At 72.3% G+C, this 56,394-nt stretch carries 57 protein-coding genes (2 of these 57 cut by a window edge); 23 read left to right on the top strand and 34 right to left on the bottom strand.

Features of this window, described 5'->3' with window-relative positions:
* The 5 genes from D2L64_RS04755 to D2L64_RS04735 all read left to right on the top strand — a co-directional run.
* Positions 1-891: the end of a 3-hydroxyacyl-CoA dehydrogenase NAD-binding domain-containing protein gene (locus tag D2L64_RS04755; RefSeq protein WP_119573417.1), read on the top strand. Its footprint begins 1,176 nt before the window's first position; only the last 891 of its 2,067 coding nucleotides appear in the window; the start codon falls outside the window, past its left edge; its stop codon occupies positions 889-891.
* Between the two features lie 210 nt (positions 892-1,101).
* Positions 1,102-1,515, top strand: a complete 414-nt coding sequence (locus D2L64_RS04750) for a hypothetical protein (protein WP_199714399.1) — start codon at positions 1,102-1,104, stop codon at positions 1,513-1,515.
* 46 nt (positions 1,516-1,561) lie between these two features.
* Positions 1,562-2,752 (top strand): low temperature requirement protein A, encoded by a 1,191-nt coding sequence (locus D2L64_RS04745; RefSeq protein WP_119573416.1) that lies wholly within the window; start codon positions 1,562-1,564, stop codon positions 2,750-2,752.
* A 336-nt stretch (positions 2,753-3,088) separates the two neighbouring features.
* On the top strand, positions 3,089-3,994 hold the full coding sequence (locus D2L64_RS04740) for a helix-turn-helix domain-containing protein (protein ID WP_119573415.1): 906 nt from the start codon (positions 3,089-3,091) through the stop codon (positions 3,992-3,994).
* Between the two features lie 149 nt (positions 3,995-4,143).
* Entirely contained in the window at positions 4,144-4,434 is a 291-nt protein-coding gene (locus D2L64_RS04735; protein WP_119573414.1) for a hypothetical protein, read from the top strand.
* Here D2L64_RS04735 and D2L64_RS27030 read toward each other — a convergent pair.
* On the bottom strand, positions 4,422-4,673 hold the full coding sequence (locus tag D2L64_RS27030) for a hypothetical protein (RefSeq protein ID WP_147376178.1): 252 nt from the start codon (positions 4,671-4,673) through the stop codon (positions 4,422-4,424). The genes D2L64_RS04735 and D2L64_RS27030 overlap by 13 nt on opposite strands.
* Positions 4,674-5,003: 330 nt before the next feature.
* On the opposite strand from D2L64_RS27030, the gene D2L64_RS28450 reads away from it, so the two are divergent.
* Positions 5,004-5,282, top strand: a complete 279-nt coding sequence (locus tag D2L64_RS28450) for a DUF397 domain-containing protein (RefSeq protein ID WP_119573413.1) — start codon at positions 5,004-5,006, stop codon at positions 5,280-5,282.
* Here the strand turns inward: D2L64_RS28450 and D2L64_RS04725 are convergent.
* Positions 5,269-5,463, bottom strand: a complete 195-nt coding sequence (locus D2L64_RS04725) for a hypothetical protein (protein WP_119573412.1) — start codon at positions 5,461-5,463, stop codon at positions 5,269-5,271. The two genes, D2L64_RS28450 and D2L64_RS04725, sit on opposite strands and share 14 nt — an antisense overlap.
* Before the next feature lie 82 nt (positions 5,464-5,545).
* Between D2L64_RS04725 and D2L64_RS28445 the strand changes: the two genes are divergently transcribed.
* Positions 5,546-6,631, top strand: coding sequence for a tetratricopeptide repeat protein (locus tag D2L64_RS28445; RefSeq protein WP_119573411.1), 1,086 nt, complete (start codon positions 5,546-5,548; stop codon positions 6,629-6,631).
* A 41-nt stretch (positions 6,632-6,672) separates the two neighbouring features.
* Here the strand turns inward: D2L64_RS28445 and D2L64_RS04715 are convergent, their stop codons facing one another.
* The 4 genes from D2L64_RS04715 to D2L64_RS04700 are packed head-to-tail and all read right to left on the bottom strand — an operon-like array spanning position 6,673 to position 9,452.
* On the bottom strand, positions 6,673-7,431 hold the full coding sequence (locus D2L64_RS04715) for an SDR family NAD(P)-dependent oxidoreductase (RefSeq protein WP_119573410.1): 759 nt from the start codon (positions 7,429-7,431) through the stop codon (positions 6,673-6,675).
* The gene (locus D2L64_RS04710; RefSeq protein ID WP_233558757.1) at positions 7,428-8,117 is read right to left on the bottom strand and encodes a class I SAM-dependent methyltransferase; all 690 of its coding nucleotides are present in this window, start codon (positions 8,115-8,117) and stop codon (positions 7,428-7,430) included. The genes D2L64_RS04715 and D2L64_RS04710 overlap by 4 nt, the downstream gene beginning before the upstream one ends.
* Positions 8,114-9,109 carry an alpha/beta hydrolase gene (locus tag D2L64_RS04705; RefSeq protein WP_119573409.1) on the bottom strand — a complete coding sequence of 332 codons (996 nt, stop codon included), beginning with the start codon at positions 9,107-9,109 and terminating at the stop codon, positions 8,114-8,116. Before D2L64_RS04705 ends, D2L64_RS04710 begins: the two co-directional genes overlap by 4 nt.
* A 37-nt stretch (positions 9,110-9,146) precedes the next feature.
* Complete coding sequence (locus tag D2L64_RS04700; protein WP_119573408.1) at positions 9,147-9,452, bottom strand: putative quinol monooxygenase; 306 nt, start codon at positions 9,450-9,452, stop codon at positions 9,147-9,149.
* Between the two features lie 311 nt (positions 9,453-9,763).
* On the opposite strand from D2L64_RS04700, the gene D2L64_RS04695 reads away from it, so the two are divergent.
* Complete coding sequence (locus D2L64_RS04695) at positions 9,764-10,375, top strand: ferritin-like domain-containing protein (RefSeq protein WP_119573407.1); 612 nt, start codon at positions 9,764-9,766, stop codon at positions 10,373-10,375.
* Here the strand turns inward: D2L64_RS04695 and D2L64_RS04690 are convergent.
* Positions 10,344-13,088, bottom strand: a complete 2,745-nt coding sequence (locus tag D2L64_RS04690; RefSeq protein ID WP_119573406.1) for an AAA family ATPase — start codon at positions 13,086-13,088, stop codon at positions 10,344-10,346. The genes D2L64_RS04695 and D2L64_RS04690 overlap by 32 nt on opposite strands.
* 196 nt (positions 13,089-13,284) lie before the next feature.
* Here D2L64_RS04690 and D2L64_RS04685 point away from each other — a divergent pair, with 196 nt between their 5' ends.
* Positions 13,285-14,178 (top strand): AraC family transcriptional regulator, encoded by an 894-nt coding sequence (locus D2L64_RS04685; RefSeq protein WP_119573405.1) that lies wholly within the window; start codon positions 13,285-13,287, stop codon positions 14,176-14,178.
* Positions 14,179-14,199: 21 nt separating this feature from the next.
* Here D2L64_RS04685 and D2L64_RS04680 read toward each other — a convergent pair whose 3' ends face one another.
* The 3 genes from D2L64_RS04680 to D2L64_RS04670 all read right to left on the bottom strand — a co-directional run bounded on the left by D2L64_RS04680 (position 14,200) and on the right by D2L64_RS04670 (position 16,561).
* Entirely contained in the window at positions 14,200-14,601 is a 402-nt protein-coding gene (locus D2L64_RS04680; RefSeq protein WP_119573404.1) for a VOC family protein, read from the bottom strand.
* 104 nt (positions 14,602-14,705) lie between these two features.
* Positions 14,706-15,860 carry a sensor histidine kinase gene (locus D2L64_RS04675; protein ID WP_119573403.1) on the bottom strand — a complete coding sequence of 385 codons (1,155 nt, stop codon included), beginning with the start codon at positions 15,858-15,860 and terminating at the stop codon, positions 14,706-14,708.
* A gap of 32 nt (positions 15,861-15,892) precedes the next feature.
* Entirely contained in the window at positions 15,893-16,561 is a 669-nt protein-coding gene (locus tag D2L64_RS04670; RefSeq protein ID WP_119573402.1) for a response regulator transcription factor, read from the bottom strand.
* 134 nt (positions 16,562-16,695) lie between these two features.
* On the opposite strand from D2L64_RS04670, the gene D2L64_RS04665 reads away from it, so the two are divergent.
* Positions 16,696-17,946: a peptidase C39 family protein gene (locus D2L64_RS04665; protein WP_233558756.1), complete on the top strand. Its 1,251-nt coding sequence runs from the start codon at positions 16,696-16,698 to the stop codon at positions 17,944-17,946.
* 9 nt (positions 17,947-17,955) lie between these two features.
* Here D2L64_RS04665 and D2L64_RS04660 read toward each other — a convergent pair whose 3' ends face one another.
* Positions 17,956-19,278: an outer membrane protein assembly factor BamB family protein gene (locus D2L64_RS04660; protein ID WP_119573400.1), complete on the bottom strand. Its 1,323-nt coding sequence runs from the start codon at positions 19,276-19,278 to the stop codon at positions 17,956-17,958.
* Positions 19,279-19,360: 82 nt separating this feature from the next.
* On the opposite strand from D2L64_RS04660, the gene D2L64_RS04655 reads away from it, so the two are divergent.
* Positions 19,361-21,208, top strand: coding sequence for a hypothetical protein (locus D2L64_RS04655; RefSeq protein WP_119573399.1), 1,848 nt, complete (start codon positions 19,361-19,363; stop codon positions 21,206-21,208).
* Positions 21,209-21,262: 54 nt separating this feature from the next.
* Here the strand turns inward: D2L64_RS04655 and D2L64_RS04650 are convergent, their stop codons facing one another.
* From D2L64_RS04650 to D2L64_RS04615, 8 genes are all read right to left on the bottom strand, one after another.
* Complete coding sequence (locus D2L64_RS04650; RefSeq protein WP_119573398.1) at positions 21,263-21,640, bottom strand: AtzH-like domain-containing protein; 378 nt, start codon at positions 21,638-21,640, stop codon at positions 21,263-21,265.
* A gap of 89 nt (positions 21,641-21,729) precedes the next feature.
* Positions 21,730-23,430 (bottom strand): solute carrier family 23 protein, encoded by a 1,701-nt coding sequence (locus D2L64_RS04645; RefSeq protein ID WP_233558755.1) that lies wholly within the window; start codon positions 23,428-23,430, stop codon positions 21,730-21,732.
* A 12-nt stretch (positions 23,431-23,442) separates the two neighbouring features.
* A complete protein-coding gene (locus tag D2L64_RS04640) occupies positions 23,443-24,135 on the bottom strand; it encodes a cysteine hydrolase family protein (RefSeq protein WP_119573397.1) in 693 nt (230 codons plus the stop codon).
* 9 nt (positions 24,136-24,144) lie between these two features.
* The gene (gene biuH, locus D2L64_RS04635) at positions 24,145-24,834 is read right to left on the bottom strand and encodes a biuret amidohydrolase (RefSeq protein WP_119573396.1); all 690 of its coding nucleotides are present in this window, start codon (positions 24,832-24,834) and stop codon (positions 24,145-24,147) included.
* The gene (gene atzF, locus D2L64_RS04630; protein WP_119573395.1) at positions 24,813-26,762 is read right to left on the bottom strand and encodes an allophanate hydrolase; all 1,950 of its coding nucleotides are present in this window, start codon (positions 26,760-26,762) and stop codon (positions 24,813-24,815) included. Before atzF ends, biuH begins: the two co-directional genes overlap by 22 nt.
* Positions 26,763-26,864: 102 nt before the next feature.
* Positions 26,865-27,530, bottom strand: coding sequence for a GntR family transcriptional regulator (locus tag D2L64_RS04625; protein WP_119573394.1), 666 nt, complete (start codon positions 27,528-27,530; stop codon positions 26,865-26,867).
* Positions 27,531-27,576: 46 nt separating this feature from the next.
* Positions 27,577-29,391 carry a hypothetical protein gene (locus D2L64_RS04620; RefSeq protein WP_199714398.1) on the bottom strand — a complete coding sequence of 605 codons (1,815 nt, stop codon included), beginning with the start codon at positions 29,389-29,391 and terminating at the stop codon, positions 27,577-27,579.
* On the bottom strand, positions 29,391-31,196 hold the full coding sequence (locus tag D2L64_RS04615; protein ID WP_325049893.1) for a hypothetical protein: 1,806 nt from the start codon (positions 31,194-31,196) through the stop codon (positions 29,391-29,393). Before D2L64_RS04615 ends, D2L64_RS04620 begins: the two co-directional genes overlap by 1 nt.
* 409 nt (positions 31,197-31,605) lie before the next feature.
* On the opposite strand from D2L64_RS04615, the gene D2L64_RS04610 reads away from it, so the two are divergent.
* Complete coding sequence (locus D2L64_RS04610) at positions 31,606-32,802, top strand: hypothetical protein (protein ID WP_119573393.1); 1,197 nt, start codon at positions 31,606-31,608, stop codon at positions 32,800-32,802.
* A gap of 146 nt (positions 32,803-32,948) precedes the next feature.
* Here D2L64_RS04610 and dxs read toward each other — a convergent pair whose 3' ends face one another.
* The 3 genes from dxs to D2L64_RS04595 form a co-directional block, all read right to left on the bottom strand.
* Entirely contained in the window at positions 32,949-34,901 is a 1,953-nt protein-coding gene (gene dxs / locus D2L64_RS04605; protein WP_199714397.1) for a 1-deoxy-D-xylulose-5-phosphate synthase, read from the bottom strand.
* A 139-nt stretch (positions 34,902-35,040) separates the two neighbouring features.
* Positions 35,041-36,312, bottom strand: coding sequence for a class I SAM-dependent RNA methyltransferase (locus D2L64_RS04600; RefSeq protein WP_119573391.1), 1,272 nt, complete (start codon positions 36,310-36,312; stop codon positions 35,041-35,043).
* Positions 36,309-38,375: an APC family permease gene (locus tag D2L64_RS04595; protein WP_407663053.1), complete on the bottom strand. Its 2,067-nt coding sequence runs from the start codon at positions 38,373-38,375 to the stop codon at positions 36,309-36,311. The genes D2L64_RS04600 and D2L64_RS04595 overlap by 4 nt, the downstream gene beginning before the upstream one ends.
* A 150-nt stretch (positions 38,376-38,525) precedes the next feature.
* Between D2L64_RS04595 and D2L64_RS04590 the strand changes: the two genes are divergently transcribed.
* Both D2L64_RS04590 and D2L64_RS04585 read left to right on the top strand, forming a co-directional pair.
* Positions 38,526-39,188 (top strand): potassium channel family protein, encoded by a 663-nt coding sequence (locus D2L64_RS04590; RefSeq protein ID WP_119573389.1) that lies wholly within the window; start codon positions 38,526-38,528, stop codon positions 39,186-39,188.
* 2 nt (positions 39,189-39,190) lie between these two features.
* A complete protein-coding gene (locus tag D2L64_RS04585) occupies positions 39,191-39,880 on the top strand; it encodes a potassium channel family protein (RefSeq protein WP_199714409.1) in 690 nt (229 codons plus the stop codon).
* Positions 39,881-39,919: 39 nt separating this feature from the next.
* Here D2L64_RS04585 and D2L64_RS04580 read toward each other — a convergent pair whose 3' ends face one another.
* From D2L64_RS04580 to dut, 4 genes are all read right to left on the bottom strand, one after another.
* Positions 39,920-40,600, bottom strand: a complete 681-nt coding sequence (locus D2L64_RS04580) for a DUF3159 domain-containing protein (protein ID WP_119573387.1) — start codon at positions 40,598-40,600, stop codon at positions 39,920-39,922.
* 76 nt (positions 40,601-40,676) lie between these two features.
* Positions 40,677-41,057, bottom strand: a complete 381-nt coding sequence (locus D2L64_RS04575) for an OB-fold nucleic acid binding domain-containing protein (RefSeq protein WP_119573386.1) — start codon at positions 41,055-41,057, stop codon at positions 40,677-40,679.
* Between the two features lie 182 nt (positions 41,058-41,239).
* The gene (locus D2L64_RS04570; protein ID WP_119573482.1) at positions 41,240-41,917 is read right to left on the bottom strand and encodes a DUF3710 domain-containing protein; all 678 of its coding nucleotides are present in this window, start codon (positions 41,915-41,917) and stop codon (positions 41,240-41,242) included.
* A gap of 25 nt (positions 41,918-41,942) precedes the next feature.
* Positions 41,943-42,443, bottom strand: a complete 501-nt coding sequence (gene dut, locus D2L64_RS04565) for a dUTP diphosphatase (protein ID WP_199714396.1) — start codon at positions 42,441-42,443, stop codon at positions 41,943-41,945.
* Between the two features lie 77 nt (positions 42,444-42,520).
* On the opposite strand from dut, the gene D2L64_RS04560 reads away from it, so the two are divergent.
* Positions 42,521-43,015 (top strand): DUF3093 domain-containing protein, encoded by a 495-nt coding sequence (locus D2L64_RS04560; protein ID WP_119573385.1) that lies wholly within the window; start codon positions 42,521-42,523, stop codon positions 43,013-43,015.
* Positions 43,016-43,078: 63 nt separating this feature from the next.
* On the opposite strand, the gene D2L64_RS04555 is transcribed toward D2L64_RS04560, so the two are convergent.
* Positions 43,079-43,945, bottom strand: a complete 867-nt coding sequence (locus D2L64_RS04555; RefSeq protein ID WP_119573384.1) for a hypothetical protein — start codon at positions 43,943-43,945, stop codon at positions 43,079-43,081.
* A gap of 210 nt (positions 43,946-44,155) precedes the next feature.
* Entirely contained in the window at positions 44,156-44,452 is a 297-nt protein-coding gene (locus tag D2L64_RS04550) for a DUF4193 domain-containing protein (protein ID WP_007075406.1), read from the bottom strand.
* Positions 44,453-44,884: 432 nt separating this feature from the next.
* On the opposite strand from D2L64_RS04550, the gene D2L64_RS04545 reads away from it, so the two are divergent.
* Positions 44,885-45,400, top strand: a complete 516-nt coding sequence (locus D2L64_RS04545; protein ID WP_199714394.1) for a LytR C-terminal domain-containing protein — start codon at positions 44,885-44,887, stop codon at positions 45,398-45,400.
* 87 nt (positions 45,401-45,487) lie between these two features.
* Here the strand turns inward: D2L64_RS04545 and D2L64_RS04540 are convergent, their stop codons facing one another.
* Positions 45,488-46,303, bottom strand: coding sequence for an inositol monophosphatase family protein (locus tag D2L64_RS04540; RefSeq protein WP_119573480.1), 816 nt, complete (start codon positions 46,301-46,303; stop codon positions 45,488-45,490).
* 286 nt (positions 46,304-46,589) lie between these two features.
* Here D2L64_RS04540 and D2L64_RS04535 point away from each other — a divergent pair, with 286 nt between their 5' ends.
* Entirely contained in the window at positions 46,590-48,191 is a 1,602-nt protein-coding gene (locus D2L64_RS04535; protein WP_119573382.1) for an RNA polymerase sigma factor, read from the top strand.
* Between the two features lie 243 nt (positions 48,192-48,434).
* Positions 48,435-48,668, top strand: coding sequence for a DUF7455 domain-containing protein (locus tag D2L64_RS04530; protein WP_099846999.1), 234 nt, complete (start codon positions 48,435-48,437; stop codon positions 48,666-48,668).
* Between the two features lie 214 nt (positions 48,669-48,882).
* Here the strand turns inward: D2L64_RS04530 and D2L64_RS04525 are convergent, their stop codons facing one another.
* From D2L64_RS04525 to D2L64_RS04515, 3 genes are all read right to left on the bottom strand, one after another.
* Positions 48,883-50,610, bottom strand: a complete 1,728-nt coding sequence (locus D2L64_RS04525; protein WP_119573381.1) for a DEAD/DEAH box helicase — start codon at positions 50,608-50,610, stop codon at positions 48,883-48,885.
* A 195-nt stretch (positions 50,611-50,805) separates the two neighbouring features.
* Positions 50,806-51,459 carry a trimeric intracellular cation channel family protein gene (locus D2L64_RS04520; RefSeq protein ID WP_119573380.1) on the bottom strand — a complete coding sequence of 218 codons (654 nt, stop codon included), beginning with the start codon at positions 51,457-51,459 and terminating at the stop codon, positions 50,806-50,808.
* 28 nt (positions 51,460-51,487) lie between these two features.
* A complete protein-coding gene (locus D2L64_RS04515) occupies positions 51,488-51,706 on the bottom strand; it encodes a DUF3039 domain-containing protein (RefSeq protein WP_119573379.1) in 219 nt (72 codons plus the stop codon).
* 89 nt (positions 51,707-51,795) lie between these two features.
* Here D2L64_RS04515 and D2L64_RS04510 point away from each other — a divergent pair, with 89 nt between their 5' ends.
* On the top strand, positions 51,796-52,728 hold the full coding sequence (locus D2L64_RS04510) for a pseudouridine-5'-phosphate glycosidase (RefSeq protein ID WP_119573378.1): 933 nt from the start codon (positions 51,796-51,798) through the stop codon (positions 52,726-52,728).
* Positions 52,729-52,772: 44 nt separating this feature from the next.
* Positions 52,773-53,672, top strand: a complete 900-nt coding sequence (locus D2L64_RS04505) for a carbohydrate kinase family protein (RefSeq protein WP_119573479.1) — start codon at positions 52,773-52,775, stop codon at positions 53,670-53,672.
* A 101-nt stretch (positions 53,673-53,773) separates the two neighbouring features.
* On the opposite strand, the gene D2L64_RS04500 is transcribed toward D2L64_RS04505, so the two are convergent.
* On the bottom strand, positions 53,774-54,130 hold the full coding sequence (locus D2L64_RS04500; protein ID WP_119573377.1) for a DUF3099 domain-containing protein: 357 nt from the start codon (positions 54,128-54,130) through the stop codon (positions 53,774-53,776).
* Positions 54,131-54,237: 107 nt separating this feature from the next.
* On the opposite strand from D2L64_RS04500, the gene D2L64_RS04495 reads away from it, so the two are divergent.
* The gene (locus D2L64_RS04495) at positions 54,238-54,537 is read left to right on the top strand and encodes a hypothetical protein (RefSeq protein ID WP_233558753.1); all 300 of its coding nucleotides are present in this window, start codon (positions 54,238-54,240) and stop codon (positions 54,535-54,537) included.
* Positions 54,538-54,539: 2 nt separating this feature from the next.
* On the top strand, positions 54,540-54,851 hold the full coding sequence (locus D2L64_RS04490) for a hypothetical protein (RefSeq protein WP_119573376.1): 312 nt from the start codon (positions 54,540-54,542) through the stop codon (positions 54,849-54,851).
* A gap of 23 nt (positions 54,852-54,874) precedes the next feature.
* Here the strand turns inward: D2L64_RS04490 and D2L64_RS04485 are convergent, their stop codons facing one another.
* A complete protein-coding gene (locus tag D2L64_RS04485) occupies positions 54,875-55,456 on the bottom strand; it encodes an HhH-GPD-type base excision DNA repair protein (RefSeq protein WP_119573375.1) in 582 nt (193 codons plus the stop codon).
* 181 nt (positions 55,457-55,637) lie between these two features.
* On the opposite strand from D2L64_RS04485, the gene D2L64_RS04480 reads away from it, so the two are divergent.
* Positions 55,638-56,394 carry the 5' portion of an iron ABC transporter substrate-binding protein gene (locus tag D2L64_RS04480; protein ID WP_119573478.1) on the top strand. The gene runs 272 nt beyond the window's last position, so the window shows 757 of its 1,029 coding nt (coding positions 1-757); it begins with the start codon at positions 55,638-55,640; its stop codon lies beyond the right edge, outside the window.

Genomic DNA, 56,394 nt, shown 5'->3' with positions numbered 1-56,394 from the left:
AGCGGCTCGGTCGACAAGAGCGCGTTCGCCGATGCCGACTTCGTCATCGAGGCGGTCTTCGAGGACCTGGACGTCAAGAAGCAGGTCTGGGCCGAACTGGAGAAGATCGTCAAGCCGGAGGCGGTGCTCGCCACCAACACCAGCTCGCTGTCGATCACGGCGATGGCCGCGGACCTGACGCATCCCGAGCGGGTGGTGGGCTTCCACTTCTTCAACCCGGTGGCGGTGCTGCCGCTGCTGGAGATCGTCAGCGGCGAGCGCACCGACGACGCCACGCTGGCCACCGCGTTCGCGGTCGGCAAACAGCTGAAGAAGTCGAGTGTGCTGGTGAAGGACGCTCCGGCGTTCGTGGTCAACCGGCTGCTGACCCGGTTTCTCGGCACCGTCTTCGCGGCCGTCGACGCGGGTACCCCGCTGGACGTGGCGAACCGGGCGCTGGACCCGTTGGGCCTGCCGATGCGTCCGCTCGCCCTGCTCCAGCTGGTCGGCCCGGCCGTGGCGTACCACGTGGGCGGCACCCTGCACGCGGCGTACCCGGACCGGTACGGGGTCAGCGAGAACCTCAAGCGGATCGCCGACTCCGGCCAGCCGATCGTCGTCGACGACGAGATCAACGCCGAGGTGGCGAAGCTGCTGGTGGTCGGCGACCAACCGCTCACCGAGGAGCAGGTACGCCGCAACGCGCTGGACGCCCTTGCCGAGGAGATCCGGTTGATGCTCGACGAGGGTGTCGTCGCCGAGGCCCAGGACATCGACCTGTGCATGATCCTCGGAGCGGGTTGGCCGTTCCACCTGGGTGGTGTCACGCCGTACCTGGACCGGACCGGCACCAGCGAGCGGGTCACCGGCCAACGCTTCCTGCGCCGCGGGGTGGCCAGCCTGGCCGGCTGAGCCCGCCCCCGCAGACGGAACCGCGGTGGCCACCCCAGGAGGGTGGTCACCGCGGTTCCGTCTGCGGGCAACCCGTTCGCCGTTCCGCCGCAACGCTCCAGCATGGGCACCACGGCGGTACGCCATCCTCCGTGGTGGAGGTCGGCACCGGCAAGGGAACGGCGGACGACTTCGTCGTCGCCCCCGCTTCGGGCCTGGCGAGGCGTGCCGGTGGCGGCGCCGGCCGTACTGGTCTGGCCGTGGGTCGCCCAGATCCGGCTGGCGCCGTACTCCTACGCCTGGATCGACAATCTCGGCCGGCGCTCTCCCCGGCGGTCGGGTTTCCCGAACCCCCGGGTGGGAGAGGCGTTCACCACCGCCGGTGGGCGCAGGCACGGTCGGATCCTCTCCATCGAGCCCGGCGTACAACTGACCGGGATGATCATGAACGCCTACCTGCCCTACGTGCTGGTGGTGCCCGACGGCAACTGCTCACCCTCAAACAACTCGCCGAACGCGACGCGGGGCGCGGCTAGCACCCCCGCGAGCGCGACGGCCCGGACGGCCGGGGTCGCGGGTGGTCACCCGTTCGGACGACCACGACGGTCACCTCGGGCGCTATGGCGTACGCCCCGGTCGGTGTGACGCCGAATGCCACCGCCGGGGCAGGCGGGCCGATGAGGATGGTGCGATGCAGCCGATCTTCCGGTCGCGCCTGGTGATGACCACGGAGACCCACCGGACCACCCTGTACGAGATCTTCTTCGATCTGGTCTTCGTCTTCGCCTTCATCCGGGTCACCGAGTTCATGAGCGAGCGGCCCACACCTCGGACCCTGGCCCAGGGACTCGTCGTCCTGCTACTGCTCTGGATCTGCTGGCTGGTCTACTCCTGGCTGGGCAACCAGGCCCGGATCGACATCGGGGTGATCCGGGCCGGCACCACCGTCGCGATGGCGGCCGTCTTCCTCGTCGCCCTGGTCGTCCCCGACGCGTGGCAGTCCGGTCCCGGCATGTTGACGCCGCGACTGATCCTGGTGCTGGCCTACATCGTCCTGCGGACGGTCCACCTGGTGCTGTACCACTGGGCCGCGGAGGGTGACCGGCGGCTGCGGAGAACGGTCCACATCTACGCGGTCACCACCGCGCTGGCCTGGATCCCGCTCGTCCTCGGTGCTGTGCTCGAAGGCTTCGCCCAGTTGGTGCTCTGGACCGCGGCGCTCGCCGTCGACCTGGCCGGTGGCCTGATCGCCTCGATCTTCAGCGGGTGGGCGGTGCGCAGTCCGGGCCACTTCGCCGAGCGGCACAGCCTGGTGTTGATCATCGCACTCGGCGAGTCGCTGATCTCGGTCGGCGCGGGGATCGGCGCACAGATGATCCAGGGGCCGATCCTGCTGGCCGCGATGTTCACCCTCACCGGCACCGTGTGCCTGTACGGGCTGTACGCCCAGAACGCCGCAGCCGCGGGGCAGGTGTTGACGGCGGAGTCCGGCCAGCGCCGCGGGCGGATCGCCGGCAACGCCTACAGCCTGGCCCACTTCCCGATGATCGCCGGGATCATCTATCACTCGCTCGGCGTGGAGCAGGTCCTCGAACGAATGGCTGTCGAGCAGCCCGGCCACCCCGACGAGCTGCGGTTGAGCTGGACCGCCGCCGTGGCCCTGGTCGGCGGGGTGGCGCTGTTCCTCGCCGGCCGGGCGGCGTTCCTCGGCTTCAGCGTCCGGTCGGTGACCATCGTGCAACTCCTCGCCCCGGTCGCGGTTCTGCTGCTCCTGCCCGCCGCCCGGTTCCTGCCGGGCCTGGCCGCCCTCGGGCTGCTCATCGCGTTCGTGATCGCCCTGACCGGCTACGAGACGTTCCACCGGCGGCGCGCCGACGGCTGACTCTCCGTCCGGCGACGCGCCGGGAAAGCGGATTCGAAGCAGTTTCCTGTGAATTCACTGACAACGACCGCGACGCCCGCGTTCGAATACCCGGCGGAGTGGAACGAACACGATACGAACGCGTCGGTTGCGCTCCGTGATTTGTACGTGACCCAGCGGTTCACGCAGACCGCCCAGCCGGCTCCTTACCCACGTCGACCGACCCCGCAAACGTGCAGGTGACATCGATCACAGCATATGCAGCCCAGATAGTCGTTCTGCATATTCGCAGTAACGTGAGGGGAGTTGACCTCGCTGGAGAGCCAGGCAAATCACTCACGGTAACGGACGGATGACATGACGAATCTAGTGGAAGCGCCGGCCTATCAACGCAGGAGGCTCAGTCGTCGTCTCACGCGTACGCGCCGGACGACGGGCTTCACCCAGCAGCAGGTCGCCGCCGAGTTGCACTGGTCCCAGTCCAAGGTGACCCGGATCGAGAGCGGCGAGGTCGGGGTTTCCCACACCGATCTGCTCGCCCTTCTGTCGCTCTACCGGATCTCGGACGACAGCACCGTCCGGGAGTTCACCAGAATTGCGGACATCGCCCGACGCCCGAGCCTCCCCCAGATGAGCAACGTCCATTCCAAGGCTTTCCGCGAGTATCTGGAGAACGAACAGATCGCACAGGCCCTGCACTCCTTCGAACCGTGCTACGTACCCGGCCTCCTACAGACAGAGAAATACCGGACCGCCGTACTCCGGAACGCCTACCAGTTATCGTCCCTCAACGGTGAGGAACAGGCCGAGGTGGAGCGACGGATCGCGCAGAAGGTCGAGGTGATGAGATGGCGCCAGCGACTCCTGACCAGCAAGGGCACCCTGACCAAGGCGAACTTCGTCGTGGACGAGGCGGCCATTCGGCGGGTGGTCGGTGCCGAGGTCGGTGACACCAGCGTCATGCGGGAGCAACTCGAACGACTCAAGGTGGCGCTGAAGAGCCCGAAGGTCGATTTCCGAGTGATCCCCTTCAGCAGCGGCGCACACCTCGGAATGGGACAGTCCTCGTACGTCCTCCTGGAGTTCTCCAACGTCGACGATCCGCCGGTGATCTACGAGGAGAACGCCACCGGCGAACTCACCACCCGGGAGGACGAGGACCGCATCAAGATCGTCGAATCGTCGTTCGAGAGTCTCCAGTCCCGCGCCGTCACCGGCACCGACCTCAAGCGCCTGCTGGACGACGCACTCGCCGCCCTGTAGACCCCAACCCGACGCCGGCACCCAGCAGCCAGGCGGCTCCGAACCAGACCTAAGGAGGTTGACCATGGCCAGCTCATCCGCGCTCATGACGAGGTACGGCTCGTGGCTCACCGCCCGGTCTGGGACCGACCGACGAGCGGTGGCGCCTCGTGGCCGAGTCTGACCGCGACCTGCCGTTCCGGAAGACCACTCAGCAGCCCGTGTCGGACCAGCCGGGCCTGACGTGGTTGGGGCTTCTCCGCGAGGTCCTCCGCGACCACGAGATGCTCGTCAGCGCCATGGCCCTGCTCGCCATGATCACCTGCCTCGTCGGCGTGTTCTGGATGGTTGTTGCGGCCAGCACGCTCGGATTCGCAATTTCCGTTCCGGGCGCCATCGCCCTGCTCGGCTTGACCCTCGCCAGGTCGCACCGCAAGAAGCGCAGGGGCTATCGACGATGACGTCTCCGCGCAGCCGAGATGGCTGACAGAACAGGATCGGCGAGAACACCGGCGACGCCGCCGACGACAAGCATCATGACGACGAGCGTCGCCATTCTCGCGGTTCCACTGTCGGGGAACAGCAGGTCGCCGAGCCCTTTTCCGGCCGACACGGCGATCACCCCCGTACCGGCCGCGTAGACGGCCAGCCGAACCGGCGATGTCGGTTCATCGTCGTCGGACGGGCGGGAGTCGCGCATGCCTCGGCGACACTCGTCCCGAAACGGCGCCGGGCGCACACGCGCCGGCCTGTCCACGAAACCACCGCCGGGCACCGCCACCTCCTCGCGCGACCCGCCTGCTTCCGATTGCGCACTGGTCAGGCGACCACGGCGAGATCAACCGGAAAGCAGCATACTCGTGTCCTGTTCTTGGATACCCACCTCGGAAGAACATCGGTCTCTTCGGACAGGCTAGCCTGCACATCGAAAACTATCTACACTCTGGATCGCCGCACGATCGGGCCCGCTCATCGCCCCAGCGACCGTGGCGAGACGTCGGCCGCCGACGGAGGAGGAACGTTGGGCGACATGCCTACGCCCGTGTCGTGGCGCAAGAGTTCCCGCAGTTGCCAAGGAAACTGCGTGGAGGTCGCGAGCGCGAAGGCCGCCGTACTCGTTCGGGACAGCAAGGATCCCGACGGTCCGGCACTACGGATCAGCCGGCCCGCGTGGCACGCGTTCCTCACCGGGGTACCAGCCCACGGCGGCGTCCGACGGGACGCGCCCGCCCGGCCCCCGACGGGACCGGGCGGACGACCGGACGAGAGCGCCCGTGGACGGGTTGCCGCGCTGGTCAGCCTCGGCTGACGGCACACCGCCGGAGCCACTGACGAGCCGACCGGTACACCCGCAGGGCCACCGGTACCGCGGTGGCCAGGAACCCCACGAGCGCCGACAGGAACTTGAGGGCGGCGGTGGCGGACGGCAGCCAGATCGGAGCCGGCGCGGGATCCACCGTGAGGAGCCAGTGAATGAAGATGACGGCCATTGGCTTGGCACCTTTCCGTGGTCTCGGTCCCGCAGGTAGCGCGGATCGAGATCCAAGTTGAGGCTGTCCCGATCACCCAGCAATGGGGGTGGACGAACACGGCCGTAAATGGTCACGTCGGACCAGTCGAAAGACATTCTGCGGCCGTCCCGAGCCGGGTCCGAGTCGCCAACGAGACACTGTGCGGCCGTCCCGGGACAGGTCGGCACCGTCTACTGTCGTCGGGACACGCCACCGGACAGCACGGTACGACAACTGCGGGGATCTCATGAGCAGCGACTCCGTGTTCGCGGAATCGACCGGGCCGGTCACCGCGCGCGCCAGACTCCGGCAACTACTGAACGAACTGGTGACCGAATCCGGCAGATCCGTACGGCAGATTGCGGATGACAACCGATCCGCCGGCGCGGGACTGTCCCGGTCGACCATCAGCCGCCATCTCTCCGGTGACGGCCACATCCCACGAGGGTTCGTCGTGGCTCTCGCCACCGCCTGCGCCGCCTCGACGGAGGAGACGGCGGCGCTGCTCGACGTGTGGCGGCAGGCCAACCACGGCAACGCCAGGGCAGCGCGACCGGTGCCGGTCCAACGGTCGGATGCCGAAGCCGTCGGCTCGGCGCCACCGGCGGACCCGGCTCACCTCGTGACTCTCGAGGAGATGGTCCGCGTCGCCGCCTCGCTCGACGAGGCGAACGGCGGCCTGCACGCGGCGCGAAGACTCTACGAGCGGGTACGCGTCGCCCGGTCCGCCCTGCTCGGCGCCGACGCCCCCGCGACCCTGGCGGCCGCCCACAACCTCGGCACGGTGTTGGCCCAGCTGGGCGAGGCGCGGTCGGCCGGCGTGGTCCTGTCCGAGACCTACGAGGCACGTCGTCGGACCCTCGGTGAAGTCGAGCCCGCGACGCTGGCCACGCTGGAGAACCTGGCGACCGCCAACGCGGATCTGGGCGAGTTCGTGGCCGCGATCGAGCTTCTCGAGCGGGCGCTCGCCGCCCGCCGACCCGAGACCAGCCCCGGCCACGCCGGGTACGCCTACACCGCCGAGCGGCTGCTGGACGTCCTGGAGCGCGCCGGTGACCGGAACCGGATGCGGGAGGTCGTGAAGGAGCTGGAATCGGTTCGACGAGACGACGATCCGGGCACGGCCGGCGACCGGCACCGTCGCTGAGACAGGGCCGGTGCCGGCTCGGGGTCACCGGCCGCGGCTGGTCAGAGGTTGTAGCCGCCGGAGACCTCGATGTCCTGCGCCGTGATCCACCGGCACTCCTCGGCGAGGAGGGTCGCGATGACCATGCCGATGTCGTCGGGTTCGCCGAGTCGGCCGAGGGCGGTCCTCGCCGCTATCGCCGGGATCGCCTCCGGATGGCGCTCGAAGGCGTTGCCGGCGATCCGGGTGCGGGTGGCGCCGGGCGAGACGGAGTTCACCCGGATGCCCCGGGTGCTGAGTTCCTTGGCCAGGTAGCGGGTCAACACCACCAGCCCACCCTTCATGCTGCCGTACGCGGAGTAGCCGGGTTCCATGCCGGAGCGCCGGGCCGCGTTGCTCGTGGTGTTGACGATCGCGCCGCCGTCGACGAGCAGCGGCAACAACGTCTGGGTCAGGAAGAACGGCGCCTTGAGCAGCACCCGCACGAGCGTGTCGAAGATGTCCTCGGTGGTGTCCTCGAACAACGCCAGCCGACTGGATCCGGCGTTGTTGACCAGGAAGTCGAAGGTGTCCCGCTGCCACGTGTCGCGCAGTGCCGCCTCGACCGCCGCGCGGAAGGCCGGGAAGGCCGCGCTGTCGCCGAGGTCGAGTGGCAGCGCGACGGCCCGGCCGCCGTCGCCGTCGATGGCGGCAACCGTCTCCAGGGCGCCGTCCCGGTTGCCGTGGTAGGTCAGGATCACGCCGGCCCCACGCCGAGCGAGGTGGACCGCGGCGCTTCGGCCGATCCCGGAGCTGGCGCCGCTGACAATCGCGATCTTCATGGTCGACCCACCCGTTCGTTCGTCGGACCCGTCGGCGCGGTGGCCGGGCGGGGGTGGCGGCAGTAGTAGACGAAGGCCGGCGGCAGGTTGGCCCAGACCGTCCGGCCGGGCACCACCTCCGCGAAGCGGGCCCGCAACAGACGCCGCAGCCGGCGGGCCGGCGGGGTCCACCGCGTGTGCGCGTACGCGAAGGTGGTGAACACGCCGTGCGTGGCGAGGCCGGCGGTCACCGCGTCGAGCAGGTCGTCCTGCCGGTCCGGAGCGAACGCGGCCCAGGGCAGGCCGCTCACGATCGCGTCCGCGCGGTCGTGGCCGCGTTGGGTCAGGATGTCCCGCAGGCCGCGCGCGTCGGCCACGGCGAGGTCCACCCGGGGGTAGCGGGCGGCCAGCCGCTCGGCGAACCGGGCGTTGATCTCGACGGCCAGGTGCCGCCCGCCGGCGGTGAGCCGCCGCTGGATCGCCGCCGTGAACGCCCCGGTGCCGGGGCCGAGTTCCACCACCAGTGGCGCGCCGTCGCGGGGCACGGTCGCGGTGACCGCCTCGGACAGCGGTCGGCCGCTGGGGGTGAGGGCGGCGACGGTGAACGGGGCGCGGAGGAACTCGCGCAGGAACGCGGCCCGGTCGTCGTGGCCGGCCCGCGTCGACGGGGCGGTCGGGTCGGCGGGGGCGGCGGCGAACGCGGTCACGGCGCACTCGTCGTGACGGCGCGACGCTCGTCGGCGCGGAGCGAGGTCAGCACCCGGGTGAGCCAGTTGTTGCGGGTACGACGGGCCGCCGTGGCGACGCGGGTACCGGGGAACAGGGCGTCGAAGCCGTGGCAGCCGCCGGCCCAGACGTGCAGCTCCGCCTGACCGCCAGCGGCCCAGATCCGGCTGGCGTAGGCGACGTCCTCGTCGCGGAACACCTCCGCCGTACCGGCGTCGATGTAGGTGGTCGGCAGGTTGGCGAGGTCCTCGGCGGTAGCGGGCGAGACGTAGGCGGGCACCTCGGAGTCCGGCAGGTCGCCGAGGACCGACCGCCAGCCGAACTCGTTCATCTCACGGGTCCAGACCCCCGGTTCACCCGAGTACTGACGGCTCGACGTGGTGTCGTTGCGGTGGTCGAGCATCGGGCAGATCAACACCTGGGCGGCGATCGGCGGGGTGCCGCGGTCGCGGGCCAGCAGCGTGACACCGGCGGCCAGGCCACCACCGGCGCTGATCCCGGCGACGATCAGGCGGTTCGGGTCGACGCCCAGCCCGGCGGCGTGTTCGGCGGTCCAGAGCAGGCCCTGGTAGCAGTCCTCGACCAGCGTGGTGCCGGTGGCCTCCGGCGCCAGCCGATAGTCCGCGCTGACCACGACCGCACCGAAGCGGTTGAGCCACTCCAGCGGGATGTCGATCTGCGAGAAGCGGTCCCCCATCACCATCCCGCCGCCGTGCAGCCAGTAGACGCACGGCGCCCCGGTGGATTCCGTCCGTTCCGGGCTGAAGATCGACAACGGGATCCGGCCCCCGTCGGCCCGGGCCACGGTGACCTCGCGCCGTTGCACGGCACGCCCGTCGAGAAGGCCCTCGACCGGGGGCGCGGGAAGCTGTCGGAGCTGCGCGAGCAGTTCGGTGCTGAGCTGGGACGACAGGGGCAGGTCGGCGAGCAGCGTACGCAGCTCGGGATCGATGTCGGGTCGGGCGAGTCTCATGGTCGGCTCCTGCGCTCTCGATGGGTACGGTGGCGGTTCAGAACGACGGCTTGCCGCCGACGGGTACCGCGTCGGTGTAGTGCGACTCGCCGGCCAGCAGCGGCTGGAGCCGCGCGACGAACGCCTGTGCCGGATCGGCGGCGAAGAACCTGGCGTGCGCCTCCCGGCTGGTCCATCCCTCGGCGACCGAGACCACGTCGGGGTCGGTGCCGGAGCGGCTGACCAGGAAGACGACACAGTCGTCGTCGGGCAGGGAGGGCGCGTCGAGCAGCAGGGCGACCAGTTCGTCACCCCGGCCCGGCCGGGCGGTCATGACGGCGTGGAAACCGTGATGGACGATCATGGCGTACCTCTTCTCGTTCCTGACGCATCCGGCCGGGAGGCCGGATCGGCGTACTGACGGGCTCCACTCTTCGGCCTGGCCGGGCCGCGCTCATCAGTCATCTGTCTGCGGCTTCCCGGGGTGCCACGGACGACGACCTAGCGTCCCGGGCCGATCGGCGGCGGACCCCACCCGGCGACCGGCCGGGTTCGCCGGCCCGCAGGCGCCGGGTACGGGCCCGACCCGGGCGTGGGCCGGGGCAGCGGCACCCCGGACGGGCGTTAGGTCGTTTGACAGATGTACGGCGGTGGCCGGCGCCCGACCATCGAGGCATGACGAAGCCAGCCGGGCGGGAAGACGCCGGACCGCCGCCACCCGTGGTACGCACGCGGGAGTTGCGCGACCGGGCGCTGTTCGACCTGGACGACGGGCCGGTCACCCCGTCCAACCGGGCCGACCTGCCGGCCCTGGCGGAACTGCTGAACGTCCTGCTGGCGAGCCTGGTCGTGGCGTCGCTGCAACACGACCAGCACGCGCTGCTGGTCGGCGCGCCGGCCGACCGACCCGTCGCGGAGTTCCTGCACGCCTGTGCGGACCGGGACCGCGCGGGCGCACGGCTGCTGGCGGCCCGGATCCGGCAGCTCGGGTACCACGCCGACCTCGATCCACAGCACCTGACCGGCCGCTCCCGGGTGGCGTTCCAGACGTTCCCCGACGGCGACCTCGCCGGCATCCTGACCCAGAACCTGATCGGGGCGCGGATTCTCGTCCAGACCCTGCAGGAGGCGGTGCGCTGGGTCGGCGACGACGATCCCACCACCCGCCGGCTGCTGGAGGGACTACTGGCGGAGAAGGAGGCCCAGGCCGCCAACCTGAGCGCCCCGTGCTCCGCCGTCCCCCGGCCCCGCCCGGCTACCCGGGATCGGTCGTCAGCGCGTCCCTGAGCCCGGCGCGCGAGGCGACACCGAGCTTGGGGAAGATCCGGTACAGGTGTGCGCCGACGGTCCGGTGCGACAGATACAGGCGCTCGGCGATCTGTTTGTTGGTCAGACCGCTCGCCGCCAACTGCGCGATCTGCGACTCCTGGGCGGTCAGGGCGGACGGCCCGTCCGAGGGTACGTCCGCGAGTCGGTACTTGGCGGCGCGCAGCTCGGCGTGGGTGCGTTCCAGCCACGGTGTGGCGGCCATGGCCGCGAATCCGTCCCGGGCGGCGAGCAGGTGCCGCCGGGCCTGCGACGCCGACCTGCCGCGGCGCAGCTTCTCGCCGAGGGCGAGCCGGATCCGGGACACCTCGAACAACCACCGCTGTGTCGCCGGGTCGGCCAGCAGCTCCGTCAACCGGTCCGTCGCCGCGTCGTCGTCTCCGACGAGCGCCTCCGCACCCGCCACGAGCAGCGCCATCCGGGTCGACAGCGCGGCGACGCCAGCCGATCGCATCGCCGCGACGTGGGCGCTGGCCTCGACCGTGCGCCCGGTCCGCACCGCCGCCTCCACCAGATCGAACATCACCCAGGTGCAGTGCGGCAGGTGGGAGGCGAGCACACCGGGTGGGCTCAGCGCGGCGGCGTGCCGGAAGGCGGCGTCCCAGTCGCCCTGGCCGAGAGCGGCCAGGGTGCGCGGATGGTGGGCGAAGGACACCGCCGCCGAGACGCCGCGGGGAAGCGCCCAGTGGCTCATCTCGTCGGCGAGGGCGTACGCCTCGTCGAAGCGTCCCCGGCCGGCAGCGATGATCGCCCGGTTGTACCGGAAGTACCAGGCGAAGAACGAGAAGCCACTCGCCGCGCAGATCCGCTGCCCCTCCCGCGCGAGCTCCTCGGCCTCGTCCCAGCGGCCGACGAGATAGTCGTCCAGGCACAGGTGCATCAGGGCGCCGAGGTGCCGCCGGGGTGGTCCACCGTCCCGGCCGTGCCGCACCAGCCGCCAGGAGGACTCGCGGCAGTCGGCGAGGCGGTCCAGGTAGACCGACGCCGTGCCGATCCGCACGATCCGGGACAGGTCGGTCTCGTCCGGCAGCGCGGCGAGAATCGCATCGGCCTGGGGCAGCGCCGCCACCGCGGTGCGTACCGGGTCGGGAAACGTCCGGCCGGCCAGGGCCAGGACGTCGGGTGGCCGGGGTCGGAGCCGGCCGAGGAGCCGGTAGAACGGCTCCCAGTACGCGGGCGTGCCGCCGTACCAGCAGAGCAGCAGCAGGGTGTGCATGGCCTCGATGAGCGCGGGATCCTCGGCCCGGTAGCCGTGGTCGCCGGTCTCGATGGCGCCGACGAGGAGCCGGTGTGCGGTGTTGACGTCACCGTCGCCGTTGAGCATCAGGAACGCGGCCGCGTTGGCCGCGTGCAGGCTGCCCGTGTCGTCCGGCGCCGCCCGCCGCGCGTCGGTCAGCAACGTCTTCGCGTCGTCGACGGCGCCGCTGGCCTCGACGCCGATGTACGCGGCCTCGGCGAGGCGCCGGGCCCGGTCGGCGCTGGTCACGCTGAGTTCCCCGGCCCGGACCAGCGCGGCGACCGCGGCGAACGCGTCCCCGCGCAGCATGACGCGATGCGCCGCCATCTCCAGCAGCTGCGCCACCGTCTCGTCCGGCCCCACGGCGGCTGCCGCCAGGTGCCAGGCACGACGTTCCTGGTCGCCGTGGAGCGCGCCGGCGAGGGCGACGTGCGCACCGCGGCGCTCCTCGTGGGTGGACATCGCCACGATCGCCGACCGGATCAGCGGATGCCGGAACGCGATCCGCGCGGTGGCGTCGTCCACCCGTACGAGCTGCGCCCGTTCCGCCGGGGCGAGCGCGGCGAGCCCGGGCTGGTCGTCACCGGCGGCGCGCAGGATCCGGATGTCGCCGGTGCCCTCGAAGGTGGCCAGCAGCAACAGCCGGCGGGTCGGTTCGGGCAGCTCGGCGATGCGGGCGGCGAACATCGCCTGCAGCCGGTCGCTGAGCGGCACCACCTCCGCCCGCCCGGCGGTGCGCCCGACGGCCCCCACCAGCGTCGCCGGCAGCTCCATCAGAGCCAGCGGATTGCCCTGGGCGAGATCCAGCAGCCGCTGCCGGATCCGCGGCGTCAACTGCGGGAAGGTGGCGTCGACCAGGCGTCCGGCGGCCTCGTCGTCGAGCGGCGGGACGACGATCTCGGCCAGTCCCCGGGGGTCGAGCAGACTCGCCGTACCCGTCCTGGCCGAGGCCAGCAGGCCGGCCCGGCAACCGTCGAGGCGGCGGGCGATGAAGCTGAGCACGATCGCGCTCGCCCGGTCGACCCACTGGACGTCGTCCACCAGCAGGACCACCGGCACCTCGGTGGCGACCGCCTTGACCAGCATCAACGCGGCGTTGCAGACCAGCAGCGCGTCCGGTGGCGGGCCGGCCCGGAAGCCGAGCGCCACCGCCAGCGCCTCCCGGGGCCCGGGTGGCAGGCGCTCCAGGTCGGCGTGGACCGGCAGGAGCAGCTGGTTGAGGCACGAGTAGCTGACGTCGGCCTCGAACTCCGAACCGGAGGCCCGCAGCAGCCGCAGCTGGGCCGCCAGCGCGAGGTGCGCGGTGGCGGCGATCAGGGCCGACTTGCCCACCCCGGGCTCACCCCAGAGCAGCCGCGCGTCGCCCCGCTCGGACAGCCGGGTGACAAAGTCGGAGAGCTGCGCAAGCTCGGCGTGACGGCCGACGAGTTCGGTCAACGCGGCTCCTCAGACACGGCCAGCCTCCCGGAGACATATCGAACCAGGCGCAGTGCCCGGACGCGTTGCCCAGAAGTCGCAAACTCTGGCGTGATCCTGCCCGATCCGGCCGGTACGCGGATCGGGCCGGCAGTGGCCCGGCAACGACCGGCACCGGTGGGCGTCGCCCGGCGGCCGTGCCGGTTTAATCGCAGGCATGGCCCTCGACGAGCTGTGCCGCCTGCTGACCCGCCACGCCCGGCCCGATCTGACCACCACGATCGACGACGTGCTGATCATCAGGGCCGACCGGCCGTACCCGCCGACGCCGACGATCTACGGCCGGGTGCTGGCCTTGGTGACCCAGGGCACCAAACGACTGGCCCTGGGTGACCGCGTGTACCAGTACCGTGCCGGAGAGTATCTCGTGACCTCCGTCGACCTGCCGGTGAGCAGCCACTTCACCGAGGCCAGCCCGGAGCTTCCCGGCCTCGGTGTCGGACTGAACCTCGACCCGGCCACGGTGGCCGACCTGCTGTTGCAGCTCGCCCCCGGCGACCTGCCGGCGGTCGGCGACGAGATGCCGGCCGGGCTCGCCGTCAGTACCGCCTCCGGCGAACTCCTCGACGCCGTCCTGCGGCTGGTCCGCCTGCTCGACCAGCCGCGCGACATCCCGGTACTCGCGCCACTGGTCAAACGCGAGATCCTCTGGCGGCTGCTCACCGGCGACCAGGGCGCGCTGGTCCGCCAGCTCGGTCTGCCCGACAGCAACCTCAGCCACATCGCCCGTGCGGTGCGCTGGATCCGCGAGAACTACCCGCAGCGGTTCCTCGTCGAGGAGGTGGCACAGCAGGCGGGGATGAGCGTGTCGGCGTTCCACCGCAACTTCCAGGCGGTCACCGCGATGAGCCCGATCCAGTTCCAGAAACAGATCCGGCTCCAGCACGCCCGCCTGCAACTGGCCGCGGACGGCAACGACATCGCCGCCGTCGGCCGGCGGGTCGGCTACGGCAGCCTCTCCCAGTTCAGCCGCGAGTACCGGCGCCAGTTCGGCGCGCCACCGAGCCAGGACGCCGTACGCCTGCGGCGCGCGGGGCAGCCGGTGTCCTGACCGGTGGGCGCACCAGCGGTCTCAGGACTGCCCGGCCGCCTCGGCCCGCTCCGCCGCGCCGCGTTCCACGCAGAGTTCGTTGCCCTCCGGGTCGGCGAGCACCACCCAGCCGGTGCCGTCCGGCCGGCGTTGGTCGGCGACCAGCGACGCGCCCAGGCCGAGCAGCCGCTCGACCTCCTCGTCCCGGGTCCGGTCGGTCGGCTTCAGGTCCAGGTGCACCCGGTTCTTCGCCGTCTTGCCCTCCGGTACCCGCTGGAAGAGCAGGCCGCCATCGGCGTCGTCCGGGCCCGAGAACAACGCGCACTCCTCCTCGCCCGGCTTGTTGTCCGGGTCGTGGCGCATCCCGGTCGCCTCGGCCCAGAAGGTCGCCATGGCGTACGGGTCGGCGCAGTCGAAGTCGATCCAGTGGACTGTCGAAGTCATGGGCCCAACCTCTCACGCTGATCAAGCGATTATCCCGCCCCGTGGAGTGGCCCGACGGCCGTCGCGGGAGTGGGATGGGCGGTGGCCGGGCGACCGCCGTCGGGTCACCTGGCGGCGTCCGCCGTCGGCACGGCGTCGGCCGCCGGGAGGGTCACCGTCACCTCCAGGCCGCCGCCGGGCTGCGCCACCACGGTCACCGTGCCGCCGTGCGCATCGCAGACCGCCCGGACGATCGACAGACCGAGTCCCGACCCACGCGCCCCGGTCCGCTCCCGGCCACCGCGGCGGAACGGCTCGAACAGCCCCGGCACGTCGGCCGGGTCGACCTCGAAGCCGGTGTTCCCCACCACCAGCCACGACTGGTGGCCGTCCGAGCCGGTCCGCACCCAGAGCCGGCCGTGCAGATGGTTGTAGCGGACCGCGTTCTCGATCAGGTTGCCGGCCAGCCGGTCCAGCAGACCCGGATCGCCGACCACCGGCGCCGGCTCCAGCGAGGTCCGCACGTCCAGCTTGATCCGCTCGACCTCCCGCCGTACCGCGGACAACGCGTTGAGGGTGCCGGCGGCGAGGTCGCACTCGGTACGCCGGCCGAGTCGCCGCCCCGCCTGCGCCTCGCTGCGGGCCAGCACCAGCAGCGCGTCAACCAGGCCGTTGGCCCGCTCGGAGGCGTCCCGGACCACGGTCGCCATCCGGCGGTACTCGCCGGTGTCCGCCTCGTCGTCGGAGAGCGTCACGTCGATCTCGGTACGCATCACCGCCAGCGGCGTACGCAGCTCGTGCGAGGCGTTGGCGACGAACCGCTTCTGCGCCTCGAACGCGGCGGCGATCCGGTCCAGCATCTCGTCGAAGGTGTCCGCCAGCTCGGCCACCTCGTCGTCCGCCCCGGAGTAGCAGATCCGCTGGTCCAGCGTGGTCTCGCCGAGCCGGCGCGCGGTCGCGGTGACCTGGTGCAGCGGTCGCAGCGCCCGGCCGGCGACCGCGTACGCCCCGACCACGCCGACCGTGCCGATCGCCAGCAGCGCGGCCAGCCCCTTGGCCAGCAGTTCCCCGGAGGCCGAGTCGACCAGCTGCCGTTGCCAGGTGGCGGCGTCCAGCGAACGCCCGTCGGCCAGCAGCACCGTGGTGCCGGGCAGCAGCTCGTCGGTGGGCCGCAACGCGTCGCGGACCAGCAACCAGGCCAGCAGCACCAGGATCGCCCCGGCACCGACCAGCAGCACCCCGTTGAGCAGGGTCAGCCGCAGCCGCAGGGTGGGTCGCATACGGAGGCTGAGCCGGCGGCGTGCCGGGCCCGTCACGCCGACACCTCGGCCGTCCGGTAGCCGGCACCCACCACGGTCTCGATCAGCGGCGGGTCGCCGAGCTTGCGCCGCAGGGTCATCACGGTGACCCGGACGATCGTGGTGAACGGGTCGGTGTTGGCGTCCCAGACCCGTTCCAACAGTTCCTCGCTGGACACCACGGCGCCGCGGGCCTTGAGCAGCTCGCAGAGCACCCCGAACTCCTTGTTGGTCAGCTCCACCGCCACCCCGCCCCGGGTGGCCGTGCGGCGGGCCGGGTCGACGACGAGGTCGGCCAGTTCGAGCACCGGCGGGGCCGCCGGGGTGGCCCGCCGGCCCAGCGCCTGCACCCGGGCGACCAGTTCGTCGAAGGCGAACGGTTTGGGCAGGTAGTCGTCGGCGCCGAGCTGCAAGCCCTCGACCCGGTCGGCGACCGTACCGCTGGCGGTGAGCATCAGTACCCGGGTCAGCGCGCCCGAGGCGGCCAGCTCGGCACAGATCTGGTCACCGTGCATGCCGGGCAGGTCACGGTCGAGCACCACCACGTCGTAGCGGGTGACGAAGGCCATCTCGTGGCCGCTGTCGCCGTCGTACGCCACGTCCACCGCCATCCCACGCTTACGCAGGCCACGCGCGATCGCGTCGGCGAGGTTGCGCTCGTCCTCGACCACCAGTACCCGCATGCCCAGCCCCTTCCCGGCGACGACAACTCGTCAACCTAGCGCCGGTGGCCAAGCCGACGGGCACGCCGGTGCGGTGTTGCCGGAAACCTTCGACCTGCACGATGCTGCCGGCAGGAAGCGACGGAGGGTGGGACGTGACGGCAGCGGCTCGGGACATCGTGTACCGGGGATTCCGGTTCCCCACCGACGGCGCCGCCGGCCGCCGGTTCGGGCTGCGGGTGGCCCGCCGCGGGCTGGCACCGGGCGGCGTCGTCCGGCGACTGGTGCACCCCGACCCGGCGGGCCACCTCCGCCGCTACGAGTGGGGCACCTGGACGTCGCCGCCGGTGCCGGCCGGATTCGCGGTACGCGAGGTGGTGCCCTCCTGGACCGCGGACGCCCCGGCCGGCTGCTGGCTGCGGGCCGAGCTGCGCGGCTGGCACGCCAGCGGCCCGGCGACCCGCTGGTACGCGCTCGGCGACTGGACCGCAGACGACAGCGCGGTACGGCGCACCTCGGTGCCCGGCCAGCGGGACGCCGCCGCCCGGGTGGAGACCGACACGCTGGTGGTCGGCGCGGCGACGGTGACCGGCTGGCAGCTGCGACTGACGCTGCTCCGCCCGGCGGGGGCCCGCGCCGGCCCGGTGCTGCGCACGGCCGGCGCGGTGGCCAGCGGCGACCCGGTCACCCCGACCGGCACCAACCCGCCCGGCGCGGACCAGGCCGGCGCGGACCAGGCCGGCGCGACCGGCGAGGGCGACCCGGTGGCCCCGAGCACCCGGCCGGGGCCGGCGACCGGCCGGGTACTGGACGTGCCGTGCTGGTCCCAGCGCCGGCACACCGGCACCCACCGGTGGCTGGGTGGCGGTGGGGACGGCTGGTGCAGCCCCACGTCGGCGGCGATGGTGCTGGCCTACTGGGGCGCCTCACCCGTCCCACGGCGGTACGCCTGGGTCCGCCCGCCCGGACCCCGGCCGGCGGTGGTGCACGCCGCCCGGCAGTGCTACGACCACGCCTACGACGGGACCGGGAACTGGTCGTTCACCACCGCGTACGCGGGGTCGCAGGGGATGGACGCCTTCGTGACCCGACTCCGGTCGCTGGCCGAGGCGGAGGCGTTCGTGGCCGCCGGCATCCCGCTGGTGCTCTCCGCCGCGTACCGGCGGGGAGAGGTGCCCGGACTCGACTACGACACCACCGGGCACCTGCTGGTGCTGGTCGGCTTCACCGCCACCGGTGACCCGATCGTCAACGACCCGTACGCGCCGGACGACGAGACGGTACGCCGGGTCGTGCCACGGGCCCCGTTCGAGCACGCCTGGCAGGTCGCCAGCGGCGGCCTGACGTACGTGATCCGGCCGCCCGACCGGCCGCTGCCGACCCGCCCGGCGCAGCCGAACTGGTAGCGCCCCCGCTCACTCCGGCAGCTGCCACACGCCGAACCCGCCGTCGTGGCGGCGGCAGCCGATCAGGCCGTCGCGGCTCTGGCAGCCGCCGGCCGCGCCGGCCAGCACGTCGAGCCGGCGCGGCTGTGCCTGCGCCGGGTCGAGCCGGGCCAGCACGAGGCCCACCTCGGGGATCGTGTGCACCCCGTACAGCTCCTGCTCCTGCTCGTAGGAGGCGACCGAGGCCCAGGCGGCGTAGTCGGTCAGCACCGCGCCGGTGGCCGAGTCGAGCAGCACCAGTTCCCGGCCGGGGCTGCCGCGTAGCTGTGCCAGGCCGCGGGCGCCCGTGACGCGCAGCAGTTCGGCGTCCACGTCGGTGCGCCACCGGAGCGCGCCGGTGGCCGGGTCGAGGACGTGCGTGCCGCCACCGCCGGCCTGGACACAGAGCAGCTCCCCGCACCGGGTCACCTGTTCGGCCAGCGGCAGGGTGGTCTGCCAGCGCCGCACCAACCCGTCGATGCCGTACGCGGTGACGACCCGCGAGTTGCTGACCACCAGCACCAGGTCTCCGACCAGCGACGACTGCTGGTAGGCGGACGGATGGGCGGCGCTTCGGGGCAGCCGGTGCCGAACCTCGCCGGTGGTCGCGTCGAGCACGTCGACGTCACCGGCGTTGGTGGACAGCACGATGGCGTCGATCACCCCGTCCCGCCAGTGGTGCTGCAACCAGCCCGGCGGCGAGGTGGTCGACCACAGCTCGCGACCGTCGGCCAGGTCGACCGCGCGCAGCGTCATCGGTTCCTCGAAGCCGAACGTCTGCAGCAGTACCCGGCCCGACGGGTCGGGCGTACCGAACCCGACGGTCCGCCACCGTTCCTGCCCGGTACGCACGTCCAGCAACACGGTCTGGCTGTCGCCGCCGGTATTCCCTGGCGGCACCATGGCGAGCAGCACGCCGTCACCGGCGACGGTCTCCACCCGGTAGAAGCGGTGCCCGGGCGGCACCGGGATCCGCCACAGTGCGGTCAGCTGCCGCGGTGCGACGGTGGCCCGGGTCGGCCGGGGGTAGGCGGCGAGTTCCTGCGTGCCGTCGGTCACCCGGGGCGCCGGGGTGATGGTGAAGATGTACTCCTCGGCGAGGAACAACTCCGACCCCAGAGCGGCCGGCACCGTCGCGTGCACCCGCGTGCCGGGCGGCGCGGCACCGGCCAGCGCCACCAGCGCGGCCACCGTCACCAACCCGATCGACCACCACCGGCCGGCGGCCCGACGCCGCAACCCGGCCGGGCGCCGCCGCGCCGTCGGCTCGGTTGTGGTCGGCCCGGACAGGTCACCGAGGTCGATCAGCGTCACGCTCGTCCTCCCCGCCGCGCGCCACACGCGGCCCCTCACGGCCGTCGGGGATCCCCGGCGCCCGCCTGTACGATGGCCCGTCGTGGCTGTGCCGGTGGTAGATCCCTCGCTGAATCCCGTCTCCCCGACCGTCGAGGCGGAAGCGGAAACACGGCGTCCCCGACGCCGGCCGCACCGGGCCGACGTGCTGGTCATCGGAGCCTACGTGCTGCTCGGTGTCGTCGTCTGCCTCAACTACTGGGTGGACGTGAACAACCGCGTCTCGTCCCACCTGCCCACCGACCACAGCTGGTTCGAGTGGCTCTTCTCGCACGGTGCGTACTCGGTGCGCAACCTGGAGAACCCGCTGTTCAGTACGCAGCAGAACGCCCCCGACGGGGTGAACATGATGGCCAACACCTCGCTGCTCGGGGTGACCCTGCCGTTGGCGCCCCTCACCTGGCTGCTCGGCCCGCAGGTGGTGTACGCGCTGTACCTCGGTGGTGCGCTGGCCGCGACCGCCGGCACCGCGTACTGGATGCTGTCGCGGCACCTGGTGCGCTCGCGGGCCGCGGCCTTCGTCGGCGGCGGCTTCCTCGGGTTCGCCCCCGGCATCGTGCACCACGCCAACGGGCAGCCCAACTTCGTCTCCAACTTCCTGCTCCCGCTGATCGTGGTGCGGGTGTTCCGGTTGGCCGAGCCGGGCCGGTGGCGGCGCAACGGGCTGGTGCTGGGCCTGCTGGTGGCGTACCAGATCTTCATCAACGAGGAGATGCTGCTGCTCACGGCGATGGCCTGCCTGGTCATCGTGATCGCGTACGCGGTCATGCGGCCACGTGCGGCGCGGGAACGGGCCGGCACCTTCGCCGCCGGGTTGGGCCTCGGCGGCGGCCTGGCCCTGCTGCTGACCGCCTACCCGATCTGGTTCCAGTTCAACGGCCCGCAGTCCTACCGCGGCTTGCAGGGCGGGGTGTTCCACAGTTGGGGCGAGGACGTCGTCGCCTTCGTCACCTTCCCCCGCGACACCATCGCCGGCAACGAGGCGGTGGAGGCGACCATCGGGCTGACCGAGCAGAACACCTGGTTCGGCTGGCCGCTGGTGCTGCTGTCGGTGGTGGCCCTGGCGTTGCTGGTCCGCCGGTCGCTGGTGGCCCGGATCCTCGCCGTACTGGTGGTGCTCTTCTCCGTCGCCGCGCTCGGTCCGGAGATCCGGTTCAACGGCGCGCTGACCGGGATCCCCGGCCCGTGGTCGTACATCCCGGAGGACCTGCCGCTGGTCGAGATGATGATGCCGACCCGGCTGACCCTGGTGACCACCGCCGCGCTCGGCGTACTGCTCGCCCTGGCCTGGGACGCGGTCGCCGGCAACGGCCGCCCGCCGGTGCCGGCGCCGCGTACCCCCGAGCCCGCCGCCGAACGCCGGTGGTCGCGCTGGCGGCGGCCGATCGGGTACGTCGCCGTCGCGGCGGCCGTGGTACCGCTGATCCCCACCCCGCTGCCGGCCGAGCCGGTCGACCCGCCGCCGGCCTTCATCACCTCCGGCGCCTGGCAGCCGTACGTGCCGGACGGCCACACGCTGGTGCCGGTGCCCATCCCGAGCAACGTGCACGGTCTGTCCACGTTGCGCTGGAGCGCGCTGACCCAGCACCAGTTCCCGATCCCGGCCGGCTACTTCATCGGCCCCAACCTCGACGGCGAGGGTGTCTTCGGCGCACCGAACCGGCCCACCAGCACCCTGATCTACCGCAGCATGGACGCCGGTGCGCTGCCCGAACTGACCGACGAGAACCGCCGGCAGGCGGTGGAGGACCTCCGCTTCTGGCGGGCCTCGGTGGTGGTACTCGGCGCCCATCCCAAGGAGGCGGTGCTGCGTGAGCTGATGACCGCCCTGCTCGGTGAGCCGCAGCGGGTCGACGACGTGTGGCTCTGGGACGTACGCGACCGGGTCTGACCGGTGGTCGGGTTCGCCGCCGCGGCGGCGAACCCGACCCTCCCGGGCGGCGCCTCAGCCGGCGACCGTCGAGACGTGGGCGGTGACGATCCGCCAGCCGACCGGCAGGCGTACCCAGGTCTGGGTCTGCCGGCCGCTGACGGGGTCACCGGGGTAGCCGAACCGGACGGTGACCACCGCGAGGTCGGGGCCGAAGGTGCTGACCACCGGGTCGACCAACCGGCGGCCCGGCGGCAGCGGCGGTTGCGCCCAGCGCCACTTGCGCTGCGCGTCGAGGCCGTACTGGTGGTCGGCGACGCCGAAGCGCACCGTCCGGTCGGAATCCCAGAAGTAGTCGCAGATCCGGTCGGCGTCCCCGTCGACCAGGGCCTGCTCGTAGCCCGTGAAGGCCGCGGTCACCTCGGCGACCACGTCCGGCCGGTCGATCTCCATGCGGTACGTCCTCTCTTCCCCGGCCGAGGTCGTCCACGGCCCGGCGTCCACCCGGTCCAGGGTCCACCCGACCCGAGGGCCCGACCGGCTCAGCCGCTCACCGCCGGCTCACGCTTCCCACCGTCGACCGGATCGGCCGGCGCGGAAGTCGCCTCGGTACCGGCCGGCGCCCCGGCCCCCGCCGCGACGGCCGGCACCGGCACTGCGGTGTCGGTGGTGCCGCCGCCGTGCTGGCGGTCCAGTTCGATCTCCTCGGGTTCGGGCACCCGGGGCGGGTACTTGCCGAGCGCGAAGATCCCGCAGACCACCGCCACGAAGAGGTAGCCGAGGGCGACCTGACCGTTGGCGTTCCACTGGACCTCCTCGCCGTGGATCAGGCCGACGAAGGCGAGCAGCGCACCCACGGCGGCGAAGACGGCCGCGCGGGCGAAGCGTTTGTCGATGATGAAGACGACGATCGCACCGAGCACCAGGCCGGCGAGGATGGCACCCTCGCCGAGCACCCGCAGCCCGTCGTAGACCACTCCGGCGCCGGCGAGGGCCTCGTCGCCGACCTCGGCGGCGCTGGTGCCGGCTGCCGCCAGGGCGTTGTTCATCTGCCCGGTCGCCCAGGCCGCGATGTTCGGGATCAGCGCCGCCACCACGGCCGCCGCGTGTGCCCGGGGGGTGGCCTGGAACGCCTGGGCACCGATCAACAGCCCGATGTAGAGCAGGATCGGCACGATCGCGGCGGTCGGGAAGATCGCGCCGAGCAGCGAGAACATCCCGAGGAAGCAGAGCAACGCGATGATCACGCCGGTGGCCATCGAGTAGCCGGTCCGGCCACCGGCGGCCTTCCAGCCCGGGTGACCGACGTAGACGGCCGGCGGGAAGGGGGAACCGAGCGCGGAGCCGATCACCGCGCCGGCGCCGTCGGCGAGCAGGACGCTGCGCAGGTTGTAGTTGTCCCCGGCGGTCGCCGCGCTCTCCACGTTGGTCATCGCCTCGGTGAAGTTGTAGACGCCGAGCGGGATCGCGGTCGCCAGCAGCGGCGCCATGTCCGTCAGGCCGCGCCACAGCAGGTCGAACTGGAAGGTGGGGAAGGCGAACGCGATGTCCCGCGCGGCCGCCGTGACGTCCGGCACCGACATCGCCCCGCCGAGCCAGCCGATCGCCGTGCCGAGCAGCAGGGCGGCCAGCCCGATCGGGAAGTTGAACGGCAGCTTCACGTCGGTGAGCAGGCCGATCAGCAGCAGCGCGAGGACCGGCAGGGCGATCCAGGCCATCCGCCACATCTGCCCGGCCGGGTTCATCGAGATGAAGGTGATGGAGATGCCGGCGAGGGTGCCGAGCAACGCGGCCCGGGGGGTGAACCGGCGGATGTACGGCCCGACGAAGGCGCCGATCAACACGATCACGCCGATGATGAAGGCCCAGGCCAGGCCGGCCTCCCAGGCGCGCAGCGGATCTCCGGTGCGCAGGAAGATCGGCAACATGATGACGAAGATGACGATGAACATGTGCGGCACGCTCGGCCCGTACGGCAGCGCCGTCACGTCGCCGCGGTGCTCCCGCCGGGCCAGCCGTCGGGCCAGGTACGTGTAGTAGACGTTGCCGGCGACCAAAGCGATGCCGAGCGCCGGCAGGATGGTGCCGAAGACCTCCCGCTCGGGGAGGTTCACCACGAACAGACAGAGCCCGGTCAGGGTGAGCACGTTGACCAGGACGTTGACGCCGAAGCCGAAGAACGCGTTGGTGTCGCCGCGTACCCAGTAGGGCAGTGCGGCGGTGGGGGTTCTGCTGGGGACCATGGCTGCTCCCGGTCAGGAGGAGGGTTGCAACACGGGGGTGGTGGGCAGCACGGCGAGCACGTCCATGGAGTCGGCGACCCACCCGAAGATCCCGCCCTGGGCGGCGATCATGTCGAGCCCGACCCGCTGGAACTCGGGGAAGTAGGACCCGACGCAGTCGGCGAGCACGAGACACTCGTACCCGCGGTCGTTGGCCTCCCGGACGGTGGTGTGTACGCACACCTCCGTGGTGACCCCGGTGACCAGGAGGCTGCGGACGTTCCGCTCGGCGAGCAGTTCGTCCAGTCCGGTGGCGTAGAAGGCACCCTTGCCGGGCTTGTCGATCACCGGTTCACCGGGCAGCGGAGCCAGCTCGTCGACGATGTCGTGGCCGTACTCGCCCCGGATCAGGATCCGGCCGTTGGGGCCGGGATCGCCGATGCGCCGGCTCGGCGCCCCCCGTTCGAGTTTGGCCGGTGGGCAGTCGGAGAGGTCGGGCAGGTGCCCCTCGCGGGTGTGCAGCACGGTCAGGCCGGCCGCCCGGGCGCCGGCCAGCAACGCGGTGAGCGGCCCGATGGTGCGGCGCAGCTGGCCGACGTCGTTGCCCAGGCTCTCGCCGAAGCCACCCGGCTCCAGGAAGTCCCGCTGCATGTCGATGACGAGCAGCGCGGTGGTGTGCAGGTCGAACGCGTACGCCGCGGGCCGCGCGGCGGTGATGGTCGGCATTGCTTCACCTCATTCGGTGGTGGCGGCGATGACGTCGTCGGAGGTGGCCACGCAGCCGAACACCCCGCCCTGCATGGTCACCATGTGCAGCGCCGCGTCGTGGTTGCCCTTGTCGGTGGCGCCGGTGCAGTCGGAGAGGATCAGGCACTCGTAGCCCCGGTCGTTCGCCTCGCGCATGGTGGTGTGCACGCAGACGTCGGTGGTGATGCCGGTGAGGATCAGGTGGGTGATGCCCCGGGTACGCAGCACCAGGTCGAGGTTGGTGGCGTAGAAGGCGCCCTTGCCCGGCTTGTCGACGACCACCTCGCCGGGCACCGGGGCGACCTCCGGCACGATCTCCCACCCCGGCTCGCCCCGCACCAGGATCCTGCCGCAGGGCCCCGCGCCGCCGATCTCGGCGCCGATCCGCGCCGAGCGCCACCGTTTGTTGGCCGGCAGGTCGGACAGGTCGGGGTCGTGACCCTCGCGGGTGTGCACGACCAGCATCCCGAGGGAGCGGACGTGCGCCAGCAGCCGGGCGGTGGCGGGCAGTCCGGCCCGGGTGAGGCTGATGTCGTAGCCCATCGTGTCGACGTAGCCGCCCGGTCCACAGAAGTCGGTCTGCCAGTCGATGCAGAGCACCGCGGTACGCGCGGTGTCCACCACGCCGTCGTACGGCCACGGGTAGGGGTTGGCCGTCACCGGCCCGATGCTGCCCATCCTCGCTCTCCTCCTGTCGTCGTCTCCGCCGAACCGGGGTGTCCCGGGTCGCGGACGGCCCCGACCGTCCGCCGGTACGCACGCCACCCGCCGGTGGCGCTGATGTCCTCCGCGTCGGGACCGGCGGCGTACGCCTCGCAGAGGAACCCGAGCACGTCGCGCCCGTCGTGCAGCCGGACCCAGCCGAGCGAGAGTGGCGCCGGTACCCGGGCCAGCAGCCGACCGACGGCGGAGCCGGACAGCCGCCAGAGTTCGACCTCGATCGGGTGTCCGTCCGGTGCCGTCGAGGCGACCCGGACCAGCCCCGGCAACCCGACGCCGTCGGCGCTGTCCAGCCGGTAGAGCCGGTAGAGCGGCGCGGTGCGGGCGGCGCCAGCCAGGGTGGCTCCCAGCTCGACCAGTTCCGCGTTGCGTGACTCGCCGGCCAGGTGCCGGCCGACGACGGCGAGCAGCACCTGGGCCGACGTGCCCGCCGGCTGGTCGGCCGCCGCTTGATCAGTTGACGTCCGGGCAGCGGCCGGGGCCGCCGGGCCGCGAGTCGGCTCGTCCGGACCACGGGCCGGGTCGGTCGCCGAGTCGCCGCCGGTGGTGGTGAAGGCGGTGGCGAGTCGGGCCAGGGTGGTGTCGCTGAACGCGGGGCCGATCAGGGTGAGGCTGGCCGGGCGACCGGCGGCGGTGAACCCGTTCGGCACGGTCACCGCGGCCAGGTCGAGCAGGTTCGCGAACTGGGTGTACCGGCCGAGCGTGGTGTTGCGCCCGATCGGGTCGGCGGCGATCTCGTCGAGGGTGAACGTCGTACCGACGGTCGGTAGCACCAGCACGTCGATCTCCTGCCAGAGCCGGTCGACCTGGGCGCGCAGCTCACGCAGGCGGTGTTGACCCCGGAAGGCGTCGGCCGCGTCGTAGCGCCGCCCGGTCTCCAACACCGCCCGGGTGACCGGGAGGACCGAGTCGGGACGCGCGCGCAGGAAGCCGTCCAGCGCGGCCAGCCGCTCGGCCACCCACGGCCCCTGGTAGAGCAGGTCGCCCGCCGCCAGGAAGGGCGCGAGCGGCACCGGTCGGGCGGCACCGACCAGCCCCCGCAGCCGCCGGACACCGGCCGCGAACCGGACCGCCTGACCGGCGTCGTCGAAGAAGTCCAGCTCTTCTGTGCGGGGGGTGCCGAGGCGTAGCGTCCCGGGCATGCGGGCATCCACCCGCTCCGCCGGCAGCGGACGCCCCCACGGGTCGGCCGCCGTCATCCCACGCGCGGCGTGCCACACCCGCATCGCACCGGCGACGTCGGTGGCGAAGACGGAGACACAGTCCAGCGACCGGCAGGCCGGCACCACCCCGGCCGTGCTGAGCAGGCCACGGGTGGGTTTGACGCCGACGATCCCGTTCAGCGCCGCCGGTACCCGGCCGGATCCGGCGGTGTCCGTACCGAGGGCGAAGCAGACCTGGCCGGCGGCGACCGCGACCGCCGAACCGGAGCTGGACCCGCCCGAGACGAGCCCGCCGCCGAAGACGCTCTCGCAGCTGCCGTACGGCGAGCGGGCACCGGTCAGGCCGGTGGCGAACTGGTCGAGGTTGGTCTTGCCGACCAGCAGGGCACCGGCGTCGAGCAGTCGCCGCACCACCGGGGCGTCCTCGGTGGCCCGGTACCCGAAGTCGGGACAGCCCGCGGTCGTGATCATGCCGGCCACGTCGATGTTGTCCTTGACGGCGAACGGGATGCCGTACAGCGGCAGGGCCGCCGGATCGCCGTCGCGGGTCAACTCGGCGGCGCGGGCCCGCAGCTCGTTGCCGGCGACCGTGCTGATCCAGACCGGCTCCCGGTCCCGCCCGGCGAGCCCGTCCAGGACGCGTTCGGCCAGGTCGACCGGGGTGAGCCGGCCGTCGCGGTACGCCGCACGCAACTCCGAGATGGATCCGATCCGCTCTGGCATACAGTCGATTGTCGACCGTTCTGTTTCGAGCGTCGGCACGGCAGGTAACGACGAGATGACGGCGGTCCGGCGGGGCCTCGACGCGGGCGGGGCGGCCAGGCCTCACCGGAGGTACGAACGCGCCCCGTGTTCGGAGAGCACCGCGAGGACGTCCTCCGGGTCTCCCCCGACGACCGCGGCGTAGAGCCGCTCGTGCCGGTGCACCCCGTCCAGCGGCTGCGCCACCTCCGCCTCGCGGCGCAGGTTGATCGCCATGTAGAGCTGCAACTTCACCAGGATCGACTCGTACACCCCGGAGAGCTGACGGTTGCCGGCCAGCGCCACCAGCGCGACGTGGAACGCCCGGTGCGACTCGGCTACCGCCAGCCGGTCACCGGCGCGGGTCGCCTCGCGCATCTGGTCCAGCGCGGCCCCCAACCCGGCCAGCTCGCTCTCTCCGGCCACCGGGATCCCCGCCCGCACCGCGAACCGCTCCAGCACGTCGCGCAGCTCGTACAGCTCCTGGACGTCCCGGTCGGAGAGGGTGGCGACCCGGACCCCGCGCCGGGGCACGTGCTCGACCAGCCCGCGCTGCGCCAGCAGCCGCAGCGCCTCGCGCAACGGCGCCCGGCTGATCCCGAGCCGCCGGGTCAGCTGCTCCTCCACCAGTCGTTCGCCCGGGTCGCTCCGGCCGCTGAGGATCTCCCGGGTCAGCCGGGCGACGGCAAGGTCGACCAGACTGACACTCTCCAGCTCGCCGTCCGTCGGCGTCGCGGCCACGTCACTCACCCCGAGAAGTCTGCCATCCGGCCACCGGCCGACCGGCGTGGGCGGCTCAGCCGACCAGCGGGCGGACGTCCCAGACCAGCGCGTCGTCGATCCGCCGGGCCGGACCGAGCAGCGCCTCGACGGTACGCCGCACCGGTTCGCCGGTCGACAGTCCACTCTGCACGACCACCGCCGCCCGCCAGTGCCGCAGGTCCGCCACCGCCTGCCGACGGTCGGCCTCGGTGACCGACGGCACCTCACCGGTGTCGGCCACCCGACGCAGCAGTACCGAGGTGGGCCGGTCCGGGGCGCCCCAGCGGGCCGTCGGATCGTCCGCGGCCACCGGGCCGATGAAGAAGCCACCCGGTGCGGTGAAGGCCAGCCCGGTCCGGGCCGACCAGAGCATCGCCGGACTGCGACCGGCGTTGGTGACCGGCGGCACCGCCACCAGGGTCCGACCGGCCGGCACGTACTCCCGCCAGATGCCCTCGGCGACGAACGCCGGCACCGGCCCGACCGGCACGGTCCGGATCGGCGTCGGAACCAGCGGCAGCAGGGCGACGGCCACCGCGGCGGCCCCCAGCGCCCGCACCGGCGCCCGGCCGACGGACCGGATCCGGTCCACGCTCAGGGCCACCAGGATGCCCAGCACCGGTACGCAGACCAACGCGAACCGGGCCGGCACCACGTGGTCGACCAGCGGCAACCCGGCGACCAGCCGGTACGGGCCGGTCAACTCGGTGAGCGCCCCGTCGAGGCGTACCGGCGTGCCGAGCGAGAGCAGGGCGAACAGCACCCCGCATCCGGCCAGGGCCCGGACCAGCGGGCGGCGCCACAGCCAGATCGTGACGACCACGGCGAGCACCAGCAGCACCGGCCCGAAGAAGGAGTTCTCCTCGGTCAGGTTGGGCGCCAGCAGGCCCGGCGGACGCTGGTCACCGAACACGGTCTGCCGGGCCGGCGCGGTGAAGGACGCCGCGTCGAGCTGGTAGCCGTACGCGTGGAACGGCATCCCCCGGTAGTGCCCCGGACCGAAGAACTGGAACCACAACGGGTACGCCAGCAGCCCGCCCGCCACCGCCGCACCCACGCCGACCCGACCGGCCACGGCCGGGGCGAGCCGACGGGCCGCCGCCCGGTCGGCCAGCGCATACCCGAACACGAACACCCCGGCGGCCAGCGCCACGAAGAACAGCACCTCCTCGCCGAGGAAGACCTGGTAGGTGACCACCAGCCCGAGCAGCACCCCGGGCCACCACACCCCACCGCCCCGGCCCGTGCCTCGGGCGGCGTCGTCGGCGGCTCGGGCGGCGGCTGGCTCGGGGCGGAAGAGCAGGGCCAGGATCACCGGCACCAGGAACTGGGCGGCCATATGCAGGTGCGCCCCGGCCTGGGCCACCATGCCGGGGGCGAAGCCGCAGACCAGCCCGCCGACGGCGGCGGCCCACCGGGACTCGACCAGGCGCCGGCGCAGCAGGACGTACCAGGTGGTCGCCGTACCGGCCAGGCAGCCCACCACCGCCACCAGGAAGGCGGTCTGCGAGCCGAACAGCGCGGTGACCGGAGTCAGCGGTATCCCCAGGCCGAGTACCGAGGTGTTGGCCATCAGGTTCACCCCGCCGGGGGCGTTCAACGCGTCACTCCACAACGGGTCCTCCCCGCCGAGCACCGCCCGCGCCGCCCGGGCCAGCATCCACTCGAAGAGGATCTGGTCGCCGGCCTGGTGGAACAGCCGGTCCGGCCGGCCCCACTGCCGGCTGCTCAGCCACCCGGCGAGCGCCAGATAGCCGAACACCACCACCAGATCCGGAGCCCGGCGGGGCAGCCACCGGCGCCGGGCGGCGGTGACCTCGGCGGGACGTTCGGCGGTGCCGACCGGCATCAGACCGCCGGGTCGGTCAACGCCCGCACGTCCCACACCCAGACGTCCAGTTCGAGGCGGGCCGGGCCGACCAACTGCTCGACGGTCTGCCGCAGCGGTTCGGAGTGCGGCTGGCGTACCGGCAGCACCAGGACCGCGGCCCGCCAGTGCCGCAGCTCGTCCAGGCAGCGGCGCCGCTGCCGGTCGTCCAACTCGGGAGTACGGCCGGTCGTCGCGACACCCTCCAGCAGCCGGCCGATGCCGCTGGGTCGGCCACCGAACCGGCCCGGGTCACCGGTGTTGCCGTTACGCGGGGCGAGGAAGTAGCCGCCCGGGATCTTGAAGTCGAGGTTGGTGGCCGCGGCCCAGCGCATCCCGTGGGTGTTGCCCATGCTCGGCACCGGGATCGGCACCAACGTCTGGTCCGGGCCGACGTAGTCGCGCCAACGGTCGGAGGTGATGAACTCGGGAACCGGCGGCCGGGAGGTCATCGGCAGCGGCATCGGTGCGATCGGCAGCAGCGCCAGCACCAGGCCACCGGCGGTCAGCGTACGCAGGGTCCGGGGGTCCAGCGGCAGCGACCGGCTGCGCTCGATCGCCAGGGCGAGCAGGATCGCCACCACCACGCTCGTGATCATGCCGAACCGGGTCGGTACCACCGCGTCGAGCAGCGGCAGCCGGACCAGCCACTCCCACGGCCCGACCACCAGTTCCCGGTCCCACCAGGTGATCCGCTCGCCGAGGGAGAGGATGGTGTAGAAGGCGGCGGTCGCGGCGAGCGCCCGGACCAGCACCTCCCGGCGGAGCCAGAGGACGATCCCGACCGCGATCAACGCCAGGCTCCAACCGAAGAAGGCGTTCTCCTCCGAGTAGTTCGGCGCGAGGTTGACGTTCGCCCGCTGGTTGCCGCCGATGGTCGGCGAGCCCGGGGCGAAGTACGCGGCGATGTCGTTGCCGTAGTCGCGTACCGCGTCGCTGAGACCGTGGTACGCCATCGGCCCGGCGAACTGGATGTACAGCGGGTACGCCAGCAGCGTGCCGGCGATCACCGTGCAGGTCGCCACCGCCTTGCCCAGCGGACGCCAGGCCGTCGACCAGAGCGCGGGACGCTGGACGACCACCGCGATCAGGAAGATGCCGCAGCCCATCGCGGTGAAGAGCAGGATCTCCTCGTTGATGAACGCCTGCGCGGTGACCAGCAGCGCCAGCAGCGCCCCGTCCCGGTACGGCCGCGTCGAGCGGGTGATCACCATGACCCGCCAGACGATGAACGGCAGCAGGAACTGGCTGATGATGTTCGGATGCCAACTGGCGTGCGACAGCATCGCCGGTGAGAAGCCGCAGAACCAGCCACCCACCACGGCCGCCAGCCGGTTGTTCACCACGTGCCGGGAGAGCACGTGGTACCAGGCCGACGCGGTGCCCGCGAGCGCCAGCGTGACCAGCACCACGAAGGTCACCGCCGGTCCGAACAGCAGGGTCACCGGCACCATCGGGATGCCCAGCGCCAGGATGGCCGTGTTGGCCATCAGGTTGACCCCGTCGGGATAGTTGAACTGCTCGGTGAAGAACGGGAACTCCCCGTGCAGCACCACCCGCACCGAGTGGGCCAGGAAGAACTGCACCTGAGCCGGGTCACTGCTGTAGAGAGAGGCGACCCGACCGGCCGGATCCGCCCAGATCTGGCTGGTCACCCAGATCGCGACCAGCAGGAAGCCACCGAAGACCGCGAGGTCCACCCGGCGCGGCGTCCACCGGAACCGGAACCGGCGCGCCGGAGCCGCCCGGTCGGCGTCCGCCGCGTCCCCGGCCGCACCGGCGTCCACAGTCGGTTCCGGCTCGCCGACCCGGCCGACGGCCACCACGGTCGGCGCCGGGCCGGCCACCACCGCGCCCGCCGACGACTTGCTCGGCGACACATCGATCGGCGACGCATCCGGGGCCGGCGTGCCGGTGGCGGGCGGCGTGGCCCGCGTACCCTCACCCTGGGTGACGGGTTCGGACGGCGAGCCCGCGGCGTCGTCGGAATCCGGCGGCGATGCGGCGCGGGTCTCAGCAGGCGTCACAGTCGGCGGAGTCTACCCGAGTAGGGAGATAGCCCCCAAGTCGACGCGGTGTCCTCTGTGGTCGGTGTACGGCCGACGCGACGCAGCGTGAGGCGGCGCGAGGCATCGTCGGGACATCTCGTACTATTGCCCTCCGACACGACGACCGATGCGATCGGGGGCGTAACAGGTGGCTGCAGTCCGCTGGCGCGGCTTGACGGCCACCGGCCTGTCGGCCCTGCTGGTCACCGTCACCGCCTGCGGGCCGGTCGCCGAACGCCGCCCACAGGACCTGCGCGTCGGCTACGACAGCCTGGACGGTTCGTTGACCGTCTGGCCGCCCCGCGGCTCGCTGGCCGAGGACGCGACGGCGACCGCCGCCGTGACCCGGGCGGTACGCGACTGGCGGTCCCCCGCGGACGACCGGGTGCACGTGCCGTCCTCCGGCATCCTCTTCTCCGGCCGCGTCGACGGCGCCCCACTGGCCCTGGTCGCCGCCTCGGTACCCGGACAGGCCGCCTCCTGGCTGCTGCAACTCGCCGGTGACGGCGACGGGTACCGGGTCACCCACGCCACCGAGTACACCGACCCCGGCTACCTCGTCTACTCCGACGTACTGCCGGTGCAGAGCACCGACGGGCGCCGCTACCTCACCTCGGAACGGGTCCGTCGCCTGACCGGCCCCGACGGACGCACGATCGCCGGCAAGGACGGCCTCACCGAACCGGTAGACGTACCCTCGTGCCGGGCGGTGCCGGTGACCGCGACCCTGCGTTCCACCACGTCGCTGCCGCGCGGCCGATCCGCCGACCGGCTGCTCGATCTCGGCACCGGCATCACCGACCCCCGCTACCCGCTGGTCCGCGACGACAGCGGCTCGGGCCGACGGGCACTGACCGACCTGGACACCTGTCTGCTGTCCGCCACGGAAGGACCGTTCGGCAGCATCGCCCGGCGGATCGGCGACCGGGACGCCCCCGACTCGGTACCGGCCTCGTGGCCGAAGGCGAAACTGGCCATCCGCACCCTCGGCGAGGTGGCCCTCGGCGGCGGCGAACCGGCCGAACTGGAGCAGCTGACCTGGGAGACCGCCGACGGCACGATGACCGCGGTCGTCTACCGGCCCGTCGACGGCCCGGTGGTCCTCTCCCCCGCCGACCGCACCAACCCGTTGCAGGTCTACGAACTGCCCGTGCCCGAGCAGCCGCTGGTCGTGCTGAGCTGGCGGTCCACCAAGGACACCACGCTGTCGGTACCGCCGGACACCACCCGCCTGGTGGACCGGCCCGGCCTGGTGGTGGCCCCGCTCCCCGAGCGCCGCGAGACGTTCAGCCTCGCGGCCGAGGACAAGACCCACTACCGCACCGCCGGCTCCCCCCACCGCTAACCCCGTCACCCCCTCGCGCCCTCGCGCCCTCGCGCCCTCGATCATGCAGTTTGTGTCCGGGCTGAAGGTGCGTATGCCGCGTACCGGCGACCGCAAGTGCAAGGTCGACGCGCGAGGGAGAGGCGAAGGGACGAGGGAGGGAGGGGTTAGTTCGGGGTGGGGGTGTTGTTGGCGGGGACGGGGATCGGGTCGACGGGGTGGGTGTCGAGGCGGGAGATCCAGCCGGTGACGTCGCGGGCGACGTCCTGGGCGGTCAGGCCGAGATCGGCGAGGATCTGACCACGGGAGCCGTGCGGGTGCCACGCGACCGGTACGCCCAGGTCACGCAGGGGCACGCGGAGGCCGGCGTCCCGCATCGCCTGGGCGAGGGCGTCACCGACACCACCGGCCCGGACGCCGTCCTCGACGGTCACCACCAGTCGGTGCCCGGCGGCCAGCTCGACCAGCTCGGCCGGGACGGGACGGATCCAGCGAGGGTCGACCACGGTGACGCCGTAGCCCTGCTCGGTGACCCGGGCGGCGACTTCCATGCCCAACTGGCCGAAGGAGCCGACGGCGACCAGCAGTACGTCGGTACGCGCCGACTCGGTCAGCACGTCGACGGTGCCGACGCGCCGCACGGCGGGCAGGTCTGCGGCGACCGCACCGGTCGGGTAGCGCAGCACGGTGGGACCGTCGTCGACGGCGACCGCCTCGCGCAGCTCCTCACGCAGGGTGGCGGCGTCGCGGGGGGCGGCCATTCGCAGGCCGGGCACCACCCCGAAGACCGACATGTCCCAGATGCCGTAGTGACTCGGCCCGTCCGGGCCGGTGATGCCGGCGCGGTCCAGTACGAAGGTGACCGGCAGCTTGTGCATCGCCACGTCCAGCAGGACCTGGTCGAAGGCCCGGTTGAGGAAGGTCGCGTAGAGCGCCACCACCGGGTGCAGCCCGCCGAGTGCCAGGCCGGCCGCCGAGGTGGCCGCGTGCTGCTCGGCGATGCCCACGTCGTAGGTGCGTTCCGGGTACTTGCGGGCCAGCTTGGCGATGCCGGTCGGCTCGGCCATGGCGGCGGTGATGCCGACCACGTCCGGCCGCTCGTCGGCGATCGCGACCAGCTCGTCGGCGAAGACGTTGGTCCACTTGACGGCGGGCGCGGCGGTGGACTTGCCGGTGGCGATGTCGAACGCGCCGGGGCCGTGGAAGCAGTCCGCCTCGTCCTCCTCGGCGGGGCGGTAGCCGTAGCCCTTGCGGGTGACCGCGTGCACGATCACCGGGCCGCGGAAGTTCTTCGCCGCGCGCAACGCCGTCTCGACGGCGGCGACGTCGTGCCCGTCGACCGGGCCGACGTACTTGATGCCGAGGTCCTCGAACATCGCCTGCGGGGCGACGGCGTCCTTGATGCCCTTCTTGACCGCGTGCAGCACCTCGTACATCGGCTTGCCGACCAGCGGGGTCGAGCCGAGCGCGTCCTTGACCGCGTCGAGAACCTTCTCGTAGCCGGGGTTGAGCCGCAGCGTCGAGAGATGGTCGGCGAGGCCGCCGATGGTCGGCGCGTACGACCGGCCGTTGTCGTTGACCACGATCACCAGGGGGTTGCCGGCGGCGGCGATGTTGTTCAGCGCCTCCCAGCACATGCCGCCGGTCAACGCCCCGTCACCGACCACGGCCACCACGCTGCGCGCCTCGCCCCGCAGCGCGTACGCCTTGGCCAGCCCGTCGGCGTACGACAGGGCGGTGGAGGCGTGCGAGTTCTCGATCAGGTCGTGCTCGCTCTCGGCCTGGCTGGGGTAGCCGGAGAGCCCGCCGCGCTGACGCAGCTGGTCGAAGCCGGCCTGCCGGCCGGTGAGGATCTTGTGCACGTACGCCTGGTGGCCGGTGTCGAACAGCAGCCGGTCACGGGGAGAGTCGAAGACCCGGTGCAGGGCGAGGGTGAGCTCCACCACGCCCAGGTTGGGACCGATGTGCCCGCCGGTACGCGACACCTTGGCGACCAGGAAGTCCCGGATCTCGGCGGCGAGGATGTCCAGTTCGGTGCCCGACATCCGCTTGACGTCCTGCGGACCCTGCACCGCGGCGAGCAGCCGGCCCTGGTTGGCCGTGTCCTCTTCAACACTCATGACCGCAGAGTCTATCGGCCCACGCGCACGGCGCAGCCCGGTCGCCGGTGCCATCGATGCTGAGCGCGAGGTCAGCCCCGCACCCGGGGACGGCGTGGCGACACGCCGACCCACCCCACCGGCAGCACACACACCCGACTCACCGCGCCGGCAGCAGCAGCCCGACCAGTTCGACATGTTGCGTCATCGGGAAGAGGTCGTAGCCGCGCAGCGCCGCGAGCCGCCAGCCGAGGTCGGTGAAGACCCGTACGTCCCGGGCGAACGCGGCCGGGTCGCAGGCCACGTACGCCACCGCCCGCGGCGCGGCGGCGACCAGGTCGCGTACCACCCGGGCACCGGCCCCGGAGCGCGGCGGGTCGAGCACCACCACGTCGACCGGCCCGGTGATCCGGCGCCGGCTCAGCGCGGTCTGCACCCGGGCCGCCACCACCTCCACCTGGCGCAGGTCGGCCAGGTTCTGCCGAGCCGCGGCGACGCTGTCGTCGGCCGCCTCGACCAGGGTCACCCGGCCGGTCGTGCCGACCCGCTCGGCCAGCGCGGCGGCGAACAGGCCCGCGCCACCGTAGAGGTCCCAGGTCCGCTCCCCCGGTCGTGGCCCGACCAGTTCCAGCACCGCGCCGACCAGGGTGTCCGCCGCCGCGGGGTGGACCTGCCAGAACGACGCGGCGGGCAGCGTCCACTCCCGGCCCGCGGCCCGCTCCCGGACCCGGTCCGGGCCGCTCACCAGCCGGGTGTCCCCGGCCGCGACCGCGGTCACCGTCACGTCTCCGCCGGTCGAGGCGACCGTCTCCACGGCGTCGGCGTCCGGCCAGTGCGCACCGGTGGAGGTGAGTACCGGCAGTTCCTGGACGGCCGGATGGGCGATCAGGCAGCGGTCCACCGGGACCACCTCGTGCGAGCGGTGTTTGAGCAGCCCGGCACGGCCGGCCGCGTCGACCGAGTAGCGGACCCGGGAACGCCAGCCGAGCGGGCCGCCGGGCAGCGCCTCGACCCGTACGTCGAGCGCGTCGCAGCCGGCCTCGTCGAGTCCGCCGAGCCGGATGAGCTGCTCGCGTACGACGTCGGCCTTCCAGCGCAGCTGCGCGTCCGGCGCCACGTGTTGCAGGTCGCACCCACCGCAGCGACCCGGCTGGGCGTACGGGCACGGTGGGGTGACCCGATCCGGCGCCGCCGCCAGCACGCGTACCGCGTCGGCCCGGACGAAACCCCGGTGCACCTCGGTGACCTCGGCCACCACCCGCTCGCCGGGCAGCGCGTGCCGGACGAAGACCACCTGGCCGTCGACCCGGGCCACGCAGTGCCCACCGGGCGCGACCGCGGCGACGGTCAGCTCCACCCGCTCGGCCTCGGTAAGCCCACCGCGGCCGGTCTCCGCACCGGGGGTGTCCAGCTGGCGGGTTCCCTGATTCATCGTGTCTCTCCGTTCGACTGCTGACCCGGCCCGGACGGCACGGAGTCCACCGGCGGGGTGCTCGGCGGCGCCGCCCGGGGGCCACGGGCCGGACCGCGGCCGAGGGTCGCGTCCATCCGGTCCAGGTCCTTGCCGGCGGTCGACGCGAGCTGCCACGGCACGCTGGTCACCATCACCCCCGGCTCGAACAGCAGCCGGCCCTTCAGCCGCAACGCGCTCTGGTTGTGCAGCAGGTGCTCCCACCAGCGTCCGACAACGTACTCGGGGATGAAGACCGTGACCACGTCGCGCGGCGAGTCGCGGCGGACGCCGGCCACGTAGTTCAAGATCGGCCGGGTGATCTCCCGGTACGGCGAGTCGATCACGGTCAGCGGGATCGGTACGGCCCGCCGCTCCCACTCGGCCTGCAACTGCCGGGTGTCGGTGTCGTCCACGTTGACGGTCACCGCGGTGAGCGTGTCCGGCCGGGTGGCCTGGGCGTAGGCCACCGCCCGAAGGGTCGGCTGGTGCAGCTTGCTGACCAGCACGATGGCGTGGTTGCGGGCGGGCAGCACGGGCCGACCGTCGTCCTCGGGGGTCAGCTCGACCGCGACCCGGTCGTAGTGCCGTCGGATGCCCAGCATCAGCAGGTAGATCACGCCCATCGCGACGATGGCGATCCACGCGCCGAGCAGGAACTTGGTGATCAACACGATGACCAGCACCGCGCCGGTCATCACCATGCCGAACGCGTTGATCGCCCGGGACCGGACCATCCGGCGCCGTACCTGCGGATCCCGCTCGGTGCGCAGCTTCCGGTTCCAGTGCCGGATCATCCCGGCCTGGGAGAGGGTGAACGAGACGAACACCCCGACGATGTAGAGCTGGATCAGCTTGGTCACCTCGGCCTGGAAGCCGATGATCAGCACGATCGCGAAGGCCGCCAGGAAGAGGATGCCGTTGGAGAAGGCCAGCCGGTCACCCCGGGTGTGCAGTTGCCGGGGCAGGTAGCGGTCCTGGGCGAGGATCGAGCCGAGGACCGGGAAGCCGGTGAACGCGGTGTTGGCGGCGACGAACAGGATCGTGGCGGTCACCCCGACGACCAGGAACAGCAGCACCGAGCCGGGGCCGAAGATCGTCTCACCGAGCTGGGCGGTGACGGTCTTCTGCACGTACCCCTCGGGGCCGGCGACGATCTGCAGGCCGGGGTCCTCGACGAACTGCAGTCCGGTGAGTCGGGCCAGCCAGACGATGCCGACCAGCATGGTCACCGCGACCAGACCGAGCAGCAGCAGGGTGGTGGCGGCGTTGCGGCTCTTGGGCGCCTTGAACGCGGGTACGCCGTTGGAGATCGCCTCCACGCCGGTCAGCGCGGCGCAGCCGGAGGAGAAGCTGCGCAGCAGCAGGAAGGCCATCGCCCAACCGGTGGTGTCGTGCCACTCGGCGGCGATCACCAGGTCGGCGCTGGGGGCACGCAGGTCCTCGCCGAGCACCACGATCCGGACCAGCCCGGTCAGGATCATGCCGACAATGACGATCATGAAACCGTAGGTGGGGATGGCGAACGCGCTGCCGGCCTCCTTGAGACCACGCAGGTTGACCGCGGTGAGCAGGACCACGGCGACGACCGCGATCAGCACCTTGTGGGTGGCCACGAAGGGGATCACCGAGCCGAGGTTGGCCACCCCGGAGGAGACCGACACGGCGACCGTCAGCACGTAGTCGACCAGCAGCGCGCTGGCCACCCCGACCCCGGCCCGCGGGCCCAGGTTGACCGTGGCCACCTCGTAGTCGCCGCCGCCGGAGGGGTAGGCGTGCACGTTCTGCCGGTAGCTGGCCACCACGGTCAGCATCACCACGACGACGCCGAGCGCCACCCACGGCGAGAAGACGAAGGCCGAGGCGCCCGCGATGGAGAGCATCAGCAGGATCTCGTCCGGCGCGTACGCCACGCTGGACAGCGCGTCCGAGGCGAACACCGGCAGGGCGATGCGCTTCGGCAGGAGGGTGTGCTTGAGCCGGTCGGACCGGAACGGTCGACCGACGAGCAGCCGCTTCAACAGGGTTCGGGCCACAACCGGCAAGCGTACGACCAGTCACCGCGCGTCCGTCAGGCCGGCCGACCCACGCGGTGCGGGCCGTGCGGGGCAGCGGGTACCGTCGGTTCCCGCCGTACGCCACGACGTGGCAGGCCCGCCGGAAACCGGCGGCGGTACGCAGCTTGGGAGGGCAGCGTGCATATCGTGATCATGGGATGTGGCCGGGTCGGCTCGACCCTGGCCCACAGCCTGGCGTCCCGAGGGCACTCGGTGGCGGTCATCGACCAGGACGCCGACGCCTTCCGCCGCCTGGGGGCCGACTTCAGCGGCACCACCGTGACCGGCGCCGGCTTCGACGGCGACGTGCTCCGCCAGGCCGGCATCGAGCGGGCGGACGCCTTCGCGGCGGTCTCCAGCGGCGACAACTCCAACATCATCTCGGCGCGGCTGGCCCGCGAGACGTTCGGCGTGTCCCGGGTGGCGGCTCGCATCTACGACCAGCGCCGGGCGCAGGTCTTCGAACGGCTCGGCATCCCCACCGTGGCCACCGTGCGGTGGACCGCCGACCGCATGCTGCGGCACCTGCTGCCCGAGGGCGACGTGGAGATCTTCCGCGATCCGACGAGCACGGTCTCGATCATCGAGGTGCCGGTGCACAAGGAGTGGATCGGCCGGCCGGTGCGGACCCTGGAGCAGGCGACCGGTGCCCGGGTGGCGTACCTGCTGCGGTTCGGCATCGGCACCCTGCCCACCACCTCCAGCGTGCTGCAGGAGGGCGACCAGGTCTTCATGTTGGTCACCGACGACATGGTGGCGACCGTCACCGCGGTGGCGGCGGCACCGGAAGGCGGTAAGTGACCATGCGGGTGGCCATCGCGGGTGCGGGCAACGTGGGCCGCTCGATCGCCCAGGAACTGATCGAGAACGGCCACCAGGTGATGCTGATCGAGCGGCAGCCGCGGATGTTGCGGCCCGAGCGGGTGCCGGACGCCCGCTGGGTGCTGGCCGACGCCTGCGAGCTGGCCAGCCTGGAGGAGGCCGACCTCGCCGGCTGCGACGTGGTGGTGGCGGCGACCGGTGACGACAAGGCCAACCTGGTGGTGTCGCTGCTGGCCAAGACCGAGTTCGCGGTCCCCCGGGTGGTCGCCCGGGTGAACCGGGCCGAGAACGAGTGGCTCTTCACCGAACAGTGGGGCGTGGACGTGGCGGTCAGCAAGCCACGGGTGATGGCCGCGCTGGTCGAGGAGGCGGTCACCGTCGGCGACCTGGTCCGGCTGATGACGTTCCGGCAGGGCGAGGCGAACCTGGTCGAGATCACGCTGCCGCCGACCGCGCCGTACGTCGGGCAGCCGCTGCGTTCGGTGCCGCTGCCCCGCGACGCCGCCCTGGTGGCGATCCTGCGCGGCAAGCGGGTGCTGGTACCCAGCCCGGACGACCCGATCGAGGCCGGCGACGAGCTGATCTTCGTCTGCACGGCCGAGATGGAGGACGCCGTACGGGCGGTGGTACTCGGCCCGGACAGCGTCGAACGCACCCGCGAGTCGCGCTAGCGCCTGCGCGGCGCCGGGGCGTGGCCCCGGCGCCGCCGGTCAGGTGCTGGGCAACGGAGTTGGCTCCCCGTCCGAGGTGACCCGGCGCACCGTCCAGACCGTGATCAACAACAGCAGGACGTACGGCGGGTAGCCCAAGGCCAGCCGGGCCACGCCGAGCGCGGTGTCCTGCTCGGCGAGGTAGAGCGCGGCCTGCACGCCCACCTTGGCCAGCCAGACCACCCCCCACAGCACGGTCAGCCCGGTGAAGGTCCGCACCAGCTTCGGGTTGTCGCGCCACTCGGAGCTGCCCTTGGCCACCAGCACCGACCAGAGCCAGCCGACCAGCGGCTGACGGATCGCCGCCGAGGCCAGCAGGGCCAGGCCGTAGCCGATGCCGTAGAGGATGCCGGGCAGGTAGAAGTCGCGGGCCTCGCCGGTACGCCAGGCGATGGCGGCACCGATCCCGATGCCGAACAGCCCGTTGACGGCGTGCCGCACCGGCCGGCGCTGGGCCAGCCGCAGCCCACCGATGAGCAGCGCCACGCCCACCGAGGCGATCACGGCCGGGCGCAGCTCGCCGAGGATGTTCACCACGACGAAGACCACCACCGGAATGCTGGACTCGACCAGCCCCCGCCAACCGCCGAGTTGGTCGGCCATCTGCTCGGCGACCGTGGGCAGTTGCTCCTCGTCCGCCGGTGTCTCCGGTTGGGTACCCGGGTGCTGTCCGGTGGTCATCGCCCGCCTCTCCAGGACCGTCGGGAGCCTCGCTGCGGGCTCTTCGGACAGTCTCTCATCCCCCACGACCACGGCTTCACGTCGACGGCTCCAGCTCGTAGTACGGGTTGTAGATCACCTTGCGGTCGTCCCGCAGCGCGATCCGCCCCTTCGCGGTCAGGTGCCGCCCCGGCTCGATGCCGGTGATGTGCCGCCGCCCGAGCCAGACCAACGTGACGACGTCGCTGCCGTCGTAGAGGTCCGCCTCCAGCGCCGGCTGGTTGGTGCGCGGCGTGTACACGACGGTACGCAGCCGCCCGGTGACCGAGACCACCTCACCCCGCGCGCACTGCAACATCGGCACGCCCCCGCAGCGGGCGCTCTCCCGCTGCAACTGCTGCGCCTCGATCTCGGCCTCGCTCGCGGTCAGCCGACGCAGCATCCGCCGCAGCGAACCCCGACCCTCGTCGGTGCTCATGACCTCCGCGCCACCTCTCCCACCGCCGCACTGCGGCGGCACCGCACCGCTACGGCTACAGCACCGCTGTGGCTACAGCACCGCTGTGGCTACAGCACCGCACCGCTACGGCTACACCGCCGGGACGGCTCCCGCCAGCGTACGCCGATCAGAGCCGTCCCGGCGGTGCGGTGACGTCCGGTTCAGCGGGTGCCGGCGGCCGGTGCGGGGTCGACCTCGGCGGCCTGCTCGCCCGCCGACCCGGCCTGCTCGCCCGCCTCGCGGGGCAGCCGCAGCGGCAGCGGTTCACGGACCGGCTTGGCCTCGATGCCCCGGTCCACGACCAGCCCGTCCAGGCACTGGGCCAGCGGACCGGCCGCCGCCGGGTCGGTGGCCGCTGCACCCTGGTAGACCGCGCGGACCATCCAGCGCGGCCCGTCGACACCGACGAACCGCAGGTCGGTCAGGCCGTCCTCGGTACGGACCCGGGCGTGCAACTCGGTGCCGTGCTCCCCGACGGCCTCCTGCGCGGCGGCGCCGTCGTTGAACAGCGACTGGCGGATCTCCTCGCGTACCTCGTCCCAGATGCCCTCGCTGCGCGGGGCCGCGAAGACGCCGAGTTGCAGGGCACTCTTGCCGTGCACCAGAACGACCTGCTGGATCACGCCCTGCTGGTCCGCCTGCACCCGCACCTCGACGTCGGGCACCGCCGGGATCTGCAGGCTGCCCAGGTCGAGCCGCTGCACCCCCGGTGGGGCCTCGGAGACGTCGTACGGCCCGCGCGCCGGCTCGGCCTCGGTCGCCTCGACGCCGTCGGGCGCCTCGGTGCCCCGCTCGTCACGGGCGTGCCGCCCCGCGGCCCGCTTTCGGGAGAAGATCACTTCGTCCACCCTCCGCTGTTCGCACTCACCGTGCCACCTCTTCCGTCCGCGCCGTCGTCACCGGCGGCGGCACCAACCCGGCGTGTCCGCCGGTGGAGCCGTGCCCGCCGCTGCCGCGCCCGGACCCGGGCAACTCGGCCACCGGATGGAAGGCCGCCCGTTCCACCCGCTGCACAACGAGTTGCGCGATCCGGTCGCCCCGGGAGATCTTCACTGGCACGGCCCGATCATGGTTGATCAGGTTGACCAGGATCTCACCCCGGTAGCCGGCGTCGACCGTACCGGGCGCGTTGAGCACCGTCACGCCGAGTCTGGCGGCCAACCCCGATCGGGGGTGGACCAGGCCCACGTAGCCCTCGGGCAGGGCGATCGCCACGCCGGTCGGCACCAGCGCCCGACCGCCGGGCGGCAACTCGACGTCGGCGGCGGCCACCAGGTCGGCACCGGCGTCACCGGGATGGGCGTACGCCGGCAGCGGCAGCTCGGGGTCGAGCTGCCGGACCGGCACGGGCACCACGTCGGTCACGGTTCCCCTCTTTCGTCTGATTCCGCTGGGCTGACCCTGCCATCCTGCCCGGTACCCCGGCATCCGGGCGCCGTACCCTGGCACGAGTGAGCACGTCACCTTCGTCCACCACGGCGACCCCGGCGTACGCCGAACGGCTCCGCCTGCCCTGGTGGCTGTGGCTCGCGGGGCTGGCCACCACCGCGCTGCTCGCGCTGGAGGTGTGGATGGGCGGAGCCGGCGTGCGGGCCTGGCTGCCGTTCGCGGTGCTGCTGCCGGCCGCCGTGGCCGCGATGGCCTGGCTGGGCCGGATCAGGATCGCGGTGTCCGAGGGTGAGCTACAGGTCGACGACGCCCGGCTACCGGCACGCTTCGTCGCCGACGCCATCGCGCTGGACGCCGACGGCCGACGTGAGGTACTCGGCGTCGGAGCGGATCCGCTGGCCTTCGTCGTCCAGCGGCCCTGGGTCTCCGGCGCGGTCCAGGTGGTTCTCGACGACCCGGCCGACCCCACCCCGTTCTGGGTGGTCAGCTCCCGGCACCCGGTCGCGCTGGCCGAGGCACTCCTGGCCGCCCGCGACGCGTCCCGCTGACCGTCGTGCCCGGGCGGCGGCGGATCCGGCCGGACCGGCTCCGCGGCGCGGACCCACCGGTGGTCAGGGGCCGGGCAGGGTCGGCGGAGCGCCGGGCAGGGTCGGCGGTGCACCGGGCAGGCCGCGCCGCTGCCGGCGCAGATCGGTGCGGAGCTGGTCGGCGAGCGTACGGGTGGCCCGCCGGTTCAGGTAGCTCGCCACCGCGGCACCGGTGAGGAAGGGCCCCAGCGTGGTCAGGTTCCGGCCGAACCGCTTGAGCAGGGTGTCCCGCAGTTCGTGCCGGGCGGCCGTGCCGAGCACCGCACCCACGCCCACGCCGGGCATCATCGGGTTGACCCCACGCCGGTTGGCCCAGGCCTGCAGCAACGCGACGGTGCGTTGGGTACCACCGGCGGGCAGCGGCGCGCGGTAGACCTCGTGCAGTTCGCCGGTCAGCTTCAGCTCGATCGTCACCACCGCGACCGTCTCGGCCGCGAGCAGCACCGGCGCGGAGAGCAGGCTCGGGGTGACCGTCCACTGCACCGCGGAGGCTCCCCCACCGGCGGCGCCCACCCCGGCGGTCGCCCGCGACGCGTTGCGTACCAGCCGGTCGGCCAACTCCTCGTCGTCCAGCCCGGGAAAGTGCTGGCGCAGCGTGGCCAGGTCACGGATCGGCACGTGCGGAGCCACCTCGGCGACGGTGTCGACCATCCAACGCAGCGCGGTCTTCGGCTTGAACAGGCCACCGATCCCCCGGGCCCGGGCCTGCTTGACCAGGCGGACGACCAGCTGGCGACGTTTGGCGGGCTCGATCTCGTCGGCGGTGAGCGCCGCGATCGTGGTACCCAGTTCCTCGGCACCACGGTCACCCACGCCACGATCGCCGCCAGCCGCGGCACCCAGGTCGCGGTCGCCGTCAGCCGCGCCGCTGTCGGCACTCCGCCCGCTCATGCCGGTCCTCCCCCACGGACCGCCCGGAGGCACCACCACACCCTGCCGATGACTCGCTCGCTCACTGCCCGACCTCCCGGCTGGACGACCGCCGGCACGGCGGCCATGCTCACGAGTCAATCAGGTGAACCGGCCCGGCGCTCGCCGAGCCGGGCCGCGGCGGCTCCACTCGGGAGCCGCCGCTTGCGGTGGTGTCGTCGTGCCCGTCGGTCAGACGCACTCTCGGCAGATCAGCTCGCCGTTGCGCTCGACCGCCAACTGACTGCGGTGGTGCACGAGGAAGCAGCGAGCGCAGCGGAACTCGTCCTGCTGCATCGGCAGCACCTTGACCGTGAGCTCCTCATCGGCCAAGTCGGCGCCGGGCAGCTCGAAGCTCTCAGCCACTTCAGCCTCGTCGACGTCCACGGCGCCCGACTGCGAGTCGACGCGCCGTGCCTTGAGCTCTTCCAGGCTGTCCTCGCCGAGGTCGACCTCGTCGCGGCGCGGGGCGTCGTAGTCGGTGGCCATCGGTTTCACTCTCCCATTTCGATGTTGTCGCTTCCGGTTGTAACGCCGGACGACGCTGTTTCGGTTCCGCTGGCCGGCCATCGCTAGTGTCGGCCACCCGACCCGACGACAGCTCGGGTCAGTACCGCCGGAGAATCTCCCCGGCGAGCGCGGAACCCTACCCCCCCTTGGGCGAGGCATGTATACCGCCCTTGTGGCTGAGATGTACGCCCCTGCACGGGAAGTTGTTCCCAATGTGACTCAGGCGACACGAAGATAGGGGTAGTACTACCCGGTTCTGGGATGGCGCGCCGGTATGTCGGACTGTTTCCACGCGACAGTCGGACAACCGTTAACCTCAGCGGCGTACCCGGCCGCTGGCGGGACGACCCGACCGCTGGCAGCCGCCGCCACCCTTCACTGTCCGGGAGCGCCCTGATGAGCTTTGCGCGAGTGCGAGCACTCGTAATCGTCGGCATGCTGGCGGTGGTCGCCCTGGTGTTCGTCGCGGTCGCCATCGTCCGGGACACCCAGAGTAGCGCCGGTACCGCCGAGGGCTGCCCCGATGACTGGCCACGTGCCGACGTCACCCTGCGCGACCACAAGGATGTCAAGATCAAGGTGCTCAACGGCACCGACCGGCCCGGGCTGGCCGCCACCGTCGGCGACGACTTCCGTAACCGGGACTTCCAGGTGGAAGAGGAAGGCACCGAGAAGAAGAAGATCGACGACGTGGCGATGCTGCGCTACGGCCCGAAGGGCGTCGGGTCGGCGCACCTGCTGCGGGCGTACTTCCTGGGCGCCGCCGAACTCAGCTACGACCCCGCCCGTGAGGGCGACGTCGTCGACGTGGTGCTCGGCAACGCCTTCCAGCAGCTGGCCACCACCACCGAGGTCAACCAGTCGATCGGTGACCTCGGCGCCCCGGTGGCACCGCCCGGTTCCTGCCCGCTGCCGGTGGAGAACTGACCCGGCCCTCGGCCCGGGAGACCTGACCGGACGGGCCGATCTGCGCGGACGACCGGCCAGAACGCCGGTCGTCCGACCGGCTCCCGGTCAGGGCCCGCCGGCCGCGTCCAACTCGACCAGGCGCTCGTGCAGCGGCCGGAAGAGCGCCGGTGGCGCGGCGATGACCATGTCCGGCCCCGGCGCACGTCCGCGCAGCCCGCCGACCCGCAGACCGGCCTCGGTGGCGACCAGGGCCCCGGCCGCCTGGTCCCAGGCGGCCAGCCCCTTCTCGTAGTACGCGTCGGCCCGGCCCTCGGCGACCAGGCAGAGGTCGACGGCGGCCGCACCCAGCCGGCGGATGTCCCGCACCCGGGGGATCAGCTCGGCCACCACCCGGGCCTGGTGTGCCCGGCGGGCCGGGTCGTAGCCGAACCCGGTGATCACCAGCGCCTGCCCGAGATCGGTCTCGGCGGAGCAGCGCAACCGTTGCCCGGCTCGCCAGGCGCCGCCGCCGACCGTGGCGGTCCACTCCTCGCCGGTGTGGATGTTGCGTACCACACCCGCGACGACCTGCCCGTTCACCTCCGCGGCGATCGACACGCCGGAATGCGGCAGACCGTAGAGGTAGTTGACCGTCCCGTCGATGGGGTCCACGATCCACCGCACCGAAGCCGGCACGTCGGTGCCGCCTTCGACCGTGCCGTACTCCTCGCCCAGCACGGCGTCGTCCGGCCTCAGCCGGCGCAGGGCCACGGTGATCTGGCGCTCCACGGCCCGGTCGGCGGCGGTCACCACGTCGGTGACCGTGCTCTTGGTCGCCTCGACCGAGACGCCCTCGGCCCGCATCCGGTACGCGGTGGCGGCGGCGCCCCGCGCCACCTCGACCGCGATCTCCAGCAGTTGCGCCGGCGTCGAGCGATCCATCATCCGTCCCTTTCCGCACAGCCGGGTATCCGGGTCGTACGCGGGTATCATCCTTACAAAGTCCACAAGCGCACCGAATCGGCGGTCCAGACCGCCGATCAGCCGTGCGGCGCAGGATGATCGCCGCAGACGGCGTTACAATTCACCCCTGCCCACGCGCCACGGACGGCCGAACGACCGGTCGGCCCGGGACACGGGGGTTCCTCAACCACATCGCCCGGCACGGTGCCCCGTGCTGCGCCGGACGATCCGGCCGTGCTCGCTCTTCGCCTCCGGAAGGTCATTCGTGACAGAACCCCGCCAGACCGGCGCCGACGTTCGCTCGCTCACCGACACCCTGATCGCCCACGCGCAGAGCGCCGGCGGCCAGCTCACGTCGGCCCAGCTCGCGCGCACCGTCGAGTCCGCCGAGGTGACTCCGGCCCAGGCCAAGAAGATCCTGCGGGCGCTCTCCGAGGCCGGAGTGACCGTGGTGGTCGACGGCTCGGCCAGCACCCGCCGCCGGGTCGCCGCCGCCCGCTCCGCCACCCCGGCGTCCCGCGCCACCACCGCCAAGACCACGAAGAAGGCAGCGCCGCCCGCCCCGAAGCAGGCGCCCGCGGCCGAGGAGGCGCCGGCTCCGGCACCGCGCAAGGCGACTTCACGCAAGACCGCCGGGACGACGGCGGAGGTGGCCGCCAAGGCGGCCGTACCGGCCAAGAAGTCGACCCGCGCCACCAAGGCGACGGTGGCCGCCGCGAGCGCGGGGAAGCCCGCCAAGGCGGCCGGCAAGGGTGCGGGTGCCGAGGGGGAGGTCGATCCCGAGGAGCTCGCCGCCGAGATCGAGGACGTGGTGGTCGAGGAGCCGGCCGAGTTGACCCAGGCCGCCGAGGCCGACGCCGCGAACTCCGCCACCGACAACGACTTCGAGTGGGACGACGAGGAGTCCGAGGCGCTCAAGCAGGCGCGTCGGGACGCCGAGCTGACCGCCTCGGCCGACTCGGTCCGGGCGTACCTCAAGCAGATCGGTAAGGTTCCGCTGCTCAACGCGGAGCAGGAGGTCGAGCTCGCGAAGCGGATCGAGGCCGGGCTCTACGCCGCCGAGCGCCTGCGCGCGGCCGACGAGGGCGAGGAGAAGCTCGTCCGCGAGATGCAGCGGGACCTGCTCTGGATCTCCCGCGACGGCGAGCGCGCCAAGAACCACCTACTGGAGGCCAACCTCCGGCTGGTCGTCTCGCTGGCCAAGCGGTACACCGGGCGGGGCATGGCCTTCCTCGACCTCATCCAGGAAGGCAACCTCGGCCTCATCCGCGCCGTCGAGAAGTTCGACTACACCAAGGGCTACAAGTTCTCCACCTACGCCACCTGGTGGATCCGCCAGGCCATCACCCGCGCCATGGCCGACCAGGCCCGCACCATCCGCATCCCGGTGCACATGGTCGAGGTGATCAACAAGCTCGGCCGGATCCAGCGGGAGCTGCTCCAGGACCTGGGTCGTGAGCCCACCCCGGAGGAACTGGCCAAGGAGATGGACATCACACCGGAGAAGGTGCTGGAGATCCAGCAGTACGCCCGGGAGCCCATCTCGCTCGACCAGACCATCGGTGACGAGGGCGACAGCCAGCTCGGCGACTTCATCGAGGACTCGGAGGCCGTCGTGGCGGTCGACGCGGTCTCCTTCTCGCTGCTGCAGGACCAGCTCCAGCAGGTGCTCCAGACGCTGTCCGAGCGCGAGGCGGGCGTGGTACGCCTGCGGTTCGGCCTGACCGACGGCCAACCGCGCACGCTGGACGAGATCGGGCAGGTCTACGGTGTGACCCGGGAACGGATCCGGCAGATCGAGTCCAAGACGATGTCCAAGCTGCGCCACCCGTCGCGTTCCCAGGTACTGCGGGACTACCTCGACTGATCAGCATTCGTCAACCCATCGTGTCGTTTTGATCACCTGGCGTCAACGCCGGATGGTGATCAGGTGGTTGCACGAATGTGATCGTTGACGTGGCACCCTGGGTGCACGGCACACTGTCGGTGCCAGGTGTGACCTCGGTCCCCCGCGGGCACACAGGGAAGGCGAGGCCCGACCAGGATGTTGCACGATAGGTGACCAAGACCGAAGAGAGTGTTCATCGGTGACGACCAGAGGAGGAAGGCGATGACCCCGACCCTCACGCCGCCGCCCGAGACGGTGAGCCCCCCGGCCGCCGATGAACGGTGCGACCGCTGCAATGCTGCCGGCAAGCTCAGGATCACCCTCTCGGGTGGCAGTGAGCTGGTGTTCTGTGGGCACCACGCCAACAAGTACGCCGAGGATCTCGTGAAGATCACCGTGCGGTACGCGACGGACCCCGAGTTCACCTGGCGCGGCGCCGACTTGATGGCCAACTGAGTCCCAACCCGACATAAAGCCGGCCGGAGAAGCCCACCAGGGCCCTCCGGCCGGCTTTCTCACGCCCCCTCCCACTCACCGGCCCGGCCGCCGCGCGTTGATCATGAAGTTATTGCCACGGGAAAGCGCTCTCCCGGGCAATAACTTCATGATCAACGCGCGGCGGGTTAGGGGGAGGGGAGCGGGGCGGGGCGGGGGGGGAGGGGAGGGGGAGTTAGAGGGTTTGGACGGTGGCTATGCGTTCTTCTAGTTGTTCGATGGTGGCTTGGGCGCTGGGGGGGCCGCCGCAGAGGCGGCGCAGCTCGGCGTGGATCTTGCCGTGCGGTTGGCCGGTGCGGTGGTGCTGGGCGGCGACCAGGGCGTTGAGTTGACGCCGTAGCGCCACGCGGCGTTGGGCGGCGCTCATCGGTGCCGGTGCGGCAGCCACCGGGGACGACTCGGGCTGCCGGTCCGCGGCCCGACGGCGGCGGGCGGCCAACTGCTCGGCCTGTCGCTTGGACAGCAAGGCCGCGACCTGCTCGGAGGTGAGCAGTCCGGGCAGGCCCAGGTACTCCTCCTCCTCCGGCGTGCCGGCCTGGGCGGCGGTACCGAAGGAGGCACCGTCGAAGATCACCTGATCCAGTTCGGCGGTGGCGGACAACGCGGCGAAGCGCTTCTCCAACTCGCCACTGGCCTGGTCGTCGCGCTGGGCCCGCTCCAGCAGGTCGTCGTCGAAGCCCTCCCGCTCCTTCGGCTTGCCGAGGACGTGGTCCCGCTCGGTCTCCATCTCACTGGCCAGCCCGAGCAGGTGCGGCACGCTGGGCAGGAAGACCGACGCGGTCTCCCCCGGCCGGCGGGCCCGGACGAACCGGCCGATCGCCTGGGCGAAGTACAGCGGCGTGCTGGCGCTGGTGGCGTAGACGCCGACCGCCAGCCGGGGGATGTCCACCCCTTCGGAGACCATCCGCACCGCCACCAGCCACCGTTGCTCGGAAGCCGCGAACGTCGCGATCCGGCCCGAGGCGCCCACATCATCGGAGAGCACCACCGCGGCCTTCTCCCCCGTCACCTGCTCGATGAGCTTGGCGTACGAGCGGGCGGCCTGCTGGTCGGTGGCGATGACCAGGCCACCCGCGTCCGGCATGCCCGCCTCCCGGAGCACGCCGAGTCGGGCGTCGGCGGCGCGCAGCACCTGCGGCATCCAGTCGCCGGCCGGGTCCAGGGCGGTACGCCACGCCTGGGCCACCAGATCCTGTGTCATCGGCTCGCCCAGCCGGGCGGCCAGTTCCTCACCGGCGTTGGTACGCCAACGGGTCTCTCCGGAGTAGGCCAGGAACAGCACGGGCCGCACCACGCCGTCGCGCAACGCGTCGGAGTAGCCGTACACCGAGTCGGCTCGCGAACGCAGCAGGCCGTCCCCGCCGCGCTCGTACTCGACGAACGGGATCGGATTGTCGTCGGAGCGGAACGGGGTGCCGGTCAGCATCAGCCGGCGTACCGCCGGCTCGAAGGCCGCCTTGACCCCGTCGCCCCAGGTACGCGAGTCGCCGGCGTGGTGGATCTCGTCGAGGATGACCAGCGTCCGCCGGGTCATGGTGCGCCGCCGATGCACCTGGGGCGCCATCCCGACCTGCGCGTAGGTGATCACCGCGCCGTGGAAGTCCGCCGAGGAGTGCACGTCGGCGTTGCGGAACGCGGCGTCGAGCTGGATGCCGACCCGCGCCGCCGCGGCTGCCCACTGGCTCTTCAGGTGCTCGGTCGGGGCGACCACGGTGACCGCCTCCACGGTGCCGTCCGCGAGCAGTTCGGCGGCGATCCGCAGGGCGAAGGTGGTCTTGCCGGCGCCGGGCGTGGCGACCGCGGTGAAGTCCTCGCTGCGACGACGCAGGTACTCCACCAGTGCCTTGCGCTGCCAGGCGCGCAGGGGTGGGAACGTCTCGAGCGTCGGCGTCCGGGCTGCCACGCGTTGGCTCCTCTCCGCTGCGCACGACGGCCCGACCGCAGGCCGGCGAACCGGGCCGAGGGGCACGGCTGCGCCGCCCCATGAAAACGCCTCCGCGCACCGACCGCCGCGAAGGCCGACTCAGCATAACCAGCGGCGCCCGTCGCCCCCACTCGACGCCACACCCATCCGGTCGTGCCGTTCACCACTGCCGGGTCAGCGGGGTGCCGGGCCGGGGGTGCCGGTGCCCGGCGGTCGGAACGTCGCCACGGGCGCCGACCAGCGGCGGCGCAGGGCCACCAGACGTACGCCGAAGACCAGCAGCACCGCGGCGGTGAGCGGGATGGGTCCGGTGTGTCCCAGGCCGTCGAGGACCACCACCAGGATCGAACCGGCCAGCGCCGCCACGGCGTAGATCTCCCGGCGCAGCACCACCGGAATCTCGCCGGTCAGCAGGTCCCGGACGAGTCCGCCGCCGATCGCGGTGATCATGCCGATCAGGCAGGCGCCGAGCGGCGGCACCGCGGCGTCGAGGGCCTTGAGGGTGCCGGCGACGGTGAACAGGCCGAGCCCGGCCGCGTCCAGCACCAGCACGGTGGTGCGCAGCCGGGCGAACTGGGGGTGCAGCCAGAAGATCGCTGCCGCGGTCACCGCGGCGGTGCTCGCGTACCGCCAGTCGGCGAAGGCCAGTGGCGGCACCTCGTCGATCACCAGATCCCGGACGATTCCGCCGCCGAGGGCGGCGACGAAGCCGACGAAGACGACCCCGAACAGGTCGAGCCGCTTGGCCACCGCCGCGGAGGCACCTGAGGCGGCGAAGACCGCGACCCCGGCCAGGTCGGCCAGGAGCAGGGCGGTGGAGGTGGTCACCGCCGCAGGTTACGCGCCCGCGGCGGGCTCACTCCCGGTACGAGTCGTAGATCTCCTTGCACTTGGGGCAGACCGGCGAGCCGGGTTTGGGGGTTTTGGTCACCGGGAAGGTCTCGCCGCACAACGCCACGACGAACGTGCCCATGACGGCGCTCTCGGCGATCTTTTCCTTCCGGACGTAGTGGAACATCTCCGGACCGGTGTCGGCGTCCTTCAGCTCCGGACGTTCGAGGACCTGTGTACTCACGTCTGCACCTCCAACCGACAAGTTTGGCAGGTCACCCGTGACCCGGTCCACCTGAGGTGGCCCGGGTGACGGCAGTACGGTGGGCGACTGTGACCGACTTTCACCTTCGCTACGGCACCGAGGTGGCCCAGGCGCTGCGCGAGCAGCGTCCCGTGGTCGCCCTGGAGAGCACCATCGTCTCGCACGGCCTGCCCCGGCCGGACAATCTACGGGTAGCTCGGCAGATCGAACAGGCGGTTCGGGACGCGGGGGCGGTGCCGGCCACCATCGGCATGGTCGCCGGTGACCTCGTGGTCGGCCTGGACGACGCCGAACTGACCCGGCTGGCCACCGCCGACGGTGTGACCAAACTCTCCGTACGCGATCTCGCGGTTGCCGCCGCGACCGGCGCGGACGGCGCCACCACCGTGGCGGCGACCAGCGCCGTGGCCGCCGCCGCGGGTATCGGGGTGTTCGCCACCGGCGGGCTGGGCGGGGTGCACCGGGAGGCCGCACAGACCTTCGACGAGTCCGCCGACCTGGTCACCCTGGCCCGGACGCCGATCGCGGTGGTCTGCGCCGGGGTCAAGTCGATCCTGGACGTGGGTGCCACGCTGGAGCGCCTGGAGACCCTCGGAGTGGCCGTCGTCGGGTACCGCACCCGCCGGTTCCCGGGCTTCTTCATCACCGACGGCGGTTTCGACCTGGACTGGTCCGTCGACTCCCCGGAGTCGATCGCCGCCGCCCTCGCCGCCCGGGCCCAGCACGGCGTGCACCACGGTGGTCTGATCGTCGCCAATCCACTGCCCAGTGACGAGCAGCTCGACCCGGAACTGCACGATCGCACCCTCGCCGAGGGGTTGGCCCGGCTGGACCGCGACAGGGTGAGCGGCAAGGCCGTGACGCCGTACCTGCTGGCGCACTTCCACTCCGCCACCGAGGGCGCGAGCCTGGCGGTCAACGTCCGGATCATCCTGCGCAACGCCGACCTCGCCGCCCGGATCGCGGTCGCCGCCGCCCGCCGCGCCGACGCCTCGGCGTGAACGAACCGGGTGGCCGGACCGCCCACGGCGGCGCGGGCGCGGCGGTGTCCGGCGGCGGCCGTGTCCTCGTCGTCGGGGACGTGATCACCGACGTGGTGGCGGTACTGGCCGCCCCGTTGGCCCGCGGCTCGGACACAGCGGCGGGAATCCAGTTCGCCGGCGGCGGTCAGGCCGCCAACACCGCGTCCTGGCTCGCCGCGCAGGGCATCCCGGTGACCCTGGTCGGCGCGGTCGGCGACGACGACGCCGGGCGCCAGCGGGTGGCGGAGCTGACCGCCGCCGGGGTCGACTGCGCGGTGCAGCGGATCGCCGGATGGCCCACCGGCACGGTGATCGTGCTGGCCGCCGGCGACGAACGCACGATGATCACCGAGCGTGGTGCGAACGTACGGCTGCGCCCGGCGCACGTGGACGCGGCGCTGGCCGCCGCGCCGGACGCCACGCATCTGCACCTGTCCGGGTACGCCCTGCTCGACGCCGACTCCCGCCCGGCCGGGTTGCGCGCGCTGGCCGCCGCCCGCGAGCGCGGCCTGACCACAAGCGTCGACGCGGCGTCGGCGGCGCCGCTGCGCGCGGTCGGGCCGGCGGCCTTCCTGGCCTGGGTACGCGACGTGGACCTGCTGCTGGTCAACACCGACGAGGCGACCGTGCTGGCCGGTGGGCTCGATCCGGTGGCGCAGGGGCGGGCGTTGGTCGCCTCGGCGCGGCGGGTGGTGGTCAAGCAGGGTTCGGCGGGGGCGACGTGGGTGGACCGGTCGGCCACGGTGACCGCCGTACCGGCCCGACGGGTGGCGGTGGTCGACGTCACCGGAGCGGGAGACGCGTTCGCCGCCGGCCTGCTGGCCGCGTGGCTGGCCGGGGCACCGTCGAAGGTCGCCCTGGACCGGGCGGCGGACCTCGGCGCCGCCGCGGTCTCCCAGGTCGGCGCCCGCCCGGCCGGCTGATCCCGGCCTGCCGGCTCGGCGTGACCAGAGCCGGACGCCGCCCGGGCGGCGTCGGGTCCGGACTCCGGCCTCGGCGCCGGGGCTGGCGTGGGCTGCGGTGATCAGGTCTCGGCGTCGATCACCTTGTGCGGGCGCTCCTCGGCGGTGAGGCTCCTCGCCGGCGCCTCGGCCGGTGGCCCCGGCCGGAAGCGGTTGGCCAGCCGGTGCCGGTCCTTCGGCGGCCGGTCGTTGGCCAGCAGCACGGCAAGCCAGGGAACGAGCACCATGCCCAGCGCGACCAGGGGCAGCCAGAGCCAGAGCAGCGGCGCCCGGATGCCGACCAGGATCGCGCCGACGATCACGCAGGCCACCCGGACACCCATCATCGCGATGTACCGCCGCTGCCGGCTGGTCAGCTGGTCGTCCTGGCTGCGCGAGGCGTCGGTGATCAGGATCGGCTGGTACGCCTGACGCTTCACCGGTTACCTCCTCGGGAGTCGTGCTCCATCCTGTCACCCGCGAGGGCACGGCGACGAGCAACGTCGACGCCGGGATCGACGTGTTACGACCGTGGTACGCTCGGCCCGTGGGCAGCAGGTTCAGCTTCACCGACGAGGCGTTGGCCAACCTGCGGGTCTACGACGTCACACCGGGGGAAGTCTGGGATGCGCTGCACAGCGGCCGGCGGGTGATCCGCCACCTGGGCGACGACGTGATGGTGGTGTACGCCACCACCGCGCACGGGCGCCGGGTGGCCGTGTTGCTGGCCGAGGCCGACGGGACCGACAACGACTGGGACATCCTCTCCGCCCGCGAGTTGAGTGACGTCGAGACCAAGCGCTACGACGAGACCGTACGGAGATCTCCGCAGACGAGGAGGCGGTGACGATGGACCGTCACGACGCGACCAAGCAGTTCCACAGCGGCGGCGAACGGCTCGCCGAGTTGATCGACGAGAGTCGCCCGGTGGAACTACCCACCCCCGACACCGACACCCCGATGGTCAGCCGCTCGGTCCGGCTGCCGCTGGAGACGTACGAGCGGGTCCGAGCGGCCGCCGACGCCCGGGGCATCGGCGTGACCACCCTGATGCGGCAGTGGATCGAGGCCGGCCTCGCCGACCTGGACGACTCGGCCACCGTCTCGCTGGCCGACGTGCGGCGGGCCATCGCCGCGCTGGGGCAGCCGAGCGCCGCCTGACCGCGTCCTGCGGCAGCCGGCGGTCAGGTGCCGGCGGTCTTCGCCTTCGCCGCCGCCTTCATCTGCTGTTTGTACTCCCGGACCAGGCGCAGCGACTCGGCGTCGGTGACGTCGGCGACGGAACGGTGCGCCTGCGGGTCGCCGTAACCGCCGGCCGCCTCCTGCCAACCCGGCGGCCGTACGCCGAACCGCTTGCCGAGCAGGGCCAGGAAGATCTGCGCCTTCTGCCGACCGAACCCGGGTAGGGCGGCGATCCGGGCGAGCAGGTCACGGCCGTCCGCCGGGTCGGCCCAGAGCCGGGCGGCGTCGCCGTCGTAGCGCTCGACCAGCACCCGACACACCTCCTGGACCCGGGCCGCCATCGCCTTCGGGAACCGGTGCAGGGCCGGCGGCTGGGCGAAGAGCGCCACCAGCGCGTCCGGGTCGTAGCCGGCGAGTTCCCGAGCGTCCAGGTCGTGACCGAGTCGCTGGGCCAGCACGTACGGCGAGGAGAACGCCTTCTCCATCGACACCTGCTGATCCAGCACCATCCCGACCAGCAGCGCCAGCGGACTGCGCAACAGGAGCTGGTTCGCCGCCGGGTCGATGGGCAACGCGAGCGTCATGTCTCCATCCTGCCCTTTCTCGCCGGAGCGGGCGTGATCCGGCACGCATCCGAGTTCTCTAGTGAGGTTAGGCTGTGCTAACTTCTGCGCGTCAGACGCCCCGGGCCGACGGACGGCTGGGGACGCCGGACCAACGAAAGGGTTTGCCGTGCCTGTCACCCGCCGCCGTACCGCCGGCACCATGCTCGCCGCCAGTCTGCTCGTCCTCGGCCTGGCCGCCTGTGGATCCGGCGAGGAGGACGCCGCGGCCGACTCCGGCCAGGCCGCCGACAAGCAGATCACCGTCTACAGCGGGCGCAACGAGCAGCTGGTCAAGCCGCTGCTGGACAAGTTCACCGAACAGACCGGCATCGCGGTCAACGCGCGCTACGCGAACACCGCGCAGCTCGCCGCGCAGCTGGTCGAGGAGGGCGACAAGTCGCCGGCCGACGTGTTCTTCGCCCAGGACGCGGGTGCGCTGGGCACGGTCGCCAAGCGGGGCATGTTCAGCACGCTCAGCGAGGAGACCACCGCCAAGGTGCCGGCGACGTACCGGGCCGGCAACGGCCAGTGGGTGGGCGTGAGTGCCCGGGCCCGGGTCCTGGCGTACAACGCGGACCTGATCCAGGCCGACCAGCTGCCGGCCTCGGTGTTCGACCTGACCGCGCCGGCCTGGAAGGGCAAGGTCGGCGTCGCGCCGACGAACGCTTCGTTCCAGGCGTTCGTCACCGCCATCCGGGTGCAGCACGGCGATGCCAAGGCCGAGGAGTTCCTGCGCGGGCTCAAGGACAACGACCCGCAGATCCGCGACGGCAACGGCAAGATCCTGGAGGACGTCGGCAGCGGCGTCATCCCGGTGGGCCTGGTCAACCACTACTACCTGGGCGAGATCGCCAAGGAGCAGGGCACCCCCCCGGACGCGCTCAAGGTCAAGCTGCACTTCTTCCCCGGTGGCGACA

The organism is Micromonospora radicis, assembly GCF_003583405.1.
GTDB lineage: Bacteria > Actinomycetota > Actinomycetes > Mycobacteriales > Micromonosporaceae > Micromonospora > Micromonospora radicis.
The sequence above is the reverse complement of the archived record's forward strand: the minus strand, read 5'-3'. Positions and strand labels throughout refer to the sequence as shown.

Coding starts and splice junctions, on each gene's coding strand:
- D2L64_RS04745 (WP_119573416.1), top strand. CDS start 1,562: ATGCAGCCGATCTTCCGGTCGCGCCTGGTGATGACCACGGAGACCCAC.
- D2L64_RS04740 (WP_119573415.1), top strand. CDS start 3,089: ATGACGAATCTAGTGGAAGCGCCGGCCTATCAACGCAGGAGGCTCAGT.
- D2L64_RS27030 (WP_147376178.1), bottom strand. CDS start 4,673: ATGCGCGACTCCCGCCCGTCCGACGACGATGAACCGACATCGCCGGTT.
- D2L64_RS28450 (WP_119573413.1), top strand. CDS start 5,004: ATGCCTACGCCCGTGTCGTGGCGCAAGAGTTCCCGCAGTTGCCAAGGA.
- D2L64_RS04725 (WP_119573412.1), bottom strand. CDS start 5,463: ATGGCCGTCATCTTCATTCACTGGCTCCTCACGGTGGATCCCGCGCCG.
- D2L64_RS28445 (WP_119573411.1), top strand. CDS start 5,546: ATGGGGGTGGACGAACACGGCCGTAAATGGTCACGTCGGACCAGTCGA.
- D2L64_RS04715 (WP_119573410.1), bottom strand. CDS start 7,431: ATGAAGATCGCGATTGTCAGCGGCGCCAGCTCCGGGATCGGCCGAAGC.
- D2L64_RS04705 (WP_119573409.1), bottom strand. CDS start 9,109: ATGAGACTCGCCCGACCCGACATCGATCCCGAGCTGCGTACGCTGCTC.
- D2L64_RS04700 (WP_119573408.1), bottom strand. CDS start 9,452: ATGATCGTCCATCACGGTTTCCACGCCGTCATGACCGCCCGGCCGGGC.
- D2L64_RS04695 (WP_119573407.1), top strand. CDS start 9,764: ATGACGAAGCCAGCCGGGCGGGAAGACGCCGGACCGCCGCCACCCGTG.
- D2L64_RS04685 (WP_119573405.1), top strand. CDS start 13,285: ATGGCCCTCGACGAGCTGTGCCGCCTGCTGACCCGCCACGCCCGGCCC.
- D2L64_RS04680 (WP_119573404.1), bottom strand. CDS start 14,601: ATGACTTCGACAGTCCACTGGATCGACTTCGACTGCGCCGACCCGTAC.
- D2L64_RS04675 (WP_119573403.1), bottom strand. CDS start 15,860: ATGCGACCCACCCTGCGGCTGCGGCTGACCCTGCTCAACGGGGTGCTG.
- D2L64_RS04670 (WP_119573402.1), bottom strand. CDS start 16,561: ATGCGGGTACTGGTGGTCGAGGACGAGCGCAACCTCGCCGACGCGATC.
- D2L64_RS04650 (WP_119573398.1), bottom strand. CDS start 21,640: ATGGAGATCGACCGGCCGGACGTGGTCGCCGAGGTGACCGCGGCCTTC.
- D2L64_RS04645 (WP_233558755.1), bottom strand. CDS start 23,430: ATGGTCCCCAGCAGAACCCCCACCGCCGCACTGCCCTACTGGGTACGC.
- D2L64_RS04640 (WP_119573397.1), bottom strand. CDS start 24,135: ATGCCGACCATCACCGCCGCGCGGCCCGCGGCGTACGCGTTCGACCTG.
- biuH (WP_119573396.1), bottom strand. CDS start 24,834: ATGGGCAGCATCGGGCCGGTGACGGCCAACCCCTACCCGTGGCCGTAC.
- atzF (WP_119573395.1), bottom strand. CDS start 26,762: ATGCCAGAGCGGATCGGATCCATCTCGGAGTTGCGTGCGGCGTACCGC.
- D2L64_RS04620 (WP_199714398.1), bottom strand. CDS start 29,391: ATGCCGGTCGGCACCGCCGAACGTCCCGCCGAGGTCACCGCCGCCCGG.
- dxs (WP_199714397.1), bottom strand. CDS start 34,901: ATGAGTGTTGAAGAGGACACGGCCAACCAGGGCCGGCTGCTCGCCGCG.
- D2L64_RS04600 (WP_119573391.1), bottom strand. CDS start 36,312: ATGAATCAGGGAACCCGCCAGCTGGACACCCCCGGTGCGGAGACCGGC.
- D2L64_RS04585 (WP_199714409.1), top strand. CDS start 39,191: ATGCGGGTGGCCATCGCGGGTGCGGGCAACGTGGGCCGCTCGATCGCC.
- D2L64_RS04580 (WP_119573387.1), bottom strand. CDS start 40,600: ATGACCACCGGACAGCACCCGGGTACCCAACCGGAGACACCGGCGGAC.
- D2L64_RS04575 (WP_119573386.1), bottom strand. CDS start 41,057: ATGAGCACCGACGAGGGTCGGGGTTCGCTGCGGCGGATGCTGCGTCGG.
- D2L64_RS04555 (WP_119573384.1), bottom strand. CDS start 43,945: ATGAGCGGGCGGAGTGCCGACAGCGGCGCGGCTGACGGCGACCGCGAC.
- D2L64_RS04550 (WP_007075406.1), bottom strand. CDS start 44,452: ATGGCCACCGACTACGACGCCCCGCGCCGCGACGAGGTCGACCTCGGC.
- D2L64_RS04540 (WP_119573480.1), bottom strand. CDS start 46,303: ATGGATCGCTCGACGCCGGCGCAACTGCTGGAGATCGCGGTCGAGGTG.
- D2L64_RS04530 (WP_099846999.1), top strand. CDS start 48,435: ATGACCCCGACCCTCACGCCGCCGCCCGAGACGGTGAGCCCCCCGGCC.
- D2L64_RS04490 (WP_119573376.1), top strand. CDS start 54,540: ATGGACCGTCACGACGCGACCAAGCAGTTCCACAGCGGCGGCGAACGG.
- D2L64_RS04485 (WP_119573375.1), bottom strand. CDS start 55,456: ATGACGCTCGCGTTGCCCATCGACCCGGCGGCGAACCAGCTCCTGTTG.